At 72.7% G+C, this 57,207-nt stretch carries 53 protein-coding genes (1 of these 53 only partly in view); 45 read left to right on the top strand and 8 right to left on the bottom strand.

Annotated elements, in window-relative coordinates; all coding sequences use genetic code 11:
* Together ACWDVG_RS11945 and ACWDVG_RS11940 are read right to left on the bottom strand one after the other, a co-directional pair.
* A protein-coding gene (locus ACWDVG_RS11945) for a DUF349 domain-containing protein (RefSeq protein ID WP_451698665.1) crosses the window boundary here: on the bottom strand, positions 1-611 show its 5' end (the start). Its footprint begins 619 nt before the window's first position; only the first 611 of its 1,230 coding nucleotides appear in the window; the start codon lies at positions 609-611; its stop codon lies beyond the left edge, outside the window.
* 201 nt (positions 612-812) lie between these two features.
* A complete protein-coding gene (locus ACWDVG_RS11940; RefSeq protein ID WP_451698663.1) occupies positions 813-1,613 on the bottom strand; it encodes a peptidylprolyl isomerase in 801 nt (266 codons plus the stop codon).
* 164 nt (positions 1,614-1,777) lie between these two features.
* On the opposite strand from ACWDVG_RS11940, the gene ACWDVG_RS11935 reads away from it, so the two are divergent.
* The 5 genes from ACWDVG_RS11935 (at position 1,778) to rpsD (ending at position 6,976) form a co-directional block, all read left to right on the top strand.
* Positions 1,778-2,485: an MBL fold metallo-hydrolase gene (locus ACWDVG_RS11935; RefSeq protein WP_451698661.1), complete on the top strand. Its 708-nt coding sequence runs from the start codon at positions 1,778-1,780 to the stop codon at positions 2,483-2,485.
* A gap of 8 nt (positions 2,486-2,493) precedes the next feature.
* Positions 2,494-3,756, top strand: a complete 1,263-nt coding sequence (gene hisS / locus ACWDVG_RS11930) for a histidine--tRNA ligase (RefSeq protein ID WP_451698659.1) — start codon at positions 2,494-2,496, stop codon at positions 3,754-3,756.
* 163 nt (positions 3,757-3,919) lie between these two features.
* Positions 3,920-4,546: a vitamin K epoxide reductase family protein gene (locus ACWDVG_RS11925; protein ID WP_451698657.1), complete on the top strand. Its 627-nt coding sequence runs from the start codon at positions 3,920-3,922 to the stop codon at positions 4,544-4,546.
* Between the two features lie 81 nt (positions 4,547-4,627).
* Positions 4,628-5,983, top strand: coding sequence for a replication-associated recombination protein A (locus ACWDVG_RS11920; protein ID WP_451698879.1), 1,356 nt, complete (start codon positions 4,628-4,630; stop codon positions 5,981-5,983).
* Between the two features lie 378 nt (positions 5,984-6,361).
* A complete protein-coding gene (rpsD, locus tag ACWDVG_RS11915) occupies positions 6,362-6,976 on the top strand; it encodes a 30S ribosomal protein S4 (RefSeq protein ID WP_137990520.1) in 615 nt (204 codons plus the stop codon).
* Positions 6,977-7,010: 34 nt separating this feature from the next.
* On the opposite strand, the gene ACWDVG_RS11910 is transcribed toward rpsD, so the two are convergent.
* Entirely contained in the window at positions 7,011-9,323 is a 2,313-nt protein-coding gene (locus ACWDVG_RS11910) for an ATP-binding protein (protein ID WP_451698654.1), read from the bottom strand.
* A 192-nt stretch (positions 9,324-9,515) separates the two neighbouring features.
* On the opposite strand from ACWDVG_RS11910, the gene ACWDVG_RS11905 reads away from it, so the two are divergent.
* The 15 genes from ACWDVG_RS11905 to nusB all read left to right on the top strand — a co-directional run bounded on the left by ACWDVG_RS11905 (position 9,516) and on the right by nusB (position 23,309).
* Entirely contained in the window at positions 9,516-9,956 is a 441-nt protein-coding gene (locus ACWDVG_RS11905; protein ID WP_451698653.1) for a DUF948 domain-containing protein, read from the top strand.
* Between the two features lie 6 nt (positions 9,957-9,962).
* On the top strand, positions 9,963-10,310 hold the full coding sequence (locus tag ACWDVG_RS11900) for a DUF6167 family protein (RefSeq protein WP_451698651.1): 348 nt from the start codon (positions 9,963-9,965) through the stop codon (positions 10,308-10,310).
* Entirely contained in the window at positions 10,310-12,979 is a 2,670-nt protein-coding gene (gene alaS / locus ACWDVG_RS11895) for an alanine--tRNA ligase (RefSeq protein WP_451698649.1), read from the top strand. Before ACWDVG_RS11900 ends, alaS begins: the two co-directional genes overlap by 1 nt.
* On the top strand, positions 12,979-13,443 hold the full coding sequence (gene ruvX / locus ACWDVG_RS11890) for a Holliday junction resolvase RuvX (RefSeq protein ID WP_451698647.1): 465 nt from the start codon (positions 12,979-12,981) through the stop codon (positions 13,441-13,443). The genes alaS and ruvX overlap by 1 nt, the downstream gene beginning before the upstream one ends.
* Before the next feature lie 101 nt (positions 13,444-13,544).
* Positions 13,545-15,287 (top strand): endolytic transglycosylase MltG, encoded by a 1,743-nt coding sequence (gene mltG / locus ACWDVG_RS11885; RefSeq protein ID WP_451698645.1) that lies wholly within the window; start codon positions 13,545-13,547, stop codon positions 15,285-15,287.
* Positions 15,271-16,113 (top strand): shikimate dehydrogenase, encoded by an 843-nt coding sequence (locus ACWDVG_RS11880; RefSeq protein ID WP_451698643.1) that lies wholly within the window; start codon positions 15,271-15,273, stop codon positions 16,111-16,113. Before mltG ends, ACWDVG_RS11880 begins: the two co-directional genes overlap by 17 nt.
* A 133-nt stretch (positions 16,114-16,246) precedes the next feature.
* The gene (locus ACWDVG_RS11875; protein ID WP_451698641.1) at positions 16,247-16,480 is read left to right on the top strand and encodes a hypothetical protein; all 234 of its coding nucleotides are present in this window, start codon (positions 16,247-16,249) and stop codon (positions 16,478-16,480) included.
* A 114-nt stretch (positions 16,481-16,594) separates the two neighbouring features.
* Positions 16,595-17,779 (top strand): chorismate synthase, encoded by a 1,185-nt coding sequence (gene aroC, locus ACWDVG_RS11870; RefSeq protein ID WP_451698639.1) that lies wholly within the window; start codon positions 16,595-16,597, stop codon positions 17,777-17,779.
* Positions 17,776-18,294 (top strand): shikimate kinase, encoded by a 519-nt coding sequence (locus tag ACWDVG_RS11865; RefSeq protein ID WP_451698637.1) that lies wholly within the window; start codon positions 17,776-17,778, stop codon positions 18,292-18,294. The genes aroC and ACWDVG_RS11865 overlap by 4 nt, the downstream gene beginning before the upstream one ends.
* On the top strand, positions 18,291-19,388 hold the full coding sequence (aroB, locus tag ACWDVG_RS11860) for a 3-dehydroquinate synthase (RefSeq protein ID WP_451698635.1): 1,098 nt from the start codon (positions 18,291-18,293) through the stop codon (positions 19,386-19,388). The genes ACWDVG_RS11865 and aroB overlap by 4 nt, the downstream gene beginning before the upstream one ends.
* Positions 19,385-19,840, top strand: coding sequence for a type II 3-dehydroquinate dehydratase (gene aroQ / locus ACWDVG_RS11855; RefSeq protein WP_451698633.1), 456 nt, complete (start codon positions 19,385-19,387; stop codon positions 19,838-19,840). Before aroB ends, aroQ begins: the two co-directional genes overlap by 4 nt.
* Before the next feature lie 288 nt (positions 19,841-20,128).
* Positions 20,129-21,037, top strand: coding sequence for an AAA family ATPase (locus ACWDVG_RS11850; protein ID WP_451698631.1), 909 nt, complete (start codon positions 20,129-20,131; stop codon positions 21,035-21,037).
* 103 nt (positions 21,038-21,140) lie between these two features.
* Positions 21,141-22,253: an aminopeptidase P family protein gene (locus tag ACWDVG_RS11845; RefSeq protein WP_451698629.1), complete on the top strand. Its 1,113-nt coding sequence runs from the start codon at positions 21,141-21,143 to the stop codon at positions 22,251-22,253.
* A 49-nt stretch (positions 22,254-22,302) separates the two neighbouring features.
* Positions 22,303-22,869: an elongation factor P gene (gene efp, locus ACWDVG_RS11840; protein ID WP_451698627.1), complete on the top strand. Its 567-nt coding sequence runs from the start codon at positions 22,303-22,305 to the stop codon at positions 22,867-22,869.
* A gap of 2 nt (positions 22,870-22,871) precedes the next feature.
* The gene (gene nusB / locus ACWDVG_RS11835; protein ID WP_451698625.1) at positions 22,872-23,309 is read left to right on the top strand and encodes a transcription antitermination factor NusB; all 438 of its coding nucleotides are present in this window, start codon (positions 22,872-22,874) and stop codon (positions 23,307-23,309) included.
* Between the two features lie 166 nt (positions 23,310-23,475).
* Here the strand turns inward: nusB and bldD are convergent, their stop codons facing one another.
* Positions 23,476-23,976, bottom strand: a complete 501-nt coding sequence (bldD, locus tag ACWDVG_RS11830; protein WP_266489365.1) for a transcriptional regulator BldD — start codon at positions 23,974-23,976, stop codon at positions 23,476-23,478.
* 246 nt (positions 23,977-24,222) lie between these two features.
* On the opposite strand from bldD, the gene pyrR reads away from it, so the two are divergent.
* The 14 genes from pyrR to ACWDVG_RS11760 all read left to right on the top strand — a co-directional run bounded on the left by pyrR (position 24,223) and on the right by ACWDVG_RS11760 (position 40,834).
* The gene (gene pyrR, locus ACWDVG_RS11825) at positions 24,223-24,789 is read left to right on the top strand and encodes a bifunctional pyr operon transcriptional regulator/uracil phosphoribosyltransferase PyrR (RefSeq protein WP_451698622.1); all 567 of its coding nucleotides are present in this window, start codon (positions 24,223-24,225) and stop codon (positions 24,787-24,789) included.
* Positions 24,790-24,872: 83 nt separating this feature from the next.
* Entirely contained in the window at positions 24,873-25,850 is a 978-nt protein-coding gene (locus ACWDVG_RS11820) for an aspartate carbamoyltransferase catalytic subunit (RefSeq protein WP_451698620.1), read from the top strand.
* A 2-nt stretch (positions 25,851-25,852) separates the two neighbouring features.
* Positions 25,853-27,139, top strand: coding sequence for a dihydroorotase (locus ACWDVG_RS11815; protein ID WP_451698618.1), 1,287 nt, complete (start codon positions 25,853-25,855; stop codon positions 27,137-27,139).
* On the top strand, positions 27,136-27,714 hold the full coding sequence (locus ACWDVG_RS11810; RefSeq protein ID WP_451698616.1) for a PH-like domain-containing protein: 579 nt from the start codon (positions 27,136-27,138) through the stop codon (positions 27,712-27,714). Before ACWDVG_RS11815 ends, ACWDVG_RS11810 begins: the two co-directional genes overlap by 4 nt.
* Entirely contained in the window at positions 27,711-28,853 is a 1,143-nt protein-coding gene (gene carA, locus ACWDVG_RS11805) for a glutamine-hydrolyzing carbamoyl-phosphate synthase small subunit (protein WP_451698614.1), read from the top strand. Before ACWDVG_RS11810 ends, carA begins: the two co-directional genes overlap by 4 nt.
* Positions 28,846-32,154 carry a carbamoyl-phosphate synthase large subunit gene (gene carB, locus ACWDVG_RS11800; RefSeq protein WP_451698613.1) on the top strand — a complete coding sequence of 1,103 codons (3,309 nt, stop codon included), beginning with the start codon at positions 28,846-28,848 and terminating at the stop codon, positions 32,152-32,154. Before carA ends, carB begins: the two co-directional genes overlap by 8 nt.
* A 69-nt stretch (positions 32,155-32,223) precedes the next feature.
* Complete coding sequence (locus ACWDVG_RS11795) at positions 32,224-33,333, top strand: quinone-dependent dihydroorotate dehydrogenase (protein WP_451698877.1); 1,110 nt, start codon at positions 32,224-32,226, stop codon at positions 33,331-33,333.
* Entirely contained in the window at positions 33,330-34,199 is an 870-nt protein-coding gene (gene pyrF, locus ACWDVG_RS11790; RefSeq protein WP_451698610.1) for an orotidine-5'-phosphate decarboxylase, read from the top strand. The genes ACWDVG_RS11795 and pyrF overlap by 4 nt, the downstream gene beginning before the upstream one ends.
* A gap of 298 nt (positions 34,200-34,497) precedes the next feature.
* Positions 34,498-34,821 (top strand): integration host factor, encoded by a 324-nt coding sequence (locus ACWDVG_RS11785; RefSeq protein WP_026246651.1) that lies wholly within the window; start codon positions 34,498-34,500, stop codon positions 34,819-34,821.
* Positions 34,822-34,870: 49 nt separating this feature from the next.
* Positions 34,871-35,434 (top strand): guanylate kinase, encoded by a 564-nt coding sequence (gmk, locus tag ACWDVG_RS11780; protein WP_451698608.1) that lies wholly within the window; start codon positions 34,871-34,873, stop codon positions 35,432-35,434.
* A gap of 28 nt (positions 35,435-35,462) precedes the next feature.
* Positions 35,463-35,735: a DNA-directed RNA polymerase subunit omega gene (gene rpoZ / locus ACWDVG_RS11775; protein WP_005319902.1), complete on the top strand. Its 273-nt coding sequence runs from the start codon at positions 35,463-35,465 to the stop codon at positions 35,733-35,735.
* 117 nt (positions 35,736-35,852) lie between these two features.
* Complete coding sequence (coaBC, locus tag ACWDVG_RS11770; RefSeq protein ID WP_451698606.1) at positions 35,853-37,064, top strand: bifunctional phosphopantothenoylcysteine decarboxylase/phosphopantothenate--cysteine ligase CoaBC; 1,212 nt, start codon at positions 35,853-35,855, stop codon at positions 37,062-37,064.
* A 315-nt stretch (positions 37,065-37,379) separates the two neighbouring features.
* Positions 37,380-38,588: a methionine adenosyltransferase gene (gene metK, locus ACWDVG_RS11765; protein ID WP_451698604.1), complete on the top strand. Its 1,209-nt coding sequence runs from the start codon at positions 37,380-37,382 to the stop codon at positions 38,586-38,588.
* A 107-nt stretch (positions 38,589-38,695) separates the two neighbouring features.
* A complete protein-coding gene (locus ACWDVG_RS11760; protein WP_451698602.1) occupies positions 38,696-40,834 on the top strand; it encodes a primosomal protein N' in 2,139 nt (712 codons plus the stop codon).
* A 132-nt stretch (positions 40,835-40,966) separates the two neighbouring features.
* Here ACWDVG_RS11760 and ACWDVG_RS11755 read toward each other — a convergent pair whose 3' ends face one another.
* The gene (locus ACWDVG_RS11755; RefSeq protein ID WP_451698600.1) at positions 40,967-41,491 is read right to left on the bottom strand and encodes a hypothetical protein; all 525 of its coding nucleotides are present in this window, start codon (positions 41,489-41,491) and stop codon (positions 40,967-40,969) included.
* Between the two features lie 212 nt (positions 41,492-41,703).
* Here ACWDVG_RS11755 and fmt point away from each other — a divergent pair, with 212 nt between their 5' ends.
* The 7 genes from fmt to ACWDVG_RS11720 all read left to right on the top strand — a co-directional run bounded on the left by fmt (position 41,704) and on the right by ACWDVG_RS11720 (position 48,644).
* Complete coding sequence (gene fmt, locus ACWDVG_RS11750; protein WP_451698598.1) at positions 41,704-42,636, top strand: methionyl-tRNA formyltransferase; 933 nt, start codon at positions 41,704-41,706, stop codon at positions 42,634-42,636.
* 72 nt (positions 42,637-42,708) lie between these two features.
* Positions 42,709-44,118, top strand: a complete 1,410-nt coding sequence (locus tag ACWDVG_RS11745; protein WP_451698596.1) for an RsmB/NOP family class I SAM-dependent RNA methyltransferase — start codon at positions 42,709-42,711, stop codon at positions 44,116-44,118.
* A 149-nt stretch (positions 44,119-44,267) separates the two neighbouring features.
* Positions 44,268-44,951 carry a ribulose-phosphate 3-epimerase gene (rpe, locus tag ACWDVG_RS11740; protein WP_451698594.1) on the top strand — a complete coding sequence of 228 codons (684 nt, stop codon included), beginning with the start codon at positions 44,268-44,270 and terminating at the stop codon, positions 44,949-44,951.
* A gap of 135 nt (positions 44,952-45,086) precedes the next feature.
* Entirely contained in the window at positions 45,087-46,136 is a 1,050-nt protein-coding gene (locus ACWDVG_RS11735) for a sugar-binding transcriptional regulator (RefSeq protein ID WP_451698592.1), read from the top strand.
* 161 nt (positions 46,137-46,297) lie between these two features.
* On the top strand, positions 46,298-46,738 hold the full coding sequence (locus tag ACWDVG_RS11730; RefSeq protein ID WP_451698590.1) for a ribonuclease domain-containing protein: 441 nt from the start codon (positions 46,298-46,300) through the stop codon (positions 46,736-46,738).
* Positions 46,735-47,136, top strand: a complete 402-nt coding sequence (locus tag ACWDVG_RS11725) for a barstar family protein (protein WP_451698588.1) — start codon at positions 46,735-46,737, stop codon at positions 47,134-47,136. The genes ACWDVG_RS11730 and ACWDVG_RS11725 overlap by 4 nt, the downstream gene beginning before the upstream one ends.
* A 65-nt stretch (positions 47,137-47,201) precedes the next feature.
* Entirely contained in the window at positions 47,202-48,644 is a 1,443-nt protein-coding gene (locus tag ACWDVG_RS11720; protein WP_451698586.1) for a GuaB1 family IMP dehydrogenase-related protein, read from the top strand.
* 73 nt (positions 48,645-48,717) lie between these two features.
* Here ACWDVG_RS11720 and ACWDVG_RS11715 read toward each other — a convergent pair whose 3' ends face one another.
* Positions 48,718-49,785 (bottom strand): GDSL-type esterase/lipase family protein, encoded by a 1,068-nt coding sequence (locus ACWDVG_RS11715; RefSeq protein WP_451698584.1) that lies wholly within the window; start codon positions 49,783-49,785, stop codon positions 48,718-48,720.
* A gap of 289 nt (positions 49,786-50,074) precedes the next feature.
* Here ACWDVG_RS11715 and ACWDVG_RS11710 point away from each other — a divergent pair, with 289 nt between their 5' ends.
* From ACWDVG_RS11710 to ACWDVG_RS11695, 4 genes are all read left to right on the top strand, one after another.
* Entirely contained in the window at positions 50,075-51,538 is a 1,464-nt protein-coding gene (locus ACWDVG_RS11710; RefSeq protein WP_451698583.1) for an amino acid permease, read from the top strand.
* 10 nt (positions 51,539-51,548) lie between these two features.
* On the top strand, positions 51,549-52,004 hold the full coding sequence (locus tag ACWDVG_RS11705; RefSeq protein ID WP_015032260.1) for an Lrp/AsnC family transcriptional regulator: 456 nt from the start codon (positions 51,549-51,551) through the stop codon (positions 52,002-52,004).
* A 257-nt stretch (positions 52,005-52,261) separates the two neighbouring features.
* Complete coding sequence (locus ACWDVG_RS11700) at positions 52,262-53,068, top strand: carbon-nitrogen hydrolase family protein (RefSeq protein WP_451698581.1); 807 nt, start codon at positions 52,262-52,264, stop codon at positions 53,066-53,068.
* Positions 53,069-53,126: 58 nt separating this feature from the next.
* Complete coding sequence (locus ACWDVG_RS11695) at positions 53,127-54,824, top strand: flavin monoamine oxidase family protein (protein ID WP_451698579.1); 1,698 nt, start codon at positions 53,127-53,129, stop codon at positions 54,822-54,824.
* Between the two features lie 13 nt (positions 54,825-54,837).
* On the opposite strand, the gene ACWDVG_RS11690 is transcribed toward ACWDVG_RS11695, so the two are convergent.
* Positions 54,838-55,545, bottom strand: a complete 708-nt coding sequence (locus ACWDVG_RS11690; protein ID WP_451698577.1) for a DUF5995 family protein — start codon at positions 55,543-55,545, stop codon at positions 54,838-54,840.
* A 73-nt stretch (positions 55,546-55,618) separates the two neighbouring features.
* On the bottom strand, positions 55,619-57,013 hold the full coding sequence (locus ACWDVG_RS11685; protein ID WP_451698575.1) for a uracil-xanthine permease family protein: 1,395 nt from the start codon (positions 57,011-57,013) through the stop codon (positions 55,619-55,621).
* Between the last annotated feature and the right edge of the window lie 194 nt (positions 57,014-57,207).

Raw genomic sequence — 57,207 nt, 5'->3', positions numbered from 1 at the left:
CGCTCCTTCGTCTTCCGGGCCTCCTCGCGCTGGGAGTCCAGCGCGGCGAAGTGGGCCTTGCGGCGCTTGGAGAACGCCGAACGGGCGTGCGAGAAGCGGTGCCACAGCTCGTCGTCGGACTTGCGGTCGAGCCGGGGCAGGCCCTTCCAGGTGTCCACGAGCGCCCGCAGCCGCTCGCCGGCGGACCGCCACTGCTCGCTCTTGGCCAGCTCCTCGGCCTCGGTGACCAGGGCCTCCTTGGCGCTGCGCGCCTCGTCGGTCTGCTTGGCCTTCTGCGCCTTGCGCTCCTCGCGGCGCGACTCCACCGTCTCGACGAGCTTGTCGAGGCGGGTCGCGAGCGCGGCCAGGTCGCCGACGGCGTGGTGCTCGTCGACCTGCTGCCGGATGTGCTCGATCGCCGCGGTCGCGTCCTTCGCCGAGAGGTCGGTGGTCCTCACCCGCTTCTCGAGGAGGCCGATCTCGACAACCAAGCCCTCGTACTTGCGCTCGAAGTAGGCCAGGGCCTCCTCAGGGGTGCCGGCCTGCCACGATCCGACGACCTTCTCACCCTCGGCCGTCCGCACGTACACGGTGCCCGTCTCGTCGACGCGGCCCCACGGGTCGCTGCTCACAGCGCCTCCTCACCATGATGCCGTCGCGGGGGCGCACCCCCCGGGCATCGTCCACAGTTTCCCGGCGGGCCTCGCCCGCCTTCCGCGGCGGGACCTGCCAAGGCCCACGCTGCACTACGCCAATCTAGGCGAACGGCGGCCCCACTGTCCGCACTCAGCGCGACCGAAATTCAACGGTCACGCCGGTGTGCGGACCCGGGCTCACTTCTTCGCGACGGTGGCCTTCTCGATCGTGACCGCCTTCTTCGGGGCGCCGTCCGTGGCGCCCCCGGCGACCCCGGCCGCGGCGACCTTCTCGACGACCTTCAGACCCGCCGCGTCCATCGTGCCGAAGGGCGTGTAGCTCGGCGGGAGCTTCGTCTCCTTGTAGACGAGGAAGAACTGCGAGCCGCCGGTGCCGGGCTGCCCGGTGTTGGCCATGGCGACCGTGCCGGCCGGGTACGTCACGGTGCCGTTGGCGCCCGCCTTGCCGAGGCCGCCGAGGTTCTCGTCCGGGATCGTGTAGCCGGGGCCGCCGGTGCCGTCGCCCTTCGGGTCGCCGCACTGGAGGACGAAGATGCCGCTGGTCGTCAGGCGGTGGCACTTGGTGCCGTCGAAGTACTTCTTGCCCGCCAGGTGGTGGAAGGAGTTCACCGTCCGCGGGGTCTTTTTCGCGTCCATGGTGATCGTGACGTCACCCTGGTCGGTGGCCAGCGTCATGACGTACGCGGCCTTCGCGTCCACGGCCATCTTCGGCTCCGGGTTCGCCGTCTCGCTCTGCGTCGGCGTGGGCGCCGCCGTCGTGGGCGCGTCACCCGCGACGCTGTCGGAGCCCGTGGAGCCGCCGTCCGTCAGCGCCACCGAGGCGTACACCGCGCCGCCCGCCGCGAGCACGACCGCGAGCGCGGCCGCGACGACGGTGTTGCGGCGCTTGGTCCTGAGCCGCGCCTCCTCCCGCCGCTGCTGCTGCCGCGCGTACTTCTCCCTGGCGAGCTGCCGCCGCCGCTGATCGCTGCTGACCACCGGATCCGCTCCTTGTCGCTCGTGTGTTCCTGTCCTGGCCGGGTGTGCCCGTACCGTATACGGGTTGGCTGTGGAACCGGCACCGCCGGTAGGCTCTGATCTGCCGCATTCCGCGATCTCCGCGCCTTCCGCGCGCCGAGCCGAGACGACATCCGAGGACGAACGTGCTGATTGCCGGGTTCCCCGCCGGGGCCTGGGGGACCAACTGCTACCTGGTCGCCCCCGCCGCAGGCGAGGAGTGCGTCATCATCGACCCCGGCCACCAGGCCGCCCAGGGAGTCGAGGAGACGCTCAAGAAGCATCGGCTCAAGCCCGTGGCCGTCGTCCTCACCCATGGACACCTCGACCACGTGGCCTCCGTCGTCCCGGTCTGCGGCGCCCATGACGTCCCCGCGTGGATCCACCCGTCCGACCGGTACATGATGAGCGACCCCGAGAAGGCCCTCGGCCGCTCCATCGGTCTGCCCCTCCTGGGCGACCTGACCGTGGGGGAGCCCGACGACGTGCGGGAGCTCACCGACGGCGCCGAGCTGAAGCTCGCCGGTCTGGAGTTCTCCGTCGCCCACGCGCCCGGTCATACCAAGGGGTCGGTGACCTTCCGGATGCCCGAGACCACGGAGGTCCCCTCCGTGTTCTTCTCCGGGGATCTGCTGTTCGCCGGCTCCATCGGACGCACCGACCTGCCCGGCGGTGACATGGACGACATGCTCGAGTCGCTGGCCCGCGTGTGCCTGCCGCTCGACAACTCGACCGTGGTGCTGTCGGGGCACGGTCCCCAGACGACCATCGGCCAGGAACGCGCCACGAACCCCTATCTGAGGCAAGTGGCCGCCGGCCTCGGGAGCGCGGACGCTCCCCGACGAGGAATGTGACGACTCACGTGAGCACCTTCAAGGCCCCCAAGGGCACGTACGACCTGCTGCCGCCCGACTCCGCGAAGTTCCTCGCGGTCCGCGAGGCGATCGCCGCGCCCCTGCGCAACTCCGGCTACGGCTACATCGAGACGCCCGGCTTCGAGAACGTCGAACTCTTCGCCCGCGGTGTCGGCGAGTCCACCGACATCGTCACCAAGGAGATGTACGTCTTCGAGACCAAGGGCGGCGACAGGCTGGCCCTGCGCCCGGAGACCACGGCCCCCGTGCTCCGCGCCGTCCTGGAGTCCAACCTGCACAAGCAGGGCAACCTCCCCGTCAAGGTCTGGTACTCCGGCTCGCAGTACCGCTACGAGCGCCCGCAGAAGGGCCGCTACCGCCACTTCTCGCAGGTCGGCGCCGAGGCGATCGGCACCGAGGACCCCGCCCTCGACGCCGAGCTGATCATCCTGGCCGACCAGGCCTACCGCTCCCTCGGCCTGCGGAACTTCCGCATCCTCCTCAACTCGCTCGGCGACAAGGAGTGCCGCCCCGTCTACCGCGAGGCCCTGCAGACCTTCCTGCGCGGACTCGACCTCGACGAGGAGACCCTGCGCCGCGCCGAGATCAACCCGCTGCGCGTCCTCGACGACAAGCGCGAGGCAGTGCAGAAGCAGCTCGGCGACGCACCGCTCCTGCGGGACTACCTGTGCGACGCGTGCAAGGCGTACCACGAGGAGGTCCGCGCCCTGATCACCGCAGCGGGCGTCGTCTTCGAGGACGACCCGAAGCTGGTGCGCGGCCTCGACTACTACACCCGTACGACCTTCGAGTTCGTCCACGACGGCCTCGGCTCGCAGTCGGCGGTCGGCGGCGGCGGCCGCTACGACGGCCTCTCCGAGATGATCGGCGGCCCCGCGCTGCCGTCCGTGGGCTGGGCGCTCGGCGTCGACCGCACGGTCCTCGCCCTGGAGGCCGAGGGCGTCGCCCTCGACATCCCCGCCACCACCAGCGTGTTCGCGGTGGCCCTCGGCGAGGAGGCGCGCCGCGTCCTCTTCGGCAAGGTCACCGAGCTGCGCCGGGCCGGGATCGCCGCCGACTTCTCCTTCGGCGGCAAGGGCCTGAAGGGCTCGATGAAGGACGCCAACCGCTCCGGCGCGCGCTTCGCGGTCGTGGCGGGCGAGCGCGACCTCGCCGAGGGCGTCGTCCAGTTCAAGGACATGACCTCCGGCGAGCAGCGGGCGGTCGCCGTGGACGAGCTGGTGGACGCGGTCCGGGCCGAGCTGGCCTGACGCCCCGCACGCGGAAGCCACGGAAGGGCCCGGACCGGCACGGCGGTCCGGGCCCTTCCGCGTTCGTCCGCGACCGTCCTTATCTCCGGCGAACGGAAGAAGGCGGGTCCGGTGTTGCAGAATGACCGTGCCACAAGGCCGGCCGAGCGAGGGAACAGGCGACATGACGAAGGCAGCGGTGGACGGGGTCGCGTCCGACCGGGGGAGCGACGGCGCGATCGGGGCGAGCCGCCCCCTCGCCTGGCTGCTCGTGATCACCGGCGCGGCCGGACTGCTCGCGGCCTGGGTCATCACCCTCGACAAGTTCAAGCTCCTGGAGGACCCGAACTTCGTCCCCGGGTGCAGCCTCAACCCGATCGTCTCCTGCGGCAACATCATGAAGAGCGAGCAGGCCTCGGTCTTCGGCTTCCCCAACCCCATGCTCGGGCTCGTCACCTACGGCATGGTGATCGCGATCGGCGCGGGCCTCCTCGCGGGCGCCCGCTACCGCCGCTGGTTCTGGCTCGGCCTCAACGCCGGCACCCTCTTCGGCGTCGGCTTCTGCACCTGGCTGATGCAGCAGTCGCTGTACGAGATCAACTCGCTCTGCCTCTGGTGCTGCCTGGCCTGGGTCGCCACCATCGTCATGTTCTGGTACGTGACCTCGCACAACGTCCGGCGCGGCGCGATCCCCGCCCCCGCGGGGCTGCGGACGTTCTTCGACGAGTTCACCTGGATCCTGCCCGCCCTGCACATCGGGATCATCGGCATGCTGATCCTGACCCGCTGGTGGGACTTCTGGACCAGCTGACGGGTCGCCCGGAGGGCGGGCCGCCCGGAGGCCGGCCGGACCCCGCCGCGTTGTCGGTGGGGTGACCTAGGCTTCATGACTGTGGAGCCCGACCTCTTTACCGCAGCAGCCGAAGACCGCCAGGAGAAGGACCCGTCCAGCAGCCCGCTGGCCGTCCGGATGCGCCCGCGCACCCTCGACGAGGTGGTGGGCCAGCAGCACCTGCTCAAGCCGGGCTCGCCGCTGCGCCGCCTCGTGGGCGACGGCGACGGCGGCCCCGCCGGCGCCTCCTCGGTGATCCTCTGGGGCCCGCCGGGCATCGGGAAGACCACCCTCGCGTACGTCGTCTCGAAGGCGACCAACAAGCGGTTCGTGGAGCTGTCCGCCATCACCGCGGGCGTCAAGGAGGTCCGGGCCGTCATCGACGGCGCCCGCCGCGCGGTCGGGGGCTACGGCAAGGAGACCGTCCTCTTCCTCGACGAGATCCACCGCTTCTCGAAGGCGCAGCAGGACTCCCTGCTCCCGGCCGTCGAGAACCGCTGGGTCACGCTCATCGCCGCCACCACCGAGAACCCGTACTTCTCGGTGATCTCCCCGCTCCTCTCCCGCTCCCTGCTGCTCACCCTGGAGCCCCTCACCGACGACGACCTGCGCGGACTGCTGGCGCGCGCGCTCACCGACGAGCGCGGCCTCGGCGGGGCGGTGACCCTGTCCGAGGACGCCGAGGGGCACCTCCTGCGCGTGGCGGGCGGCGACGCCCGGCGCGCCCTGACCGCCCTGGAGGCCGCCGCCGGCGCCGCCATCGCCAAGGGGGAGGGCGAGATCACGCTGTCGACGGTCGAGGAGACCGTCGACCGGGCGGCCGTGACGTACGACCGGGACGGCGACCAGCACTACGACGTCGCCAGCGCCCTCATCAAGTCCATCCGCGGCTCCGACGTCGACGCGGCCCTGCACTACCTGGCCCGCATGATCGAGGCCGGGGAGGACCCGCGCTTCATCGCCCGGCGGCTGATGATCTCGGCGAGCGAGGACATCGGCCTCGCCGACCCGACCGCGCTCCCGACCGCCGTCGCCGCCGCGCAGGCCGTCGCGATGATCGGCTTCCCGGAGGCGGCGCTCACCCTCAGCCACGCCACGATCGCCCTGGCCCTGGCCCCGAAGTCGAACGCGGCGACGAACGCGATCTTCGCCGCCCGGGCGGACGTGCGGAACGGCCTCGCGGGCCCTGTGCCGCCGCACCTGCGCGACGGCCACTACAAGGGCGCGGCCAAGCTCGGCCACGCGCAGGGGTACGTCTACCCGCACGACGTCCCCGGCGGCATCGCCGCCCAGCAGTACGCGCCGGACGCCATCCACGGCAAGCGCTACTACGAGCCGACGCGCTACGGCGCGGAGGCGCGGTACGCGGACGTGGTGGAGAAGGTGCGGGAGCGGCTCAAGGGCGAGGGCGGCTGAGCCCGGCCCGCAGCCTTCGAGGTGGCCTTCCCGGCGGGGGTCGGTCCGCCGCACACCCGGGGACCCGGTAGACTTCCCCGGAGTGCTGCGTCCCGTGTCCGACCCCGGTCGGCACCACCAGAGCGGGACAGGCAGCCGGAGACCCGGCCCCCGGGCGGGGTTTCCAGGAGCGTCGCGCACCTTCGAAGGTGTCGCGGGCAACCCACCACCCTCCGGATTCCCGGAATCGGCGGTGGGTCGTTCGCGTGCTGCACGTATGTGCCCAGACCGGGGAGCGGCTGCCCGACGGGTCTCCGGACCCACGGGTTTCCCCGGCTGCGGATGCGACCTCCTCTAACCCTGGTGAAGCCGTATTCGTACAGATAGAGAGGTTGGTTCATGCCGAACCAGTCCCGTCCCAAGGTCAAGAAGTCGCGTGCCCTCGGCATCGCGCTGACCCCCAAGGCCGTCAAGTACTTCGAGGCCCGCCCCTACCCGCCGGGCGAGCACGGCCGCGGCCGCAAGCAGAACTCGGACTACAAGGTCCGTCTGCTCGAGAAGCAGCGTCTGCGCGCGCAGTACGACATCAGCGAGCGCCAGATGGCGCGCGCCTACGACCGCGCCAAGAAGGCCGAGGGCAAGACGGGCGAGGCGCTGGTCGTCGAGCTCGAGCGTCGCCTCGACGCCCTGGTCCTGCGTTCGGGCATCGCCCGCACCATCTACCAGGCCCGCCAGATGGTCGTCCACGGCCACATCCAGGTCAACGGCCAGAAGGTCGACAAGCCGTCCTTCCGCGTCCGCCCGGACGACGTCGTGATGGTCCGCGAGCGCTCCCGCGAGAAGCCGCTGTTCCAGGTGGCCCGTGAGGGTGGCTTCGCCGCCGACGGCGAGACCCCGCGCTACCTGCAGGTCAACCTGAAGGCCCTGGCCTTCCGCCTCGACCGCGACCCGAACCGCAAGGAAATCCCGGTCATCTGCGACGAGCAGCTGGTCGTCGAGTACTACGCCCGCTGATCCCAGCTCCGGCGCGGTACCACCCACGCGGTGTTCAGCCCGCCGCTTCCCCGCCCTTACCGGTGGGGGAGCCGGCGGGCTTCCGCGTTCCCGGGACCGCCGCCGACCTCGCCGTACGGAACGGACGCGGCGTGCCCCCGCCCGACCGCCCGCCGAGGGCGGGACGGCGCCGGTCCGCGAGGGCCCGCTCCACCACCGCGTCCAGCGGCAGCCCCCTGCCCTCCCGGAGCGCCGCCTCGAACCGCTCCGCCCCCAGCGCCTCGGCCGCCCGCCGGGCCCCCAGCTCCCGCGGCCCGTCGAACGACGCCGACCCGAAGAGCCGGATGCCCACCGCGTCCCACACCGGTAGCGCGGCCCCCTGGAGGACCGCCGCCTCCACCGGATCGCCCTCGCTCACCGTCACCAGCGCCAGGAGTTCGATCGCGAGGACCAGCCCGACCAGGTCGTGGAAGGCGTGGTTGATCGTCACGCACTCGACGAGCAGCTCACGGGCCTCGGCGAGCGCGTCCCGCGTCCACGCGGAGAACGCCAGGACGTACAGCGCGTACGCCCGGGTCCAGCGCTCCCCGCGCTCCTCGCAGATCTCCCGCACCTCCCGGCAGAGCGCGACCGCGCCCTCCAGGTCCCCCCGGAAGGCCCGCGCCATCGCCACCTCGGTCTGCCCCATCAGCACGTTGCTGTTCAGCTCGCCGAGCTCCCGGTAGGCGACCAGGGCCCGGCCGATCAGCTCCTCCGCGCGCGGCATGTCGTCCGAGAGCAGCGCCAGGCAGCCCATCCGGTGCGTCGCGTACGCCTCCGCCAGCGCGTTCCCCGTCTCCCGCGCCCGCTCCCCGCACTCGTGCAGCGCCGCCACCGCCGCCGTGCCGTCGCCCTGCAGCACCGCCACGTACCCGAGCACCCAGAGCGCCTTGAGCCGCGCCTCCTCGTGACCGGACGGCAGCGCGAGCGCCCGCTCCAGCCAGTGCCGCCCCTCCGAGAGCCGCCCGCACCCCACCCACGCGAACCAGAGCGTGCCCGCCAGGTGCTGGGCGAGGTGCGCGTCCTCCGGCAGTTCGAGGCACAGGTCGAGCGCCGCCCGCAGATTCGTCAGCGCCGCGTCGGTGCGGGCCGCCACCTCCGCCTGGCGCGGGCTGAACCACTCCAGCTCGCACCAGGTCGCCAGGCCCATGTACCAGTCGCGGTGCCTGCGCCGCATCCGCTCCGTGTCACCGAGGGCCGCCAGCCACTCGGAGCCGTACGCGGCGACCGTGTCGAGCATCCGGTAGCCCGGCCCGGCCGGGGTGTCCTCCCGCACCACGAGGGACTGGGCGAGCAGCCCGCCGAGCACGTCGACGATCACGTCGGGCGGCAGCTCGGGGCCCCCGCACACGTACTCCACCGCGTCCAGGTCGAACGTCCCGGCGAAGACGGAGAGCCGCGCCCACAGCAGCCGCTCCTCCGGCGTGCACAGCTCGTGGCTCCAGCCGATCGCCGTCCGCAGCGTCCGGTGCCGGGGCAGCGCGTCCCGCCCGCCGTCCGCGAGCAGCCGGAACCGGTCGTCGAGCCGCCCGAGCAACTGCCCGGGGGAGAGCAGCGGCAGCCGCCCCGCCGCCAGCTCCAGCGCGAGCGGAATGCCGTCCAGGCGCAGACACAGCTCGCGTACGGACGGATCGGCGTCGGCCCCCGGCACGGCGAGGGCCCCGGGCCCGCCGTCGTACGCTGCCCCCGCCCCGCCGTCGTACGCTGCCCCCGCCCCGGGCCCGCCGTCGTACGGTGCCCCCGCCCCCGGCCCGCCGTGCGGGAAGCCGCCGGTCTCCTCCGCCCACCCGCCGGGCAGCGGCGCGCCCGCCTCCGCCGCCCGTTCGGCGAGCAGCGCGCACGCGTCCGCCTCGCCCATCGGCGCCAGGGTGAACACGGCCTCGCCCGCGACGCGCAGCGGCCGGCGGCCGGCGGCGAGGACGGTGAGCCCCGGCGCGCCCGCGAGCAACTCCCGCACCAGCGGCGCGCACTCCTCCACCAGGTGCTCGAAACCGTCCAGGACGAGCAGCAGGTCGCGCTCCGCGAGGTGCTCGACGAGCACCTCGCGCGGGGACCGCGGGGTGTGGTCGGTCAGGCCGAGCGCCTCGACCAGCGCGTGCGCCACCAGACCGGGGTCGCGCAGGGGCGCGAGGCCGGCCAGCCGCACCCCGTCGACGTAGCGTTTCTGCGCCGTTGCGGCCGCCCGCAGCGCCAGCCGGGTCTTGCCGACCCCGCCCACGCCCACCACCGTGACCAGGCGGGACCGCTCCAGGAGGGCCGCCAGCGCGGCCTGCTCGGCGGCCCGTCCGACGAACCGGTTCAGCTCCGCCGGGAGATTGCTGCGTCGCATGGGACACGGAGCGTACTCATCCGCGCGCTCTCCGTACAATCGGTTCCCGCAACTCCCGCCCCACGGGCGGTAATGCGGTACGGCGGGACAGCCGGGGCGCGATAGGGTCGGAGGACGACTTTCACGAACGAGTACCGGCCGGTTCCGGACGGTACGACCCCGAGGCCCAACGACAGCAGAGAGCGGTGCAGCGTGACCGGTGGAGAGGTTGCCGGGATCCTGGTGGCCGTGTTCTGGGCGATCCTGGTCTCCTTCCTCGCCGTGGTGCTGGTGAGGCTGGCGCAGACGCTCAAGGCCACCACCAGGATGGTGGCGGACGTGACCGAACAGGCCGTTCCCCTCCTCGCCGACGCCTCGGCGACCGTGCGCTCGGCCCGGACCCAGCTCGACCGGGTCGACGCCATCGCCTCCGACGTCCAGGAGGTCACCTCGAACGCCTCGGCGCTCTCCACCACCGTCGCCTCGACCTTCGGCGGCCCGCTCGTGAAGGTGGCCGCCTTCGGCTACGGCGTGCGCAAGGCCCTCGGCCGGGACCGGGGCGCCCGGGAGGACGCGCCCGCGGCCGCCGGGCGGCGTACCGTGATCGTCGGCCGTACCGTGCCCACCGCACGACGCCGGAAGCAGAAGGGCTGAGCCGCGATGTTCCGCCGCACGTTCTGGTTCACGGCCGGCGCAGCCGCCGGCGTCTGGGCCACCACGAAGGTCAACCGCAAGCTGAAGCAGCTGACGCCCGAGAGCCTCGCCGCCCAGGCCGCGAACAAGGCGATCGAGACCGGCCACCGGCTCAAGGACTTCGCCCTCGACGTGAGGGCGGGCATGGTCCAGCGGGAGGCCGAGCTGGGCGAGGCCCTCGGCCTCGACGCGCCCGTCCCCGACGGCCGCGAGCTCCCCGAGTCCCGGCGCAGGGCCGCGCTCGGCCCCACCCCGCGCCCGAGCACCACCCCCTATCCGTCCACCCACACGTACAACCGGAATGAGGACCACTGATGGAGTCGGCTGAAATCCGCCGCCGCTGGCTGAGCTTCTTCGAGGAGCGCGGGCACACCGTCGTCCCTTCGGCGTCGCTCATCGCGGACGACCCGACTCTGCTGCTCGTCCCCGCCGGCATGGTGCCGTTCAAGCCCTACTTCCTGGGTGAGGTCAAGCCGCCCTTCACGCGCGCCTCCAGCGTGCAGAAGTGCGTGCGCACGCCGGACATCGAGGAGGTCGGCAAGACCACCCGGCACGGCACCTTCTTCCAGATGTGCGGCAACTTCTCCTTCGGCGACTACTTCAAGGAAGGCGCCATCAAGCTCGCCTGGGAGCTGCTGACCACCTCGGTGGAGCACGGCGGCTACGGTCTCGAGCCGGAGAAGCTCTGGATCACCGTCTACCAGGACGACGACGAGGCCGAGGCGATCTGGCGCGACGTCGTCGGCGTCCCCGCCGAGCGCATCCAGCGGCTGGGCAAGAAGGACAACTTCTGGTCCATGGGCGTCCCCGGCCCCTGCGGCCCCTGCTCCGAGATCAACTACGACCGCGGCCCCGAGTTCGGCGTCGAGGGCGGCCCGGCCGTCAACGACGAGCGGTACGTGGAGATCTGGAACCTGGTCTTCATGCAGTACGAGCGGGGGGAGGGGACCTCGAAGGAGGACTTCGAGATCCTCGGCGACCTGCCGTCGAAGAACATCGACACGGGCCTCGGCCTGGAGCGCCTGGCGATGATCCTCCAGGGCGTCCAGAACATGTACGAGACGGACACCCTCAAGGTCGTCATCGACAAGGCCACCGAGCTCACCGGCGTCGCCTACGGCAAGACCCACGAGAGCGACGTCTCGCTCCGCGTGGTCGCCGACCACATGCGCACGTCCGTCATGCTCATCGGCGACGGCGTCACCCCCGGCAACGAGGGCCGCGGCTACGTGCTGCGCCGCATCATGCGCCGCGCCGTCCGCAACATGCGCCTCCTCGGCGCCACCGGCCCGGTCGTCCAGGACCTCGTCGACACCGTGATCACCACGATGGGCGAGCAGTACCCGGAGCTGGTCACCGACCGCAAGCGCATCGAGACCGTCGCCCTCGCCGAAGAGGCCGCCTTCCTCAAGGCCCTCAAGGGCGGCACCAACATCCTCGACACCGCCGTCACGGAGACCAAGGCCTCCGGCGGCACGGTCCTCTCCGGCGACAAGGCGTTCCTGCTCCACGACACCTGGGGCTTCCCCATCGACCTCACCCTGGAGATGGCGGCCGAGCAGGGCCTCTCCGTGGACGAGGACGGCTTCCGCCGCCTGATGAAGGAGCAGCGGGAGCGCGCCAAGGCGGACGCCAAGGCCAAGAAGACCGGCCACGCCGACATGACGGCCTACCGGGAGATCGCCGACTCCAACGGCGCCACCGAGTTCGTCGGCTACACCAACACCGAGGGTGAGACCACGGTGGTCGGCCTCCTCGTCAACGGTGTCCCGTCGCCGGCGGCCTCCGAGGGCGACGAGGTCGAGGTCGTCCTCGACCGCACCCCCTTCTACGCCGAGGGCGGCGGCCAGATCGCCGACCAGGGCCGCATCAGGCTGCACTCCGGCGCGGTCATCGAGATCCGCGACGTCCAGCAGCCGGTCCCGGGCGTCTCGGTCCACAAGGGCTCCGTCCAGGTCGGCGAGGTGACCGTCGGCGCCACCGCCTACGCCGCCATCGACGTGCGCCGCCGCCGGGCCATCGCCCGCGCCCACTCGGCCACCCACCTCACGCACCAGGCCCTGCGCGACGCCCTCGGCCCGACGGCCGCCCAGGCCGGTTCCGAGAACCAGCCCGGCCGCTTCCGCTTCGACTTCGGTTCGCCGAACGCCGTCCCCGGCACGGTCCTCATGGACGTCGAGCAGAAGATCAACGAGGTCCTCTCGCGCGAGCTGGACGTCCACGCCGAGGTCATGCCGATCGACGAGGCCAAGCGCCAGGGCGCCATCGCCGAGTTCGGCGAGAAGTACGGCGAGAAGGTCCGCGTCGTCACCATCGGCGACTTCTCCAAGGAGCTGTGCGGCGGCACCCACGTCCACAACACCGCCCAGCTGGGTCTGGTGAAGTTGCTCGGCGAGTCGTCCATCGGCTCCGGCGTGCGCCGCATCGAGGCCCTCGTCGGCGTCGACGCGTACAACTTCCTGGCCCGTGAGCACACGGTCGTCGCCCAGCTCCAGGAGCTGGTCAAGGGCCGCCCGGAGGAGCTGCCGGAGAAGATCTCCTCCATGCTCGGCAAGCTGAAGGACGCCGAGAAGGAGATCGAGAAGTTCCGCGCGGAGAAGGTCCTCCAGGCCGCCGCCGGGCTCGTCGACTCCGCCCGCGACATCCGCGGCGTGGCCCTCGTCACCGGCCAGGTGCCGGACGGCACCGGCGCCGACGACCTGCGCAGGCTGGTCCTCGACGTCCGCGGCCGCATCCCGTCGGACCGCGCCGCCGTCGTGGCCCTGTTCACCGTGGTCAACGGCAAGCCGCTCACGGTCATCGCCACCAACGAGGCCGCCCGCGAGCGCGGCCTCAAGGCCGGCGAGCTGGTCCGCACGGCCGCCAAGACCCTCGGCGGCGGTGGCGGCGGCAAGCCGGACGTCGCCCAGGGCGGCGGCCAGAACCCGGAGGCGGTCGGCGAGGCCATCGCCGCCGTGGAGCGCCTGGTTGTGGAAACGGCCTGATGCGACGAGGACGACGACTCGCCGTCGACGTCGGGGACGCCCGGATCGGGGTCGCCTCGTGCGACCCCGACGGGGTCCTCGCCACGCCGGTGGAGACCGTGCCGGGACGTGACGTCCCGGCCGCCCACCGGCGGCTCCGCCAGATCGTCGAGGAGTACGAGCCGATCGAGGTCGTCGTGGGCCTGCCCCGCTCGCTCAGCGGGCGGGAGGGTCCGGCCGCGACCAAGGTCCGCGCCTTCGCCCGGGAGATGGCGAAGGGCATCGCCCCGGTGCCGGTCCGCCTGGTCGACGAGCGGATGACGACGGTCAGCGCGACGCAGGGGCTGCGGGCCTCGGGAGTGAAGGCGAAGAAGGGGCGGTCCGTGATCGACCAGGCCGCCGCCGTGATCATCCTCCAGAACGCTCTTGAGTCCGAACGGGTATCAGGTAATCCGCCCGGTGAGGGCGTCGAAGTGGTCATCTGATCGCGATACGGTAACGTTCCGCGCGATGCGGCGGTGTTCGAACAGCTGCCGTACAACGTAGAGGCGGATCGTCCGGAAGCCTCGCGGCTGTTTGGGGATCGATGACTGAGTATGGCCGGAGCCCGGGCTCCGAACCGTGGCACCCCACGGACCCCCTGTACGGGGACCAGGGGTGGGAGGGCCAGCAGCAGTACCACCAGCAGCCGCAGCAGATGCCCCAGGGCGGGCACGGCTACCAGGACCCGTACGGCCAGGGCTACGCGGGCGACCCGTACCAGCAGCAGCCGCAGGGGTACGTCGACCCGCAGCGGCAGTACCACCAGGAGCAGTACCAGCAGCAGTACCAGGAGCAGGCGCACCAGCAGCAGTACCAGCAGGCGTACGACCAGGAGCAGTACGGACGGACGGGGTACCCGGGCGACTACGACACGCCCGGGCACACCGGACAGCAGTACGACGGCCACTGGGAGACCGGCCAGGCGGCCATGCCCTACGGCGCGCCCCCGGCCGATCCGTACGGCGGCCAGAACCCCGACCTCTACGGCACCCCCGAGGCCTATCCGCCGCCCGAGCCGCCGGGCCGCCGCCGGCAGAACCCGCCGACGCCGGAGCCCGAACCGGAGCCGGAGCACGAGGAGGAGAACCACCCCTTCTTCACGGGGGACGACTCCGACGAGGGGTACGCCGAGGAGCCGGACAGCCGTGGGCGCGGCTCCCGCGGGGGCGGTGGCGACCGCGACCGCGAGCGCCGGAGCAAAGCAAAGAAACGCAAAGGCAAGAACGGTGTGGCCTGTCTCGTCGTGGCCCTCGTCCTCGCCGGTGGCGTCGGCGGCCTGGGCTATGTCGGCTACACCTTCTGGAAGGGCCAGTTCGGCGCGGCCCCCGACTTCGCGGGCACTGGCACCGGCGAGGTCCAGGTCGAGATCCCCAAGGCCGCGGGCGGCTACGAGATCGGCAACATCCTCAAGAAGGCGGGCGTGGTCAAGAGCGTCGACGCCTTCGTCTCGGCGCAGTCGAAGGACCCGCGGGGGCTCTCGATCCAGGCCGGCGTCTACACGCTGAAGAAGGAGATGTCGGCCGAGAGCGCCGTCAAGCTGCTGCTCGATCCGGTGAGCCAGTCGAACTTCATCATCCCCGAGGGCAAGCGCAACGCCTGGGTGTACGAGAAGCTGGACGAGCGTCTGGGTCTGGAGCCGGGCAGCACCAAGGAGATCGCGGTCGCAAACGCCGACTCCCTCGGCCTGCCCGACTGGGCGAAGAACCACGACGACCTCAAGGACCCGCTGGAGGGCTTCCTCTTCCCGGCGAGCTACCCCGTCGCCAAGGGCACCAAGCCCGAGGACGCGCTCCGGAAGATGGTCAGCCGCGCCAACCAGGAGTACGCGAAGCTGGAGCTGGACGCGAAGGCGCGGTCGCTCGGCCTCACGGGGGCCTGGGACCTGGTCACCGTCGCGAGCCTGGTCCAGGCGGAGGGCAAGACCCACGACGACTTCCGCAAGATGGCGGAGGTCATCTACAACCGCCTGCAGCCCGACAACTTCGAGACCAACCAGCGGCTCCAGTTCGACTCGACCCTGAACTACCTGAAGGGTCAGAGCGAGATCAAGATCTCGGAGAAGGAAGCCAACAGCAACACCGACCCGTACAACACGTACCGGCACAAGGGGCTCCCGCCCGGCCCGATCGGCAACCCCGGCAACGTGGCCCTCGCCGCCGCGCTCGACCCGACGAAGGACGGCTGGATCTACTTCGTCGCCACCGACGGCATGAACAAGACGGAGTTCGCCAAGACGCTGGCGGAGCACGAGAGGCTGAGGGACAAGTTCAATGCCAACACGGACTAGCGAGACGGGCCGGCGCGCCGCGGTCCTCGGTTCGCCGATCGCGCACTCGCTCTCCCCGGTGCTGCACCGGGCCGCGTACGCCGAGCTCGGCCTCGACGACTGGTCGTACGAGCGCTTCGAGGTCGACGAGGCCGCGCTGCCCGGCTTCGTGGGCGAGCTCGACGCGAGCTGGGCCGGACTGTCGCTGACCATGCCGCTCAAGCGGGCGATCATCCCGCTGCTCGACGAGGTCAGCGACACGGCCGCCTCCGTCGAGGCCGTCAACACCGTCGTCCTCCGCGAGGACGGACGCCGGGTCGGCGACAACACCGACATCCCCGGCATGATCGCCGCCCTGCGCGAGCGGGGCGTCGAGAAGGTGGAGTCGGCGGCGATCCTCGGCGCCGGTGCCACCGCCTCCTCCGCCCTCGCCGCGCTCGCCCGCGTCTGCGCCGGTCCCGTCACCGCGTACGTACGCAGCGAGGCCCGGGCCGAGGAGATGCGCGGCTGGGGCGAGCGGCTCGGCGTCGTCGTGCACACCGCCGCCTGGGACGACGCGGCCGAGGCGCTGGCCGCGCCGCTGGTGATCGCCACCACGCCGGCCGGCACCACCAACGCCCTCGCCGCCGCCGTCCCCGACCGCGTCGGCACGCTCTTCGACGTCCTGTACGACCCCTGGCCGACCGCCCTCGCGGCGGCCTGGTCCGACCGCGCGGGCAAGGTCGTCGGCGGCCTCGACCTCCTCGTCCACCAGGCCGTGCTCCAGGTCGAGCAGATGACGGGCGTCCCGAAGGCCCCGCTCGCGGCGATGCGCGCGGCGGGCGAACAGGCACTGGCGGCCCGCTAGACACCCCCGGGGAGAGCCCCGCCAGGGCCCCGGCCGGACCACCTCCTGGAGCCCGGCCAGGGCCCCGGCGGAGCGCCGACCGAGGCTCGGTAGTCTTCCCCTCCGTATCGAGCGGAGCACGGGGGGAACAGCGATGGGCACGGCTGGAGAAACGGTCCTGGCGTCCCGGTGGGACGCCGCCGGCGACATCGCGCGCCTGATCTTCGCGGCCGTCTTCGACAACCTGCCCGAATGGATCAGGTACCCGCTGCTCGCGGTCGCCGCCGCCTTGATCGTCCACCTCGTCCTGGGCTGGTTGCGGAAACGGTCCGGCACGCCCGCCGAGGAGGACCGGGCCGCCCACAGGAGCGAGACGGACGTCCGATAGCTGGACCGGAGACCGGACGCACGCCCCGGACGTGGGAGGATCAGGAGCGGCGGGCCAGGGCCGCGCACCCGGCCGCGTCGTCGCAGTGCCCAGGCGCGAGCATGAGGAGCATCGTTGAGCAGGTTGCGTTGGCTGACCGCTGGGGAGTCCCACGGACCCGCGCTGGTCGCGACCCTTGAGGGTCTTCCGGCCGGTGTCCCGGTCACCACTGAGCTGGTGGCCGACCACCTCGCACGCCGCCGCCTCGGCTATGGACGCGGCGCCCGGATGAAGTTCGAGCAGGACGAGATCACCTTCCTCGGCGGGGTCCGCCACGGGCTCTCCCTCGGCTCCCCGATCGCCGTCATGGTCGGCAACACCGAGTGGCCCAAGTGGGAGAAGGTCATGTCGGCCGACCCGGTCGACCCGTCCGAGCTCAAGGAGACCGGCCGCAACGCGCCGCTGACCCGGCCCCGGCCCGGTCACGCCGACCTCGCCGGCATGCAGAAGTACGGCTTCGACGAGGCCCGGCCCATCCTGGAGCGCGCCAGCGCCCGCGAGACCGCCGCCCGTGTCGCCCTCGGCGCCGTCGCCCGCTCCTTCCTCAAGGAGGCCGCGGGCATCGAGATCGTCAGCCACGTCGTCGAGCTGGCCGCCGCCAAGGCGCCGTACGGCGTCTACCCGACCCCCGCCGACGTCGAGAAGCTCGACGCCGACCCGGTCCGCTGCCTCGACGCCGACGCGTCGAAGGCGATGGTCGCCGAGATCGACCAGGCCCACAAGGACGGCGACACCCTCGGCGGCGTCGTCGAGGTCCTCGCCTACGGCGTCCCCGTCGGCCTCGGCTCGCACGTCCACTGGGACCGGCGCCTCGACGCCCGGCTCGCCGCCGCCCTCATGGGCATCCAGGCCATCAAGGGCGTCGAGGTCGGCGACGGCTTCGAGCTGGCCCGCGTGCCCGGCTCGAAGGCCCACGACGAGATCGTGAAGACCGACGAGGGCATCCGCCGCACCTCCGGCCGCTCCGGCGGCACCGAGGGCGGCCTCACCACCGGCGAACTGCTCCGCGTCCGCGCGGCGATGAAGCCGATCGCGACCGTCCCGCGCGCCCTCGCCACCGTCGACGTCGTCACCGGCGAGGCCGCGGCCGCCCACCACCAGCGCTCCGACGTCTGCGCCGTCCCGGCCGCCGGCATCGTCGCCGAGGCCATGGTCGCGCTCGTGCTCGCCGACGCCGTCCTGGAGAAGTTCGGCGGCGACTCGGTCCCCGAGACCCGCCGCAACGTGCGGTCGTACCTCGACAACCTCCACATCCGGTGACCGGCGGACCGCTGGTCGTCCTCGTCGGACCGATGGGCTCCGGCAAGTCCACGGTGGGCGCGCTCCTCGCCGAACGGCTCGGCGCGCCCTACCGGGACACCGACGCCGACATCGTCGCCGCCGAGGGCCGGGAGATCTCCGACATCTTCGTCGAGGACGGCGAGGAGCACTTCCGGGCCCTGGAGCGGGCGGCCGTCGCCGCGGCCGTCGCCGAACACGAGGGCGTCCTCGCCCTCGGCGGCGGCGCCGTCCTCGACGACGACACCCGCGCCCTGCTCGCCGGCCTGCCCGTCGCGTACCTCTCGATGGACGTCGAGGAAGCCGTACGCCGGGTCGGGCTCAACACCGCGCGGCCGCTGCTCGCCGTCAACCCGCGCCGCCAGTGGCGCGAGCTGATGGAGGCGCGCCGCCACCTGTACACCGAAGTCGCAACGGTCGTCGTCGCCACCGACGAGCGGACCCCCGAAGAGGTCGCCCAGGCGGTCCTCGACGCACTGGAGCTGAAGGACGTATGACGGACCAGGACCAGGTGACCCGCATCCCCGTCGGAGGCAGCGCGGGCACGGAGCCGTACGAGGTGCTGGTCGGCCGGCAGCTGCTCGGCGAACTGCCCTCGCTCATCGGCCCGCAGGCCAAGCGGGTCGCGGTCATCCACCCGGAGGCGCTGGCCGAGACCGGCGAGGCGCTCCGCGAGGACCTCGCCGACCAGGGCTACGAGGCCGTCGCCATCCAGGTGCCGAACGCCGAGGAGGCGAAGACCGCCGAGGTCGCCGCGTACTGCTGGAAGGCGCTCGGCCAGACCGGCTTCACCCGCACCGACGTCATCGTCGGCGTCGGCGGCGGCGCCACCACCGACCTGGCCGGCTTCGTCGCCGCGACCTGGCTGCGGGGCGTCCGCTGGATCGCCGTGCCGACCACGGTCCTCGCCATGGTCGACGCGGCCGTCGGCGGCAAGACCGGCATCAACACCGCCGAGGGCAAGAACCTGGTCGGCGCGTTCCACCCGCCGGCCGGCGTCCTCTGCGACCTCGCCGCGCTCGACTCGCTGCCCGTGCACGACTACGTCAGCGGGCTCGCCGAGATCATCAAGGCCGGCTTCATCGCCGACCCGGTCATCCTGGACCTCGTCGAGGAGGACCCGCAGGCGGCCCGTACGCCCGCGGGGCGGCACACCGCCGAGCTGATCGTCCGGTCGATCAAGGTGAAGGCCGAGGTCGTCTCCGGCGACCTCAAGGAGGCCGGCCGCCGCGAGATCCTCAACTACGGCCACACGCTCGCCCACGCCATCGAGAAGAACGAGCGGTACAAGTGGCGGCACGGCGCCGCCGTCTCCGTCGGCATGGTCTTCGCCGCCGAGCTGGGCCGGCTCGCCGGCCGCCTCGACGACGCCACCGCCGACCGGCACCGCACCGTCCTGGAGGCCGTCGGCCTGCCGCTGACGTACCGCGGCGACCAGTGGCCGAATCTCCTGGAGACGATGAAGGTGGACAAGAAGTCCCGCGGCGACCTGCTGCGCTTCATCGTGCTCGACGGGCTCGGCAAGCCGACCGTCCTGGAGGGCCCCGACCCGGCCGTCCTGGTCGCGGCCTACGGCGAGGTGTCCGCGTGAGCGAGCCGCGCCGCGTCCTCGTGCTGAACGGCCCGAACCTGGGCCGGCTCGGCTCCCGCGAGCCCGACATCTACGGCGCGACCTCCTACAAGGGGCTCGTCGAGTCCTGCCGGAGCCTCGGCGCGGAGCTCGGCTTCGACGTCGAGGTCCGGGAGACGAACGACGAGGGCGAGATGATCCGCTGGCTCCACGAGGCCGCGGACGGTTCGGTCCCCGTGGTGATCAACCCCGGGGCGTTCACGCACTACTCGTACGGGATGCGGGACGCGGCCGCGCAGCGGACCGCCCCGCTGATCGAGGTGCACATCTCGAACCCGTACGCCCGCGAGGAGTTCCGGCACACCTCGGTCGTCGCGGCCGTGGCGACCGGGACCGTCGCCGGGTTCGGCATCGGCTCCTACCGGCTGGCGCTGCGGGCGCTCGCCGAGGAGCTGGAGCGGTCGGCCGGCTGAGACGCGCCGCGCCCGGGGGCCGCCGGGCGGGCTCCGGGGCACCCGGTTTGGTGCGACAGGGGCCGGGGCAGGCGGGTGGGGGCGGTACCCGGCCCGACTCGCGACGTCCCCGGCGGGCGGCCCCGAGGCCGGTACCGGCGGGCTCCGGGGCCCCCGATCGGGCCGGGCGGGCACGTGGGAGCGGTCCCGTCCGTTCCCCCTGTGGGGGGCCGGGGCGGTAACGTTCCGCCGACCCCGGGAAAGCCGGGAGACCGGAAACAGCAGTCGTACGGGACGGAGTGGCGCCGGATGCAGCACGCAGTGGGGGGTCCGCTGCCACCGCCCGAACAGCAGGGCAGCGCGAGCGGGGCGGCGGGCGGCGCGCCGCAGGCCGGAGCGCGGCTCGGCGTGCACCCCGCACTCCAGCCGGGCGGCCACCGGCCCCCGCACGCGCCCCCGCCCCCTCCGCCGTCCGGCGCGCCGAGCCCCGGCGCGCCCGGCTGGGGCGCCCCCGGAGCCGTACCCCCGGCGGCACCGCCCGCCGTTTCTCCGGTAGCGCCGCCGTCCATGCCGCCGCACCACGCCGACGTCGTGACGGGCCAGGTCCCGGCGGCTCCGGGACCGCTGACGCCCCCCGTCGAGCACGGCGCGGGCACCGGGAGCGCCACCCTCGCCGTCCTGCTCATCGGCCCCGCCGGGGCGGGCAAGACGACCGTCGCCCGGCACTGGGCCCAGCGGCGGCGCGTCCCCACCGCGCACGTCAGCCTCGACGACGTCCGCGAATGGGTCTGCTCCGGCTTCGCCGACCCCCAGTCCGGATGGAACGAGAACTCCGAGGCGCAGTACCGGCTCGCCCGCCGCACCTGCGGCTTCGCCGCGCGCAACTTCCTCGCCAACGGCATCTCCTGCATCCTCGACGACGCCGTCTTCCCCGACCGGCCCGTCGTCGGCCTCGGCGGCTGGAAGCGGCACGTCGGCCCCGGCCTGCTCCCCGTCGTGCTCCTGCCCGGCCTGGAGATCGTCCTGGAGCGCAACGCCGAGCGCAGCGGCAACCGGCGCCTCTCCGACGAGGAGGTCGCCGCGATCCACGGCCGGATGGCCGGTTGGTACGGCTCGGGCCTGCCGATCATCGACAACTCCACGTACGACGTCGAGACCACCGCCCGCGTCCTCGACGAGGTCCTGGCCCGCGCGATAGCGAGCCCGCCCGCCTGGTGAAGCGCTCCGTCCCCTCCGTCCCCGTCCGGCCGCGTCGGCCGGGCGGGCCCGGTCGGCCCCGTAGAACAGGCCGGAGCGGGCGGCGGCTCGTAGGCTCGAAAGCATGTCAGAGGTGTATGCGGACCGCCGCGTACGGCTGCGCGACAGGTGCGCGGCCGCGGGCAGCCCGGCGGCCCTGGTCTCCCGCCCCGCCAACGTCCGCTATCTCGCGGGCGGTTCGCCCCCCGGGGCCGTCCTCCTCGTCGGCCCCGAGCCCGACGCGGACGTGCTGCTCTGCCCCACCGCCCCCGGCGGCGAACCCGCCGACGGACGGCTCGACGAGATGCTCCGGCAGCAGGTGATCCCCCTCGGGGGAGGGGACCCGGCCGTCGCCGCCGTCGACCTCGCCCGGCGGGCGGGCGCCGACGCCCTCGCCGTCGAGGAGCACGACCTCACCGTGGCCCGGCACCGCGCCATGGGCGCCGTCGTCCCCGCCCTGCGCCTCGCCGACCTCGCCTGCGCCGTCGAGCAGCTGAGGATCGTCAAGGACGAGGACGAGATCGCCTGTCTGAGGATCGCCGCCGAGATCGCCGACCAGGCCCTCGGTGAACTCCTGGAGTCCATCCTCGTCGGCAGGACCGAGCGCCACCTCGCCCTGGAGCTGGAGCGACGGCTCGTCGACCACGGCGCGGACGGCGCCGCCTTCCCCACCTCCGTCGCCACCGGCCCGCACTCCGGCCGCCGGGGCCACCGGCCCACCGACCGGCGCGTCGAGGAGGGCGACTTCCTCTCCGTCTGCCTCGGCGCCGACTACCGCGGCTACCGCTGCGAGATCGGCCGGACCTTCGTCATCGGCACGGCGCCCGCCGACTGGCAGATCGAGCTGTACGAACTCGTCTTCGCCGCTCAGCGGGCCGGCCGGGAGTCCCTCGTGCCGGGCGCCGGATACCGCGACGTGGACCGCGCGGCCCGGCAGATCCTCGACGCCGCGGGCCACGGGGAGACGGCGGTCCCGCTCACCGGGCACGGTGTGGGGCTCGAAATCGACGAGGACCCGCAGCTCTCACCCTCGGCCATGGGTAAACTGGACGCTTGTGTGCCGGTCACCGTCGAACCGGGGGTCCACCTCCCGGGCCGGGGCGGGGTCCGGATCGATGACACGCTCGTCGTACGCCAGGAGGCGGACGGCGGACCCGAGCTACTCACCATTACGACCAAGGAGCTGCTCGCGCTGTAAGGCGCGCACGCCTCCCCGGTCCCACGTCAGTCCAGGAGATTCCGCAACCGTGGCTTCCACGAACGACCTCAAGAACGGCATGGTGCTCAAGCTCGAAGGCGGCCAGCTCTGGTCCGTCGTCGAGTTCCAGCACGTCAAGCCCGGCAAGGGCCCGGCCTTCGTGCGCACCAAGCTCAAGAACGTCATGTCCGGCAAGGTCGTCGACAAGACCTTCAACGCGGGCGTGAAGGTCGAGACGGCCACCATCGACCGCCGCGACATGCAGTTCTCCTACATGGACGGCGAGTACTTCGTCTTCATGGACATGGAGACCTACGACCAGCTGCACGTCGACAAGAAGGCCGTCGGCGACGCCGCCAACTTCCTCATCGAGGGCTTCACCGCGTCGGTCGCGCGCCACGAGGGCGAGGTGCTCTACGTCGAGCTCCCGGCCGCCGTCGTCCTGACGATCGAGCACACCGACCCGGGCGTCCAGGGCGACCGCTCCACCGGTGGCACCAAGCCCGCCAAGCTGGAGACCGGCCACGAGATCCAGGTCCCGCTCTTCGTCACCACCGGTGAGAAGGTCAAGGTCGACACCCGCACCAGCGACTACCTCGGCCGGGTGAACGACTAACCGTGGCCGCCCGGAGCAAGGCCCGCAGGAGGGCCTTCCAGATCCTGTTCGAGGCCGACCAGCGCGGTGCCTCCGTGCAGGAGGTCCTCGCCGACCAGGTGCGGCACGCGCGGTCCGACGACCGCCAGCCGCCGGTGAACGAGTTCACCATGCAGCTGGTCGAGGGGTACGCGTCGCACGTCGCGCGCATCGACGAGCTCATCGCCACCTACGCGGTGGACTGGGAGCTCGACCGGATGCCGGTCGCCGACCGGAACATCGTGCGCCTCGGCGCGTACGAGCTGATCTGGGAGGACGGCACGCCGGACGCGGTCGCGATCGACGAGGCCGTGCAGCTCGCCAAGGAGTTCTCCACGGACGAGTCCCCGACCTTCGTCAACGGTCTGCTGGCGCGCTTCAAGGACCTGAAGCCGCGTCTGCGCCGGGACGTCGAGGCCTAGTCCTCCACCGCCACCGGCAGTCGAAGGGGCCCACAGCACTCGGGGTGCTGCGGGCCCCTTCGTGTGTCCGGATGCGCGAACGGGGACGGAAAAGGCGCCGGGCCCGTGGCGTCGGATGACGTCCACGGGCCCGGCGGCACGTTTCTGCAGAGGAACCGCGGGGCGGTCAGCCCTCCTCGTGGGTGACCGCGCGACGCGCGTCCGCGTCGAGCACGCCCCAGCTGATCAGCTGCTCGGTCAGGACCGAGGGCGACTGGTCGTAGATGACGGCGAGCGTGCGCAGGTCGTCCTGGCGGATCGACAGCACCTTGCCGTTGTAGTCGCCGCGCTGCGACTGGATCGTCGCGGCGTAGCGCTGGAGGGGGCCGGCCTTCTCCTGCGGGACGTGGGCGAGGCGCTCCAGGTCCAGGACCAGCTTCGGCGGCGGCTCGGCGGCGCCGCCCGGGGTCGTGCCCGGCAGCAGCTCCTGCACCGGCACCCCGTAGAAGTCCGCGAGCTCCGCCAGGCGCTGCACGGTCACCGCGCGGTCGCCGCGCTCGTACGAGCCGACCACGACGGCCTTCCAGCGGCCCTGGGACTTCTCCTCCACCCCGTGGAGGGAAAGACCCTGCTGGGTGCGGATGGCGCGGAGTTTGGCCCCGAGCTGCTTTGCGTATTCGCTGGACATAACGCTCCCGGACGCTGTGACGACATGCGGCTGCGCCGCGCGGCTGGTAACTCACTGTGAGGTTACGCAGCGTTACTCTTTCCCGTCAAGCCGAACGGTCGGTACCGCCCCCTCCCGGGGGACGGCACACCGCGCGGCGACGGGGGTGTGACCAGGGCACTCGTCCACCCCTGGTAGAGTCGAGGACGCAATTCCGACGTCCTTTAAGATCCGTCCCGTGAGGCGGAGAAGGAGGTCCGTTTTCACATGGACGCACAGCAGCACACCGATGTGGCCAGGCCCGTTCTCGAGGCCCCCGACATCGCGCGGGTTCTCACCCGCATCGCCCACGAGATCGTCGAGCGCGCCAAGGGCGCCGACGACGTGGTCCTCCTCGGCATTCCCACCCGCGGCGTCTTCCTCGCCCGGCGGCTCGCCGACAAGCTCGCATCGATCACCGGCGCCACGATCCCGGTCGGCTCGCTCGACATCACCATGTACCGCGACGACCTGCGGATGAAGCCCGCCCGCGCCATCGGCCGCACCGAGATCCCCGGTGACGGCGTCGACGGCCGCCTCGTCGTCCTCGTCGACGACGTGCTCTTCTCCGGTCGCACCATCCGCGCCGCCCTCGACGCCCTCGGCGACATCGGCCGCCCCCGCGCGGTCCAGCTCGCCGTCCTCGTCGACCGCGGCCACCGCGAACTCCCGATCCGCGCCGACTACGTCGGAAAGAACCTCCCCACGTCGCTGCGGGAGACGGTCAAGGTGCAGCTCGCCGAGGAGGACGGCCGCGACACCGTGCTGCTCGGCAGCAAGCCCGCCTCCTCCTAGCCGGACCGGCCATCCCGCCGGGGCCCGGGGCACCCCCGCGCCCCCGCACGCCCGCACACTCCCCACTCCGGAGAGAAACCCCGATGATGCGTCACCTCATCTCGGCCGCCGACCTCACCCGCGACGACGCCGTCCTGATCCTCGACACCGCCGAGGAGATGGCCCGGGTGGCCGACCGGCCCATCAAGAAGCTCCCGACCCTGCGCGGCCGGACCATCTGCAACCTCTTCTTCGAGGACTCCACCCGGACCCGGATCTCCTTCGAGGCCGCCGAGAAGCGCCTCTCCGCCGACGTGATCAACTTCGCGGCCAAGGGCTCCAGCGTCTCCAAGGGCGAGTCCCTCAAGGACACCGCGCAGACCCTGGAGGCCATGGGCGTCGACGCGGTCGTCATCCGGCACAGCGCCTCCGGCGCCCCGTACCGCCTCGCCACCTCCGGCTGGATCGACGCCCCCGTGATCAACGCGGGCGACGGCACCCACCAGCACCCCACGCAGGCGCTCCTGGACGCCTTCACCATGCGTCGCCGCCTCGTCGGCCGCGACGCCGGCCTCGGCCAGGACCTCACGGGCAAGCGCATCACGATCGTCGGCGACGTCCTGCACAGCCGCGTCGCCCGCTCCAACGTCGACCTGCTGCACACCCTCGGCGCCGAGGTCACCCTGGTCGCCCCGCCCACCCTCGTCCCCGTCGGCGTCGAGACCTGGCCGTGCGAGATCTCGTACGACCTCGACAGCGTGCTGCCGAAGTCCGACGCGGTGATGATGCTGCGTGTGCAGCGCGAGCGGATGAACGCCGCCTTCTTCCCGACCGAGCGCGAGTACTCGCGCCGGTACGGGCTCGACGGCCACCGGATGGCGAAGATGCCCGAGCACGCCGTCGTCATGCACCCCGGTCCCATGGTCCGCGGCATGGAGATCACCGCCGAGGTCGCCGACTCCGACCGCTGCACGGTCGTCGAGCAGGTCGCCAACGGCGTCTCCATCCGCATGGCCGTCCTCTACCTGCTGCTCGGTGGCTCCGAGCCCGCCCACGTCACCCGTACCGAGGAGAGCAAGTAACCATGAGCAAGATCCTTATCCGCGGTGCGCAGGTGCTCGGCGGCGACGTCCAGGACGTCCTGATCGACGGCGAGACCATCGCGCAGGTCGGCACAGGCCTCTCCGCCGAGGGCGCCACCGTCGTCGAGGCCGAGGGCCAGATCCTGCTGCCCGGCCTCGTCGACCTCCACACCCACCTGCGCGAGCCCGGCCGCGAGGACTCCGAGACCGTCCTCACCGGCACCCGCGCGGCCGCCACCGGCGGCTTCACCGCCGTCTTCGCCATGGCCAACACCTTCCCCGTCGCCGACACCGCCGGCGTCGTCGAGCAGGTCTACCGGCTCGGCAAGGAGTCCGGCTACTGCGACGTGCAGCCCATCGGCGCCGTCACCGTCGGCCTGGAGGGCAAGAAGCTCGCCGAGCTCGGCGCCATGCACGACTCCGCCGCAGGCGTCACCGTCTTCTCCGACGACGGCAAGTGCGTCGACGACGCCGTGATCATGCGCCGCGCCCTGGAGTACGTGAAGGCCTTCGGCGGCGTCGTCGCCCAGCACGCCCAGGAGCCCCGCCTCACCGAAGGCGCCCAGATGAACGAGGGCGTCGTCTCCGCGGAGCTCGGCCTCGGCGGCTGGCCCGCCGTCGCCGAGGAGTCGATCATCGCCCGCGACGTCCTCCTCGCCGAGCACGTCGGCTCCCGCGTACACATCTGCCACCTCTCCACCGCCGGCTCCGTCGAGATCGTCCGCTGGGCCAAGTCCCGCGGCATCGACGTCACCGCCGAGGTCACCCCCCACCACCTCCTCCTCACGGACGAGCTGGTCCGCTCGTACAACCCCGTCTACAAGGTCAACCCGCCGCTGCGCACCGAGCGTGACGTCCTGGCCCTGCGCGAGGCTCTCGCCGACGGCACCATCGACATCGTCGCCACCGACCACGCCCCGCACCCGCACGAGGACAAGGACTGCGAGTGGGCCGCGGCCGCCATGGGCATGGTCGGCCTGGAGACCGCCCTCTCCGTCGTCCAGCAGACGATGGTCGAGACCGGCCTCCTCGACTGGGCCGGCGTCGCCGACCGGATGTCCTTCGCCCCCGCGCGGATCGGACGGGCCACCGGCCACGGCCGCCCCGTCTCGGCAGGTGAGCCCGCGAACCTGACGCTGGTCGATCCGGCTTACCGTGGTGTCGTGGACCCCGCGGGCTTCGCCTCCCGCAGCCGCAACACCCCCTACGAGGGCCGCGAGCTGCCGGGGCGCGTCACCCACACCTTCCTGCGGGGCAGGGCAACGGTCATGGACGGGAAGCTGGCGTGACACCACTCATCACCATCGCCGCAGACGCTGCGGACCAGAAGTCGGCGGAGGTGACCGACTGGGCCGCGCGGCTCGGCTGGGTCGCCGGACTGCTCCTCTTCATCGCCTTCGTCTACTGGCTCATGCGCCAGGGATGGAAGTGGCGCGGCAGCCTCCAGTCGGACCTGCCCGAGCTCCCCACCGTGCCGGAGACGACCGGCGCGGCGACACTGACCCTCAGCGGGCGCTACCACGGGTCCACGACCGCCGGGCAGTGGCTCGACCGGATCGTCGCCCATGGCCTCGGCACCCGCAGCCGGGTCGAGCTCACGCTCACCGACGCCGGGATCTCGGTCGTACGCCCCGGGGCGAACGACTTCCTCATCCCGGCCGCCGCCCTGCGCGAGGCCCGCCTCGACAAGGGCATCGCCGGCAAGGTCCTCGCCGAGGGCGGACTGCTGGTCGTGACCTGGGCGCACGGCGACAAGCTGCTCGACTCCGGCTTCCGGTCCGACCGCGCGGCCGAGCACACGGCCTGGGTCGAGGCCATCAACTCCACGCACACCGAAACCACGACGGAAGGCATCGCGCGATGACGACCTCCACCAGGGGAGCCAGCAAGGTTCCCGCCGTACTCGTCCTGGAGGACGGCCGCACCTTCCGCGGCCGCGCCTACGGGGCCGTGGGGGAGACCTTCGGCGAGGCCGTGTTCTCCACCGGCATGTCCGGCTACCAGGAGACCCTCACCGACCCGTCGTACCACCGCCAGGTCGTGGTCATGACGGCCCCCCACGTCGGCAACACCGGCGTCAACGACGAGGACCCCGAGTCCGGCCGCATCTGGGTCTCCGGCTACGTCGTCCGCGACCCCGCCCGCGTCACCTCCAGCTGGCGCGCCACCCGCACCCTCGACGAGGAGCTGGAGCGCCAGGGCGTCGTCGGCATCTCCGGCATCGACACCCGCGCCCTCACCCGGCACCTCCGCGAGCGCGGCGCCATGCGCGTCGGCATCTTCTCCGGCGAGGCCGTCGCCCCCGACGGCGAGCTGCTCGCCCGCGTGCAGGCACAGCCCCAGATGAAGGGCGCGAACCTCTCCGCCGAGGTCGCCACCAAGGAGACGTACGTCGTCCCCGCGATCGGCGAGAAGAAGTTCACCGTCGCCGCCGTCGACCTCGGCATCAAGGGCATGACCCCGCACCGCATGGCCGAGCGCGGCATCGAGGTCCACGTCCTGCCCGCCACCGCCACCGCCGAGGACATCTACGCGGTCGACCCCGACGGCGTGTTCTTCTCGAACGGCCCCGGCGACCCCGCCACCGCCGACGGCCCCGTCGCCGTCATGCAGGCCGTCCTGGAGCGCCGGACGCCTCTCTTCGGCATCTGCTTCGGCAACCAGATCCTCGGCCGCGCCCTCGGCTTCGGCACCTACAAGCTGAAGTACGGCCACCGGGGCATCAACCAGCCCGTCCAGGACCGCACCACCGGCAAGGTCGAGGTCACCGCGCACAACCACGGCTTCGCCGTCGACGCGCCCCTCGACAAGGTCTCCGACACGCCCTACGGGCGCGCCGAGGTCTCCCACGTCTGCCTGAACGACAACGTCGTGGAGGGCCTGCAGCTGCTCGACCAGCCGGCCTTCTCCGTCCAGTACCACCCCGAGGCGGCCGCGGGCCCGCACGACGCCGCGTACCTCTTCGACCGTTTCGTATCCCTGATGGAGGCCGAGCGTGCCTAAGCGCACCGATATCCAGTCCGTCCTGGTCATCGGCTCCGGCCCGATCGTCATCGGCCAGGCCGCCGAGTTCGACTACTCCGGCACCCAGGCGTGCCGCATCCTCAAGGCCGAGGGCCTGCGGGTGATCCTGGTCAACTCCAACCCGGCCACGATCATGACCGACCCGGAGATCGCCGACGCCACCTACGTCGAGCCGATCACCCCCGAGTTCGTCGAGAAGATCATCGCCAAGGAGCGCCCCGACGCCCTCCTGCCCACCCTCGGCGGCCAGACCGCGCTCAACACCGCGATCTCCATGCACGAGCAGGGCGTCCTCGACAAGTACGGCGTCGAGCTCATCGGCGCCAACGTCGAGGCCATCCACAAGGGCGAGGACCGCGACCTCTTCAAGGGCGTCGTCGAGGCCGTCCGCGCCAAGATCGGCCACGGCGAGTCCGCCCGCTCGGTGATCTGCCACTCCATGGACGACGTCCTCAAGGGCGTCGAGACGCTCGGCGGCTACCCCGTCGTCGTCCGCCCCTCCTTCACCATGGGCGGCGCCGGCTCCGGCTTCGCCCACGACGAGGAGGAGCTGCGCCGCATCGCCGGCCAGGGCCTCACGCTCTCCCCGACCACCGAGGTGCTCCTGGAGGAGTCCATCCTCGGCTGGAAGGAGTACGAGCTGGAGCTGATGCGCGACAAGAACGACAACGTCGTGGTCGTCTGCTCCATCGAGAACTTCGACCCGATGGGCGTCCACACCGGTGACTCGATCACCGTCGCCCCGGCGATGACCCTCACCGACCGCGAGTACCAGCGCCTGCGCGACATCGGCATCGCGATCATCCGCGAGGTCGGCGTCGACACCGGCGGCTGCAACATCCAGTTCGCCGTCAACCCGGACGACGGCCGGATCATCGTCATCGAGATGAACCCGCGCGTCTCCCGCTCCTCGGCCCTCGCCTCCAAGGCCACCGGCTTCCCGATCGCCAAGATCGCCGCCCGGCTCGCCGTCGGCTACACGCTCGACGAGATCCCGAACGACATCACGGAGAAGACCCCGGCGTCCTTCGAGCCCACCCTCGACTACGTCGTCGTCAAGGCCCCCCGCTTCGCCTTCGAGAAGTTCCCCTCCGCCGACTCCACGCTGACCACGACCATGAAGTCGGTCGGCGAGGCCATGGCGATCGGCCGCAACTTCACCGAGGCCCTCCAGAAAGCCCTGCGCTCCCTGGAGAAGAAGGGCTCGCAGTTCGCCTTCACCGGCGAGCCCGGCGACAAGGCCGAGCTGCTCCGCGAGGCGGTCCGCCCCACCGACGGCCGCATCAACACCGTCATGCAGGCCATCCGCGCGGGCGCCACGCCCGAGGAGGTCTTCGACGCCACCAAGATCGACCCCTGGTTCGTCGACCAGCTCTTCCTGATCAAGGAGATCGCCGACGAGCTGGCCGCCGCCGACAAGCTGGAGCCGGAGCTGCTCGCCGAGGCCAAGCGCCACGGCTTCTCCGACGCCCAGATCGCCGAGATCCGCGGCCTGCGCGAGGACGTCGTCCGCGAGGTCCGCCACGCCCTCGGCGTCCGCCCGGTCTACAAGACGGTCGACACCTGCGCCGCCGAGTTCGCCGCCAAGACCCCGTACTTCTACTCCTCGTACGACGAGGAGAGCGAGGTCGCGCCGCGCGAGAAGCCCGCGGTGATCATCCTGGGCTCCGGCCCGAACCGCATCGGCCAGGGCATCGAGTTCGACTACTCCTGCGTCCACGCCTCCTTCGCGCTCAGCGACGCGGGCTACGAGACCGTGATGGTCAACTGCAACCCCGAGACCGTCTCCACCGACTACGACACCTCCGACCGGCTCTACTTCGAGCCGCTCACCCTGGAGGACGTCCTGGAGATCGTCCACGCCGAGTCCCTCGCGGGCCCGATCGCCGGCGTCGTCGTCCAGCTCGGCGGCCAGACCCCGCTCGGCCTGTCGCAGGCGCTCAAGGACAACGGCGTGCCGGTCGTCGGCACCTCCCCTGAGGCCATCCACGCCGCCGAGGACCGCGGCGCCTTCGGCCGCGTCCTCGCCGAGGCGGGCCTGCCCGCCCCCAAGCACGGCACCGCGACCACGTTCGCCGGCGCCAAGGCCATCGCCGACGAGATCGGCTACCCCGTCCTCGTGCGCCCCTCGTACGTGCTCGGCGGCCGCGGCATGGAGATCGTGTACGACGAGGCCCGCCTGGAGTCGTACATCGCCGAGTCCACCGAGATCAGCCCCACCCGGCCGGTCCTGGTCGACCGCTTCCTCGACGACGCCATCGAGATCGACGTCGACGCCCTCTACGACGGCGAGGAGCTCTACCTCGGCGGCGTCATGGAGCACATCGAGGAGGCCGGCATCCACTCCGGCGACTCGGCCTGCGCCCTGCCCCCGATCACCCTCGGCGGCTACGACATCAAGCGGCTGCGCGCCTCCACCGAGGCCATCGCCAAGGGCGTCGGCGTCCGCGGACTGATCAACATCCAGTTCGCCATGGCCGGTGACATCCTCTACGTCCTCGAGGCCAACCCGCGCGCCTCCCGGACCGTCCCCTTCACCTCGAAGGCGACCGCCGTGCCGCTCGCGAAGGCCGCCGCCCGCATCTCGCTCGGCGCCACCGTCGCCGAGCTGCGCGCCGAGGGCCTGCTGCCGAAGAACGGCGACGGCGGCACCCTGCCGTTCGACGCGCCGATCTCCGTCAAGGAGGCCGTGATGCCGTGGTCGCGCTTCCGCGACATCCACGGCCGCGGCGTGGACACCGTCCTCGGCCCGGAGATGCGCTCCACCGGCGAGGTCATGGGCATCGACTCGGTCTTCGGCACGGCCTACGCCAAGTCGCAGGCCGGCGCCTACGGCCCGCTGCCCACCAAGGGCCGCGCGTTCATCTCCGTCGCCAACCGCGACAAGCGCTCGATGATCTTCCCGGCCCGCGAGCTGGTCGCCCACGGCTTCGAGCTGATGGCCACCTCCGGCACCGCCGAGGTCCTCAAGCGCAACGGCATCAACGCCACCGTCGTCCGCAAGCTCAGCGAGGGCGAGGGCCCGAACGGCGAGAAGACGATCGTCCAGCTGATCCACGACGGCCAGGTCGACCTGATCGTCAACACCCCGTACGGCACCGGCGGCCGCCTCGACGGCTACGAGATCCGTACGGCGGCGGTCTCCCGCGGCGTCCCGTGCCTCACCACGGTCCAGGCGCTCGCCGCGGCCGTCCAGGGCATCGACGCCCTCAACCACGGAGACGTGGGCGTCCGCTCGCTCCAGGAGCACGCGGAGCACCTCACCGCGGCCCGCGACTAGCATCCCGTACGAGGAGGGGGACACCGGCAGACCTGCGGTGTCCCCCTCGTCATGACCTGGAGCGACAGCATGTACAAGTTCTTCTTCGACCTCGTCTTCAAGCGCATGGACCCCGAGAAGGCCCACTACCTGGCCTTCCGCTGGATCCGGCTCGCCGCCCGCACCCCCGTGCTGCGGACCTTCGTCGCGGCCGTCCTCGCCCCCCGGTACCGGGAGCTGCGCACCGAGGCCCTCGGCCTGCGGATGCACGGCCCCTTCGGCCTCGCGGCCGGCTTCGACAAGAACGCGGTCGCGATCGACGGCATGGCGATGCTCGGCTTCGACCACGTCGAGATCGGCACGGTGACCGGCGAGGCGCAGCCCGGCAACCCCAAGAAGCGGCTCTTCCGGCTGGTGCCGGACCGCGCCCTGATCAACCGCATGGGCTTCAACAACGAGGGCTCCGCCGCCGTCGCCGCCCGGCTCGCCGCCCGTACGCCGGTCTTCCGGACCGTCGTCGGCGTCAACATCGGCAAGACCAAGGTCGTGCCGGAGGCCGAGGCCGCCGCCGACTACGTGAAGTCCACGGAGCGGCTCGCCGCCCACGCCGACTACCTCGTCGTCAACGTCTCCTCGCCGAACACCCCCGGCCTGCGCAACCTCCAGGCCACCGAGTCGCTGCGTCCGCTGCTCACCGCGGTGCGCGAGGCCGCCGACCGCACGGTCACCGACCGCCGCGTCCCCCTCCTGGTCAAGATCGCCCCCGACCTCGCCGACGAGGACGTGGACGCCGTCGCCGACCTCGCCCTGGAGCTCGGCCTCGACGGCATCATCGCCACCAACACCACCATCGCCCGCGAGGGCCTCGGCCTCACGTCCGACCCGGCCCTGGTCAAGGAGACCGGCGGCCTCTCCGGGCGCCCCGTCAAGGAGCGCTCCCTGGAGGTCCTGCGCCGCCTGTACGCGCGCGTGGGCGACCGTCTGGTGCTCGTCGGCGTCGGCGGCGTCGAGAACGCCGAGGACGCCTGGCAGCGCATCCTCGCGGGCGCCACCCTGGTCCAGGGGTACAGCGCCTTCATCTACGAGGGACCGTTCTACGCCCGGGCGATCCACAAGGGCCTCGCCGCGCGCCTCGCGGCCTCGCCGTACGCCACGCTCGCCGAGGCCGTCGGCGCCGACCACCGAAAGGCCACCGCATGACCGTCCTCCCGTCGTCCGGCCAGCACCCCGCGCCGACGTCCTTCGGCGCCCGCCTGCGCACCGCCATGGACGAGCGCGGCCCGCTGTGCGTCGGCATCGACCCGCACGCCTCCCTCCTGGACTCCTGGGGCCTCGGCGACGACATCGCCGGCCTGGAGCGCTTCACCTTCACCGTCGTGGAGGCCCTCGCCGGCACCGTCGCCGTCTTCAAGCCGCAGGCCGCGTTCTTCGAGCGCTTCGGCTCGCGCGGCATCGCCGTCCTGGAGCGCGCCGTGGCCGACCTGCGGGCCGCGGGCGGTCTGGTCGTCATGGACGCCAAGCGCGGCGACATCGGCTCCACGATGGCCGCCTACGCCGAGACGTTCCTGCGCAAGGACGCCCCGCTCTTCTCCGACGCGCTCACGGTCTCCCCGTACCTCGGCTACGGCTCCCTGAAGCCGGCCGTCGACCTGGCCCGCGAGTCCGGCGCCGGTCTCTTCGTCCTCGCCCTCACCTCCAACCCGGAGGGCGCCGAGGTCCAGCGGGCCGTGCGGGAGGACGGGCGGACGATCGGCGCGACGATGCTCGCCCACCTCGCCGAGGAGAACGCGGGGGAGACCCCCATGGGCTCCTTCGGCGCGGTCGTCGGCGCCACCCTCGGCGACCTGTCCTCCTTCGACCTGGACATCAACGGTCCCCTCCTCGCCCCCGGCATCGGCGCCCAGGGCGCGACCCCGGCCGACCTCCCCGCCGTCTTCGGCGCGGCCGTCCGCAACGTCGTCCCGAACGTCAGCCGGGGCGTCCTGCGCAGCGGCCCGGACGCGGCCGCGCTCCGCGACGCCGCCGAGCGGTACGCGGACGAGATCCGGGCGGCCGTCGGCGCCTGATCGGCCGTCCGCGCAATCCCGCAGGTCGGAGCGGATCGGCCGGGTGCGGAGTGGTCCGTCTCACTCCTTGACGAAAACTTGGCCCAAAACCCGGTCGTTATGCCGGAAAAGTCCTGGTCGGTCGATGCTGACCAGGACTTTTCCGCTGTTCTCGCTGACTGGAGCGGCCTCGGCCGCTAGTCTCCGGGGCAGAGCAGGCGTTCAGCGGTCACACCGTTGGACGTCGCTCCAGTGGTGCGGGGCGACCAGGTCCCCACCGGTCCGTATCCGACAGTTCGACATCCGAGGTGACGTAGGCGTGGCTCTTCCGCCCCTTACCCCTGAACAGCGCGCAGCCGCGCTCGAAAAGGCCGCCGCGGCTCGCCGGGAGCGGGCCGAGGTCAAGAATCGACTCAAGCACTCCGGCGCCTCCCTCCACGAGGTCATCAAGCAGGGCCAGGAGAACGACGTCATCGGCAAGATGAAGGTCTCCGCGCTCCTGGAGTCCCTGCCGGGCGTCGGCAAGGTCCGTGCCAAGCAGATCATGGAGCGCCTCGGCATCTCCGAGAGCCGTCGCGTCCGTGGTCTCGGCTCCAACCAGATCGCCTCGCTCGAGCGCGAGTTCGGCAGCACCGGAGCCTGAACCGGGGCACACGTCCCGGGCACACCGGTAATGCTGGAATAATCGCCCCATGGCAGCAGAGGTACGTCCGCGACTGACCGTGCTCTCCGGCCCCTCAGGGGTCGGCAAGAGCACGGTCGTCGCTCATATGCGCAAGGTCCACCCCGAGGTCTGGCTCTCGGTGTCGGCCACGACACGAAAGCCCCGCCCCGGCGAGAAGCACGGCGTCCAGTACTTCTTCGTCACGGACGACGAATTCGACAAGCTCGTCGCCAACGGTGAACTCCTCGAATGGGCCGAGTTCGCGGGCAACCGCTACGGCACGCCCCGCCGGGCGGTCCTCGACCGCCTGGAGGCCGGGGAGCCGGTGCTCCTGGAGATCGACCTCCAGGGCGCCCGCCAGGTCAAGGAGTCCATGGCCGACTCGCAGCTGGTCTTCCTGGCCCCGCCGAGCTGGGAGGAGCTGGTCCGCCGGCTCACCGGCCGCGGCACCGAGTCGCCCGAGGTCATCGAGCGCCGCCTGGCGGCCGCGAAGGTCGAGCTGGCCGCCGAGTCGGAGTTCGACACCACCCTCGTCAACACCTCCGTCGAGGACGTCGCACGCGAGCTGCTAACGTTGATGCACGTTGTCTGATCTTTTTTCCATCTTCGGAAGGTAGAGCGTGTCCTCTTCCATCACCGCGCCCGAGGGCATCATCAACCCGCCGATCGACGAGCTGCTCGAGGCCACGGACTCGAAGTACAGCCTCGTGATCTACGCGGCCAAGCGCGCGCGTCAGATCAACGCGTACTACTCGCAGCTCGGTGAGGGCCTGCTCGAATACGTGGGTCCGCTCGTCGACACCCACGTGCACGAGAAGCCGCTCTCCATCGCCCTGCGCGAGATCAACGCGGGTCTGCTGACGTCCGAGGCCATCGAGGGCCCGGCCCAGTGAGCATGCACGGCATGCACGGCGTGTAACGCTTGTCACCAGAGGCCCGGCGGACCAACCGCCGGGCCTCTGGTGTCTCATGGAGTCGTACGCATCCGAGTGCGGGGAGACGTGGAAGTCGTGACCGAGCCGAAGGTCGTCCTGGGCGTGAGCGGCGGCATCGCCGCCTACAAGGCGTGCGAGCTGCTGCGCCGACTGACCGAGTCCGGCCACGACGTGCGCGTGGTCCCCACCGACTCCGCGCTGCACTTCGTCGGCGCGGCCACCTGGTCCGCGCTCTCCGGGAACCCCGTCTCCACCGAGGTGTGGGACTCCGTCCACGAGGTACCGCACGTCCGCATCGGCCAGGCCGCCGACCTCGTCGTCGTCGCCCCCGCCACCGCCGACATGCTCGCCAAGGCCGCCCACGGCCTCGCCGACGACCTCCTCACCAACACGCTGCTCACCGCGCGCTGTCCGGTCGTCTTCGCCCCCGCCATGCACACCGAGATGTGGGAGCACCCGGCGACGCAGGAGAACGTGGCCACCCTCCGCCGCCGCGGCGCCGTCGTCATCGAGCCCGCCGTCGGCCGGCTCACCGGCGTCGACACCGGCAAGGGCCGGCTCCCCGACCCCGGCGAGATCTTCGAGGTCTGCAGGCGGATCCTCGCCCGCGGCGTCACCACCCCCGACCTCGCCGGCCGCCACGTCGTCGTCAGCGCCGGCGGCACCCGCGAGCCCCTGGACCCCGTCCGCTACCTGGGCAACCGCTCCTCCGGCAAGCAGGGATACGCCCTCGCCAGGGCCGCCGCCGCCCGCGGCGCCCGCGTCACCCTCGTCGAGGCCAACACCGGCATCCCCGACCCGGCCGGCGTCGACGTCGTCCACGTCGGCACCGCCGTCCAGCTCCGCGAGGCCGTCCTCAAGGCGGCCGCCGACGCCGACGCCGTGGTCATGGCTGCGGCCGTCGCCGACTTCCGGCCCGCCGTCTACGCGGCCGGGAAGATCAAGAAGACCGACGACGGGGGCGCGCCGACCGTCGAACTCGTCCGCAACCCCGACGTCCTCGCCGAGCTCTCCGCCGACCGCGCCCTGCCCGGCCAGGTGGTCGTCGGCTTCGCCGCCGAGACCGACGACGTCCTCGCCAACGGCCGCGCCAAGCTGCGCCGCAAGGGCTGCGACCTCCTCGTCGTCAACGAGGTCGGCGAGCGCAAGACGTTCGGCTCCGAGGAGAACGAGGCCGTCGTCCTCGCCGCGGACGGCGCCGAGACCCCCGTACCGTACGGTCCGAAGGAAGCCCTCGCGGAGACGGTCTGGGACCTCGTCCTGCCGCGCCTGCGACCCGCGACCTGACGGATCGGGCCGCCCGGAGCCGAAAGGCCGGATCGGAGCGCTCGCCGCGCGCCCCGGCACGGCCCGCGCAGGGGCGCGAACCGCCGGGACGCATGTGATCTGCGCCCCATCGCGCGCCCCCTCGCGCGGCCCGCCCGGGGACGGGCCCGGCGCGCCCGCGGCCGGATTCACCCGCACAGGGCATTCGCCAGGCGAGACACCTGGTCCATCGCCCGACCACGACCGATAGACTGTCCGCTGGAACGTCGCGGGGCGCAGCCCCCTGCCGGTCCGCTCAACGAATAGCCAGCAGCCGCTGCAACCCCAGGGAGCGTTGTGTCCCGTCGTCTGTTCACCTCGGAGTCCGTCACCGAGGGCCACCCCGACAAGATCGCTGACCAGATCAGCGACACCATCCTCGACGCGCTGCTGCGGGAGGACCCCACCTCTCGCGTCGCCGTCGAGACGCTGATCACCACCGGCCTCGTGCACGTCGCCGGTGAGGTGACCACCAAGGCGTGGGCGGACATCCCGACCCTCGTCCGGAACAAGATCCTCGAGATCGGCTACGACTCCTCGAAGAAGGGCTTCGACGGCGCCTCCTGCGGCGTGTCGGTGTCCATCGGATCGCAGTCCCCGGACATCGCCCAGGGCGTGGACACCGCGTACGAGAAGCGGGTCGAGGGCGACGAGGACGAGCTGGACAAGCAGGGCGCCGGCGACCAGGGCCTGATGTTCGGCTACGCGTCGGACGAGACCCCCGAGCTGATGCCTCTGCCGATCCACCTCGCGCACCGGCTCTCGCGCCGCCTGACCGAGGTCCGCAAGAACGGGACCATCCCCTACCTGCGCCCCGACGGCAAGACCCAGGTCACCATCGAGTACGACGGCGACAAGGCCGTCCGCCTCGACACGGTGGTCGTCTCCTCGCAGCACGCCTCCGACATCGACCTCGAGTCGCTGCTCGCGCCCGACATCCGCGAGTTCGTCGTCGAGCACGTGCTGAAGCAGCTCGTCGAGGACGGCATCAAGCTCGACACCGACGGCTACCGCCTCCTGGTGAACCCGACCGGCCGCTTCGAGATCGGCGGCCCGATGGGCGACGCCGGCCTCACCGGCCGCAAGATCATCATCGACACCTACGGCGGCATGGCCCGCCACGGCGGCGGCGCCTTCTCCGGCAAGGACCCGTCCAAGGTCGACCGCTCGGCCGCCTACGCCATGCGCTGGGTCGCCAAGAACGTCGTCGCGGCCGGCCTGGCCGCCCGCTGCGAGGTCCAGGTCGCCTACGCGATCGGCAAGGCCGAGCCCGTCGGTCTCTTCGTCGAGACCTTCGGCACGAACACGATCGAGACCGAGAAGATCGAGAACGCCATCGCCGAGGTCTTCGACCTCCGCCCGGCCGCGATCATCCGCGACCTCGACCTGCTCCGCCCGATCTACTCCCAGACCGCCGCCTACGGCCACTTCGGCCGCGAGCTGCCGGACTTCACCTGGGAGCGCACCGACCGCGTCGACGCCCTGAGGAAGGCCGCCGGCCTGTAGGCCGCCCGGCTCCCGACGAGCTCCGCACGCACGAGGCCCGGTACCCCCCAGGGGGTGCCGGGCCTCGCGCTGCCCCGCTGTCGGTGCCGTCTGGTAGGTATGGGGCTGTGAGCAGCGAGAACGAGAGCCCCGAGGAGACGGCCGAGCCCGAGCAGCTCGCGCTCATCCGGGAGACCGTGCGCAGGGCGAAGGTGCCGCGGGCCAAGCCGCGGACCTGGCGCGGGGCCGCGCTGGCCAAGGAGCTGCCCGTCGCCCGGGTCGTCGTGAACAAGGGCACGCTCCACCTCGACCAGTTCTTCGACTACGCGGTCCCCGAGGAGCTGGACGCGGCGGCGCGGCCCGGCGTCCGGGTCCGCGTGCGGTTCGGCGCGGGCGCGCACCAGGTGCGCGACGGGCGGCGCGAGGGCGGGCGGCTCATCGACGGCTTCCTCGTCGAGCGCCGCGCCGCCTCCGACTACTCCGGCCCGCTGGCCGCGCTCGCCGACGTCGTCTCTCCCGAGCCCGTCCTCGGCCCCGAGCTGCTCGGGCTCGCCCGCGCGGTCGCCGACCGGTACGCCGGAAGCCTCGCCGACGTCCTCCAGCTCGCCGTGCCCCCGCGCAGCGCCAAGGCCGAGTCCAAGCCCTCGCCCGCACCGCTGCCGCCGCCCCGGCCGCCCGAACCGGGCACCTGGACGCGGTACGACCAGGGGCCCGCCTTCCTGGACTCCCTCGCGCGCGGCGGCGCGCCCCGGGCGGTGTGGAACGCGCTGCCGGGGCCGTACTGGGCCGAGGAGATCGCCCGCGCCGTCGCCGCGACCCTCGCCTCGGGCCGCGGCGCCCTCGTCGTCGTCCCCGACGGGCGGGCCGCCGGACGGGTCGACGCCGCCCTCACCGCCGTCCTGGGGGAGGGCCGGCACGCCCTGCTCACCGCGGAGGCCGGTCCCGAGAAGCGGTACGGCCAGTGGCTCGCCGTCCGGCGCGGCGCCGTCCGGGCCGTCGTCGGCACCCGCGCGGCGATGTTCGCCCCCGTGCGCGACCTCGGGCTCGCCGTCATCTGGGACGACGGCGACGGCAGCCACAGCGAACCCCACGCCCCGCAGCCGCACGCCCGCGAGGTGCTGCTGCTGCGCGCCGCCCACGACCGCTGCGCCTTCCTGCTCGGCTCCACCAGCTGCACCGTCGAGGCCGCCCAGCTCGTCGAGTCCGGCTGGGCCAGACCGCTGGCGGCCGGCCGCGACCAGGTCCGCAGGGCCGCCCCGCTCGTCCGGACCGTCGGCGACGGTGAACTCGCCCGCGACGAGGCCGCCCGCGCCGCCCGGCTGCCCTCGCTCGCCTGGCAGGTCGTACGGGACGGGCTGAAGACCGGCCCGGTGCTCGTCCAGGTGCCCCGGCGCGGCTACGTGCCGCGACTGGCCTGCGAGCGCTGCCGCACCCCCGCCCGCTGCCGCCACTGCGCGGGTCCGCTGGAGGCCCCCGACCAGCAGGAGCTGCGCTGCGGCTGGTGCGGCCGCGGGGCCCCGGACTGGCACTGCGCGGCCTGCGGCTCGACCCGGCTGCGGGCGCAGATCGTCGGGGCCCGGCGGACGGCGGAGGAGCTGGGCCGGGCGTTCCCCGCCGTTCCCGTGCGCACCTCCGGACGCGACCACGTCCTGGACGCCGTGCCCGGCCGCCCGGCGCTCGTCGTCTCCACCCCGGGCGCCGAGCCCGTCGCCGAGGGCGGCTACGCGGCGGCGCTCCTCCTCGACGGCTGGGCCATGCTCGGCCGGCCCGACCTGCGCGCGGGGGAGGAGGCGCTGCGGCGCTGGATCGACGCGGCCTCGCTGGTGCGGGGCCAGGGCGAGGGCGGCACGGTCGTCGTGGTCGCCGAGCCGACCCTCCGGCCCGTCCAGGCGCTGGTCCGCTGGGACCCCGTCGGCCACGCCCAGCGGGAGCTCGCGGAGCGGGCCGAGCTGGGCTTCCCGCCCGTCTCCCGCATGGCGGCGGTGACCGGGGCCCCCGAGGCCGTCGAGGGCTTCCTCGCGGCGGCCGGGCTGCCGCCGGACGCCGAGGTCCTCGGACCCGTCCCGCTGCCGGTGGTCCGGCCCGGCGGCCCCCGGCGCCCCGGCGACCCCCCGCCGGGAGAGCAGTGGGACCGGGCCCTCGTCCGCGTCCCGCCGGGCAGCGGAGCGGCCCTCGCGACGGCCCTGAAGCAGGCCCGCGCGGCCCGCCTGGCCCGTGGCGGCGGCGACCCGGTCCGCGTTCGGGTCGACCCGCCGGACATCGGCTGACGCGCCCGCCCGGAGCGCCGGAGTCAGGACGTGTGCACGCCGCCCGGACCCGGACGCGCGAAGGCCGCCCGGCCCGGGGACGGGACGGGCGGCCTTCGCGAGGTGCCGTTCGGCGCGGGGAGCCGGAGGCGGTCAGCCGTTGCGCGGGCCCGGGAAGGCCGAGGTGCGCGGCTCCTCGCGGAGGGTGGCGCTGCCCGAGGTGGGCTGCGGGGGCATCGACCGGGCGGCGGGGACCGTCGGGAGCGTGCGGGTCGCGCCGGGGTCGGCCGCGGCGGCGCGGTCCTGGTCGGCGGGAGCGGCCTGCTGGGGCGCGCGGCGGGCTCCGTAGCGGCGGTGGACGGCCTGCTTGGTGACGCCGAGCGCGGAGCCCACCGCGTCCCAGGAGAACCCGAGGGACCGGTCGAAGTCGACCGCGGCGGTCACCAGCGTCTCGACGCTGTCCCGCAGCTCCTGGGCGAGGCGGACCGTCGGGGCGGGGGCGCGTCCGTAGACGACGAAGCCCGTGGACGGGCCGGAGCGGCGCGGGCGGTAGACGTTGCCCAGCTGGGCCGTGAGCGTGCGCAGTGCGTCCACCTGCCGCCGGACCCGCTCGATGTCCCGCACCAGCAGGTGCAGACTCGCCCGGGCTTGGGCGTCGTGGGTTGCGTGGTCGGCCATGGAAGAGCCTCTCGAACCGGCGTCGGGGGAGCGGGCGCCGCAGGGGGACGGCGACCCGATTCGGTCAATCTCTCTTGACCAACGCGCCACGGGGAGTTGGGTCACGCTGCGGGGGCGTACACGCATATGCGCGGGGCGCTCGTCCGTCCGTACGCCCCCCTAGACTGGTGTGCTGCTCGCAACGCCCCCGGACAGACAGGCCATCGCCACCCATGAAGCTCGTCTTCGCAGGCACCCCCGAGGTCGCCGTTCCCGCCCTGGACGCCCTGCTCGCCTCCGGGCGGCACGAGGTGGCCGCCGTCGTCACCCGCCCGGACGCCCCTGCGGGACGCGGACGCAGGCTCGTCGCCAGCCCCGTCGCCCAGCGCGCCGAGGAGGCCGGGATCGAGGTCCTCAAGCCCGTCCGCCCCCGCGACGAGGACTTCCTCGCCCGGCTCCGGGAGATCGCCCCGGACTGCTGCCCGGTGGTGGCCTACGGCGCGCTGCTGCCGAAGGCCGCGCTCGACATCCCCGCCCACGGCTGGGTCAACCTGCACTTCTCGCTGCTGCCCGCCTGGCGCGGCGCCGCTCCCGTGCAGCACGCGCTGATGGCGGGCGACCAGGTCACCGGCGCCTCCACCTTCCAGATCGAGGAGGGGCTCGACTCCGGGCCGGTCTACGGCGTCGTCACCGAGGACGTCCGCCCCACCGACACCAGCGGCGACCTGCTGACCCGGCTCGCCTTCGCCGGCGCCGGGCTGCTCGCCGCCACCATGGACGGCATCGAGGACGGCAGCCTCAAGGCCGTCCCGCAGCCCGCCGAGGGCATCACCCTGGCCCCGAAGATCCAGGTCGAGGACGCCCACGTCGACTTCGCCGCCCCGGCCCTGCGGGTCGACCGGGTGGTCCGCGGCTGCACCCCCGCGCCCGGCGCCTGGACCGTCTTCCGCGGCGAGCGCCTCAAGCTGATCCAGGTCACCCCCCTCCCGGACCGCACCGACCTGGCCCCGGGCGAACTCGTGGTCGGCAAAAACAACGTGTACGCGGGCACCGGCTCGTACGCCGTCGAACTGCTGTGGGTCCAGCCCCAGGGCAAGAAGCCGATGAAGGCCGCCGACTGGGCCCGGGGCGTGCGCATCGCCGCCGGTGAGCGACTGGGGACCTGACGGGAGGGACCGCACGGCCGGGGACGTAGGCTGAGGGGGTACGACCCTCTTCATTCGTCACGCGGAGCACCTTTGAGCGAGCAGGCACGCCGTCGTCCCCCCAAGCCCTACCGGAAGCCCCAGAAGGACCCGGTCCGGATGCTCGCCTTCGAGGCGCTGAGGGCGGTGGACGAGCGCGACGCCTACGCCAACCTGGTGCTGCCGCCGCTGCTGCGGAAGGCGCGGGAGAAGGGCGACTTCGACGGGCGGGACGCGGCGCTCGCCACCGAGCTCGTCTACGGGACGCTGCGGCGGCAGGGCACGTACGACGCGATCATCGCCTCCTGCGTCGACCGGCCGCTGCGCGAGGTCGACCCGCCCGTCCTCGACGTCCTGGCGCTCGGCGCGCACCAGCTCCTCGGGACCCGCATCCCGACCCACGCCGCCGTCTCCGCCAGCGTCGACCTGGCCCGCGTGGTCCTCGGCGACGGCCGGGCCAAGTTCGTGAACGCGGTGCTGCGGAAGATCGCGCACCAGGACCTCGACGCCTGGATCGAGGAGGTCGCCCCGCCGTACGACCAGGACGCCGAGGACCACCTCGCCGTCGTCCACTCCCACCCGCGCTGGGTCGTCTCGGCGCTCTGGGACGCCCTCGGCGGCGGCCGGGCCGGCATCGAGGACCTCCTGGAGGCGGACAACGAACGGCCCGAGGTCACCCTCGTCGCCCGCCCCGGACGCGCCTCCACCGAGGAACTCCTCGGCGACGACACGGTCGCGGGACGCTGGTCGCCGTACGCGGTCCGGATGACCGAGGGCGGCGAGCCGGGCGCCATCGAGGCCGTGAAGGAGGGCAGGGCCGGCGTCCAGGACGAGGGCAGCCAGCTGGTCGCGATCGCCCTCGCCGACGCGCCGCTCGACGGACCGGACGCCCGCTGGCTCGACGGCTGCGCCGGCCCCGGCGGCAAGGCCGCCCTGCTCGGCGCGCTCGCCGCCGAGCGCGGGGCCTTCCTGCTCGCCTCCGAGAAGCAGCCGCACCGCGCCCGGCTCGTCGAGCGCGCCCTCGCCGGCAACCCCGGCCCGTACCGGGTCATCGCCGCCGACGGCACCCGCCCGCCGTGGCGCCCCGGCACCTTCGACCGGGTCCTGATGGACGTGCCCTGCTCGGGGCTCGGCGCCCTGCGCCGCCGTCCCGAGGCCCGCTGGCGCCGCCGCCCCGAGGACCTGGACGGCTTCGCGCCGCTCCAGCGCGGGCTCCTCACCGAGGCGCTGCGGGCCGTCCGCGTCGGCGGGGTCGTCGGCTACGCGACCTGCTCGCCGCACCTCGCCGAGACCCGGGTCGTCGTGGACGACGTCCTGAAGAAGGTCGGCGGCGCCGAGCTGATCGACGCCCGGCCCCTGATGCCGGGCGTGCCCGCGCTCGGCGACGGCCCGGACGTCCAGCTGTGGCCGCACCTGCACGGCACGGACGCCATGTACCTCGCGCTGATCCGCCGCACCGCCTGAGGCGCGGTGCCCCCGAGGCGGGACCGGCGGCCGGAATATCCCGGTCCGTACCGGTCCCGCACTCGTCGCTTCGTACCGAAAAAGGTCCGGACCGGGCCCGAAACCGCTCGGCGGCAAAGAAGTACCCAAGAACGTGGGAGGCTTGGCACATGGCGCAGATCAACCCCAGCATCCTGTCCGCAGACTTCGCCCGTCTCGCCGATGAGGCGAAGGCCGTCGAGGGTGCCGACTGGCTGCACGTCGATGTCATGGACAACCACTTCGTGCCCAACCTGACGCTGGGCGTGCCGATCGTGGAGTCCCTGAGCCGGGCCACGGACACGCCGCTCGACTGCCACCTCATGATCGAGGACCCCGACCGCTGGGCGCCGCAGTACGTGGAGGCGGGCGCGGGTTCCGTCACCTTCCACGTCGAGGCCGCCGCCGCCCCCGTCCGGCTGGCGCGCGAGATCCGCGCCAGGGGCGCCCGGGCGTCGATGGCGCTCAAGCCGGCCACGCCCATCGAGCCGTACGAGGACCTGCTCCCCGAGCTCGACATGCTGCTGATCATGACGGTCGAGCCCGGCTTCGGCGGCCAGGCCTTCCTCGACATCATGCTCCCCAAGATCCGCCGCACCCGTGAGCTGATCTCCAAGCACGGCCTCGAACTGTGGCTCCAGGTCGACGGCGGCGTCGCCGAGTCCACCATCGAGCGGTGCGCGGAGGCCGGCGCGGACGTCTTCGTGGCCGGTTCGGCCGTGTACGGGGCGGCCGACCCGGCCGCCGCCGTCGCCTCGCTCCGGACCCGCGCGGAGGCCGCCACGGCCACCGCCGCGTGGGCATGTGGACACTGAGCCTCCGGTGGATGAACGCGGTCCGTCGGGCCGCCGACAGGACTGATCAAGGCGCGCCGGATCTGACAGGATGAGACGGCGGGTCCAGAGGGTGAACGACATCGGTACCGGCCCCCGGTACCTGGACAGCGGTACGTGAACAGCAGTGAGGAGAGCGCGGTGGCGGGAATGTCGGCGGGACGGTCAGCCCTGCGGATGGGCCCCGCGGAGCTGGTGCAGGCGGCGGCCATGGCCCGCCGCTTCTACCTGGAGGGCAAGTCCAAGATCCAGATCGCCGAGGAGTTCGGCGTGAGCCGCTTCAAGGTGGCCCGGGTCCTGGAGACCGCCCTGGAGCGCGACCTCGTGCGCATCGAGATCCGCGTACCGGCCGAGCTGGACGCCGAGCGCTCCGACGCGCTCCGCGCCCGCTACGGGCTCCGCCACGCGGTCGTCGTCGAGTCCCCGGCGGAGGGCGACGAGGAGTCGCCCGACCCGGAGAACCTCGGCGAGGTCGCGGCCGATCTCCTCGGCGAGCTGGTCACGGAGGGAGACGTCCTCGGCCTCGCCTGGGGCCGCTCCACCATCCACATGGCGGCGGCCCTCGACCGGCTGCCGCCCTGCACGGTCGTGCAGCTCACCGGCGTGTACGACGCCGGCACCGCCGAGCGCGGCTCCGTCGAGGCCGTCCGGCGCGCCGCCCAGGTCTCCGGCGGCGAGGCCCACCCCATCTACGCGCCGATGCTGCTGCCCGACCCGGCCACCGCGGCGGCGCTGCGCAGCCAGACGGGCATCGCGCGGGCCTTCGAGTACTTCGACAAGGTGACGGTCGCCTGCGTCTCCATCGGCTCCTGGGAGCCCGGCATCTCGACCGTGCACGACATGCTCTCCGACGAGGAGCGCGCCCACTACGCCTCCCTCGGCGTCGCCGCCGAGATGTCCGCGCACCTCTTCGACGCCGAGGGGCGCCGGGTCGGCCGCGACCTCGGCGAGCGCTGCATCACTGTCGAGGCGGACCGGCTGCGCCGCATCCCCGAGGTCGTCGCCATCGCGGGCGGCCAGCGCAAGGCGGCCGCGATCGGCGCGGTGCTCCGCTCCGGCCTCGTCACCAGCCTGGTCACCGACCGCTCGGCCGCCGACTTCCTCCTCACCGAGTTCAGCCCGGGCATCCGGCCGGCCCTGGACCGCACGGACCCGGACGGCCGCTGAGCCCGTAGCGGCGCCGGTCCCGGCGCGGCGGCCCTGGGGCGGCGGTCCCGTGGTGGCGTGGACCTCGTAGCGGCGCCGGTCCCGGGGCGGTGCTGATTCCGGGGCGGCGCGGCGGCGTGGCCGGACCGCGCCGCCGCGGGCACGGTGGCAGCATCGGGCCCATGATCCTCAAGGGCGCGCGGCTCGCGCTCGCGCTGTTCGCCGGAGTCTCGCTCCTCCTCACCGGGTGCGCGGACGGCGGGACCGACCCGGGACCGCCGCGCGCCGCGACCACCGCCACCTCCGCCGCCTCCTCCCCGGCGGCGACGAGCCGGGCCTCCACCCTGCCGGTCGTCCGCGTCGCGGACCTGCCGCCCGAGGCCCGCGAGACCCTCGCACGCATCGTGCGCGGCGGGCCCTTCCCGTACGCCAGGGACGGCGCCGTGTTCGGCAACGTCGAGCGGCTCCTGCCGCGACGGCCGCGCGGCCACTACCGCGAGTACACCGTCCGCACCCCCGGCGAACGCGACCGCGGCGCCCGGCGCATCGTCACCGGCCGGGGCGGGGAGACGTACTACACCGACGACCACTACCAGAGCTTCCGGGAGGTGGTCGGTCCATGAACCCGGCCCACCGCGCGGGCCACGGGGCCCCCGACCTGTCCCGCCCCGTGCTCCTCGACCTGCACGGGGTCACCGAGAAGACCGCCTTCATGAACCGCTGCGTCCGCGCCCTCCCGCTGCCCGTCTGGTTCGGCCGCAACTGGGACGCCCTCGCCGACTCCCTCGCGGACATGCGCGAACCCATGGCGATCGTGGTGACGGGGTGGCAGGCTTATGCCGAGGCCCGCCCGGACGAGTGGGCGACCGCCGAGGAGGTGTTCTCCGCGGCGGTCCGCGCCAGCGCCGAGGGCCTCGCTGTCCTCCTGGCGCTCGGCCACTTGGAGGATCTGCCAGGCACCTCCCCGCAAGGCTCGGACGATCCGCCCACAGCGTCCCCCGCGCCCGGCGTGGGAGAATGAACTACGTGCTTTTTCCCCTGGCTGAAATGCCTAGGGGCCGATCCGAACGACTGGGATGTCAGCACGTGCGTTTCCTCAATGACGTCAAGCCGCCGTACGACCTCACGTACGACGATGTGTTCATGGTGCCGAGCCGCTCGGCCGTCGGTTCCCGCCAGGCCGTGGACCTCTCCTCGCCGGACGGAACCGGTACGACGATCCCGCTGGTCGTCGCCAACATGACCGCCATCGCCGGCCGCCGCATGGCCGAGACCGTCGCCCGCCGCGGCGGCCTGGTCGTCATCCCCCAGGACATCCCGATCGAGGTCGTCACCGACGTCATCGGCTGGGTCAAGAGCCGTCACCACGTGCTCGACACCCCGATCGTCCTCGAACCCCACCAGACCGTCGCCGACGCGCTCTCGCTGCTGCCCAAGCGCGCCCACGACGCCGGTGTCGTCGTCGACGAGAACCGCCGCCCGGTCGGCGTCGTCACCGACGCCGACCTCTCCGGCGTCGACCGCTTCACGCAGCTCTCCGAGGTCATGTCCAAGGACCTGCTGCTCCTGGACGCCGACATCGACCCGCGCGAGGCGTTCCACACCCTGGACGCCGCCAACCGCCGCTACGCCCCCGCCGTGGACGCGGAGGGCAAGCTCGTCGGCATCCTCACCCGCAAGGGCGCCCTGCGCGCGACCCTCTACAGCCCGGCCGTCGACAAGGACGGCAAGCTGCGCATCGCCGCCGCCGTCGGCATCAACGGCGACGTGGCGGGCAAGGCCAAGCAGCTGCTCGACGCGGGCGTGGACACGCTCGTCATCGACACCGCGCACGGTCACCAGGAGTCGATGATCTCCGCCATCCGCACCGTCCGGGCGCTCGACCCGCAGGTCCCGATCGTCGCGGGCAACATCGTCGCCGCCGAGGGCGTCAAGGACCTGATCGACGCGGGCGCCGACATCATCAAGGTCGGCGTCGGCCCCGGCGCCATGTGCACCACCCGCATGATGACCGGCGTCGGCCGCCCGCAGTTCTCGGCCGTCCTGGAGTGCGCCGCCGAGGCGAAGAAGTACGGCAAGCACGTCTGGGCCGACGGCGGCGTCCGTCACCCGCGCGACGTCGCCATGGCGCTCGCCGCCGGCGCGTCCAACGTCATGATCGGCTCCTGGTTCGCCGGTACGTACGAGTCCCCCGGCGACCTCCAGCACGACGCCAAGGGCCGCGCGTACAAGGAGTCCTTCGGCATGGCCTCGGCCCGCGCCGTCCGGAACCGGACCTCGGACGAGTCCGCCTACGACCGCGCCCGCAAGGCGCTGTTCGAGGAGGGCATCTCCACCTCGCGCATGTTCCTCGACCCGGCCCGCCCGGGCGTCGAGGACCTGATCGACTCGATCATCGCGGGCGTCCGCTCCTCCTGCACCTACGCCGGCGCGGGCTCGCTCGCCGAGTTCGAGGAGAAGGCCGTCGTCGGCATCCAGTCCGCCGCGGGCTACGCGGAGGGCAAGCCGCTGCACGCCAGCTGGAGCTGACCCGCACAGCGACCGTCGGGCCCCCGGGACACCCGTCCCGGGGGCCCACGTCGTACCCGCCCCAGAGGCCCGCTCAGGGCCCCGGGGCGCCCGTGGGGACGTACGGGCGCAGGGCCTCCGCCACCGCGGCGGCGATCCGGGCGTGGCCCGTGTCGTTCGGGTGGAGGCCGTCCGCCAGGTGCTCGGCGGCGAGCAGGGGGCGGCCCGGCAGGAGGAGCAGGTGGGGATCGCCCTCGGCCGCCAGGTCGCGGGCCGCCCGTTCCATCGCGCGGCGCAGCTCCGTGAGGGTGGCCCCGAGCGCGTTGCGGGAGTGCTCGGCCTCCGGGCGCAGCACCGGCGAGACGACCAGCAGCGGGGTCCGGGGATGGCCGCGGCGGACGAGCCCGACGAAGGCCCGCACGGTGGCGTACAGCCAGTCCGCCGTCGCCGGCACGCGGGACCAGCAGTTGGTGCCGAAGGCCAGGGTGATCAGGTCCCCCGGGAGCCGCGCCAGGTGCTCGGCGAGGGGCAGCTCGCCCCTGGCGCCGCCCGCGTACCCCAGGTTCACCGCATCGACGTCGAGCAGCCGCCCCGCCGTCGCGGGCCAGGAGTGCGCCGGGCGGGTCGACCACCAGCCCTCGGTGATCGAGTCGCCGTGGACCAGCCAGCGCGGCCGCGGCGGGGCGGGGGAGAGGGAGCCGCCCACGGCTCGCAGGGCGAGCGGGACGGGCTCCTGGCCCTCAGGGAGGTGGACGCTGAAGACGGCGCCCTCCGGGGGCAGCGGCGGCAGCGGGAGGGTCACGGTGGCCTCCGCCGCCGGGGCCACGCAGGTCTCGCCGACGAGCCGCGTCCCGCACCAGAGGGCGAAGCAGTGGCGCAGCCCGTGCCAGGGGTCGTCCGGTCCGGGGACGGCCGCGCGGTAGCGCAGCCGCACCGCCCGCGTGCCGGGCGCGGCCGCGAACTCGATCCGTACGCCGATGGGCAGCGCGGCCCGCGCGGCGATGTCCCGGGGCAGCCGCTCCAGGTCCGCGGGGTCCGCCCGCACCGCTCGCGTGCCGTCCAGCCAGGCCGTGCCGCGCAGGAACGGCGCCGGGTCGAGCCAGCCCGCCCGGTCCTCCGCTCGCGGGGTCGTCAGGGGCTCGAAGCGAGGTTCAAGGGCCATGAGGAGTCCATACGCGTGCGCGCCCCGGTTCACACCCCGATGTGTCGATTCATGCGGGGGCGCGCAATGTTTCCCCGTCCGGGTCGGAAGCGCGCAATGATCATCCGGCACTGCGCAACAACCCTGCATTACGGATGCGAACGCCAAGGACCTAGGGTGAACCCTCGTACCAGGAGTGGCGGCGACCGCCTGCTCGGCGGTTCCCCTTCCCCCGTGGGCTCGACGTGTCGTGCCTCCGTACCGCCGCGGTCGTCCTCGCATCTACAGGCAGCGATAAGGAGCCTCCGCAGTGCTGGACCACGGCGCAGCCCCGCCGGTCGACGACACGACCCCCCGCAAGACCTCCGCTCTCAGCGCCCTCACCCGCCGCAAGCCGGTGGAACGCCTGGTCGCGGAGGGTGGACAGGGTGAGGGCGGCAACCTCCGTCGCTCGCTCTCGATGTGGCAGCTGACCATGATCAGCATCGGCGCCACGCTCGGCACCGGCATTTTCGTGGTGCTCGGCGACGCCGTCCCGAAGGCCGGCCCCGCCGTCACGATCGCCTTCGTCATCGCCGGGCTCACGGCGCTGTTCTCCGCCCTGTCCTACGCGGAGCTGGCCGGCTCCATACCGGTCGCCGGCTCCTCCTACTCGTACGCGTACGCAACGATGGGTGAACTCGTCGCCTGGGTCTGCGGCTGGTGCCTCGTCCTCGAGTACGGCGTCTCCGTCGCGGCCGTGGCCGTCGGCTGGGGCGAGTACCTGAACGAGCTGCTCGACGGAACCATCGGCGTCACCATCCCCGCGGTGCTCTCCTCCGCCCCGGGCGAGGGCGGCGTGATCAACCTGCCCGGTCTGATCGTGGTGCTGCTCGCGATGGTGTTCCTGCTCGGCGGCGCCCGCGAGTCCGCGCTCGTCAACACGATCATGGTGTTCGTGAAGATCGCCGCGCTCGTGCTCTTCTGCGCCATCGGCTTCATGGGCTTCAAGTCCGGCAACTACAAGGACTTCATGCCGCTCGGCATGGCGGGCGTCAGCGCCGCCGGCGCCAGCCTCTTCTTCTCGTACATCGGCTTCGACGCCGCCTCCACCGCCGGTGAGGAGGCCAAGGACCCGAAGCGCGACCTGCCCCGCGCGATCATGCTCTCCCTGCTGATCGTCACCGTCCTCTACGTCCTCGTCGCCGCCGTCGCCGTCGGCGCCTGGAACTGGAAGGACTTCGAGGGCTCCGAGGCCAGCCTCGCCGCGATCATGAACGACGTCAGCGGCCAGACCTTCTGGGGCACCCTGCTCGCCCTCGGCGCCGTCATCTCCATCGCCAGCGTCGTCCTGACCGTCCTCTACGGCCAGACCCGCGTCCTCTTCGCGATGTCCCGCGACGGCCTCGTCCCCAAGGTCTTCGCCAAGGTCAGCGGCAAGACCGGCACCCCGCGCGTCAACACGGTCATCGTCGCGCTCTTCTGCGGCGCCCTCGCCTCGGTGATCCCGCTCGGCAAGCTCGTCGACGCCACCAGCATCGGCACGCTGTTCGCCTTCGCCCTGGTCAACATCGCGGTCCTCGTGCTGCGCCGCACGCGCCCCGACATGCCGCGCACCTTCAAGGTGGCCCTCGGCCCGGTCTTCCCGGTCCTCGGCTTCGGCTTCTGCGTCTACAACATGTTCAGCCTGGACACCGTCACCTGGGTGGTCTTCGGTTGCTGGATGGCCGCCGGGCTCGTGTTCTACTTCCTGTACGGCATGCGCCGCTCCCGACTGGCTTCCGAACAGAAGTGATCCACCCGTAGTGCGACTCAACGACCTCGACGAACGCATCGTCCACGCCCTCGCGGAAGACGCCCGCCGCAGCTACGCCGACATCGGCTCGCTCGTCGGACTCTCCGCGCCCGCCGTCAAACGGCGCGTGGACCGGCTCCGGGCCGAGGGCGCGATCACCGGGTTCACCGTCAGGGTGGACCCGGCCGCGCTCGGCTGGGAGACCGAGGGGTTCGTCGAGATCTACTGCCGCCACAACACCTCGCCGGACGACATCCGGCGCGGTCTCGAGCGGTACCCCGAGGTGGTGTCCGCGTCGACCGTCACTGGCGACGCGGACGCCGTCGTCCAGGTCTTCGCCTCCGACATGCGCCACTTCGAGCGCGTCCTGGAGCGCATCGCGGGCGAGCCCTTCGTGGAGCGCACCAAGTCCGTCCTGGTGCTCTCGCCGCTGCTGCGGCGCTTCTCCTCCGGCTCGCCCGCGTAGCCCATTCGCCCGCGGCCGCCGCCCCGAGCCCCGCGCCCCGAGCCCCGCGGCCCCCGCCCCGAGCGCCACGCCTCAGGACCCGTCGCGGGGGCATCCGCGCCCCGGGCGGAGCCGTACGCAACAAATCGCCGCCCTGCCCGACGAGCGCGCAACGGTTCGACGGTCGGTCCGCAACGCTCCAGCCTTGTCCCGGCAGAGTGCGAAACCGTACCGTTTTTGACGTCTTCCCCCTCCCCTCCGACCTCCGAGGACCGCCGATGCCCGCGCTGCGCACCGCCCTGCTCCAGAGCTCCGGTGAGCTCGGTGACGTGGCCGCCAACCTCAAGATCCTCGACGAGGCCGCCGCCCGCGCCGCCGAGGCCGGCGCCCGGGTGCTGCTCGCCCCCGAGCTGTTCCTCACCGGCTACGCCATCGGCGCGGACCTCGCCCGACTGGCCGAGCCCGCCGACGGCCCCTCCGCGCGCGCCGTCGCCGCCATCGCCGTACGCCACGGCCTGGCCATCGGTTACGGCTACCCGGAGCGCGACACCGAGCGCCACGGCGTCCTCTACAACGCCGCCCAGCTCATCGGCGCCGACGGCGAGCCGCTGCTCCGGTACCGCAAGACCCACCTCTTCGGCGACTTCGAGCTGAAGTGGTTCACCCCCGGCGACCTGGCCGTCGTCCAGACCGAGCTCGACGGTCTCACCGTCGGCCTGATGATCTGCTACGACGTCGAGTTCCCTGAGAACGTCCGGGCGCACGCGCTGGCCGGTACGGACCTCCTCCTCGTACCGACGGCGCTCATGCACCCCGCCGAGATCGTGCCGCTGTCCGTCGTGCCCGTCCGCGCCTTCGAGAACCAGCTGTACATCGCGTACGCCAACCGGACCGGGCCCGAGGGCGGCTTCGAGTTCGTCGGCCTCTCGACGCTCGCCGCGCCCGACGGCACCGCCCGCGCCCGCGCCGGACGGGGCGAGGACCTCGTCGTCGGCGAGGTCGACCCCGCGGTCCTGGCCGCCTCGCGCAAGGAGAACCCCTACCTCCGCGACCGGCGCCCCGGCCTCTACGGCTCCCTCGTCTGAGCCGTCCCCCTCCCCGAACCTCCCCGTTCCGCTTTTCCGTGCAAGGAGTCCGTACCCCATGACGTCCACGGTGCCCACCGCCGTCCAGCACACCGACGCGCAGCCGCCGATCACCATGTTCGGTCCGGACTTCCCGTACGCCTACGACGACTTCCTGGCCCACCCGGCCGGCCTCGGCCAGATACCGGCCACCGAGCACGGCACCGAGGTCGCGGTCATCGGCGGCGGCCTGTCCGGCATCATCGCCGCGTACGAGCTGATGAAGATGGGCCTCAAGCCCGTCGTCTACGAGGCCGACCAGATCGGCGGCCGGCTGCGCACCGTCGGCTTCGAGGGCCCGGAGACCGAGGGGCTGACCGCGGAGATGGGCGCCATGCGCTTCCCGCCCTCCTCGACCGCCCTCCAGCACTACATCGACCTGGTGGGCCTGGAGACCAAGCCGTTCCCGAACCCGCTGGCCGAGTCCACGCCGTCGACCGTCGTCGACCTCAAGGGCGAGTCCCACTACGCGGAGACCATCGCCGACCTGCCCCAGGTCTACCGCGACGTCGCCGAGGCCTGGAACAAGTGCCTCGACGAGGGCGCCGACTTCTCCGACATGAACCGCGCGATGCGCGAGCGGGACGTCCCGCGCATCCGCGAGATCTGGGCGAAGCTCGTCGAGAAGCTCGACAACCAGACCTTCTACGGCTTCCTCTGCGACTCCGAGGCCTTCAAGTCCTTCCGCCACCGCGAGATCTTCGGCCAGGTCGGCTTCGGCACCGGCGGCTGGGACACCGACTTCCCCAACTCCATCCTGGAGATCCTCCGCGTCGTCTACACCGAGGCCGACGACCACCACCGCGGCATCGTCGGCGGCTCCCAGCAGCTGCCGCTGCGCCTGTGGGAGCGCGAGCCGGAGAAGATCGTCCACTGGGCGCAGGGCACCTCCCTCCAGACCCTGCACGAGGGCGGGCAGCCGAAGCCGGCCGTGACCCGGCTGAACCGCACCGCGGGCAACCGGATCACCGTCACCGACGCGTCCGGCGACATCCGCACGTACCCCGCGGCGATCTTCACCGCCCAGTCGTGGATGCTGCTCTCCAAGATCGCCTGCGACGACACGCTCTTCCCGATCGACCACTGGACGGCCATCGAGCGCACCCACTACATGGAGTCCTCGAAGCTCTTCGTGCCGGTGGACCGGCCGTTCTGGCTGGACAAGGACGAGGAGACCGGCCGTGACGTCATGTCGATGACGCTCACCGACCGGATGACCCGCGGCACCTACCTCCTCGACGAGGGCCCGGACAAGCCGGCCGTCATCTGCCTCTCGTACACGTGGTGCGACGACAGCCTGAAGTGGCTGCCGCTCTCCGCGAGCGAGCGGATGGAGGTCATGCTGAAGTCGCTCGGCGAGATCTACCCGAACGTCGACATCCGGAAGCACATCATCGGCAACCCGGTGACGGTCTCCTGGGAGAACGAGCCCTACTTCATGGGCGCCTTCAAGGCCAACCTGCCGGGCCACTACCGCTACCAGCGCCGCCTGTTCACGCACTTCATGCAGGACCGGCTGCCCGAGGACAAGCGGGGCATCTTCCTGGCGGGCGACGACATCTCCTGGACGGCCGGCTGGGCCGAGGGCGCGGTGCAGACGGCGCTCAACGCGGTGTGGGGCGTGATGCACCACTTCGGCGGCGAGACCGACGCCACCAACCCGGGTCCGGGCGACGTCTACGACGAGATCGCGCCGGTCGAGCTGCCGGAGGACTGACCCTCCGCGGGGGTCAGGGCCTGGTGAGCGGCGTGAGCAGCATCCGCCCCACCAGGCCCACCGAGCGGTCCAGGCGTTCGGTGAACTCCGTGGCCAGCTCGGGCAGTGCGCGCAGCCCCCAGAGGGAGCGCGCGGCGAGCCAGGCCCCGTCGCGGGCGCGGTCGAGGCTCCAGCTGCCGAGCAGGTGCGTCAGCGGGTCCGCGATCTCCAGGAGGTCAGGGCCCGGCATCAGCTCCTCGCGGATGCGCTCCTCCAGGAGGACCAGGATGTCCCCGACCCGGTCGAACTCGTCCTCCAGCTCGGCGGGGGAGCACTCCAGGTCCCGGCAGGTGTCGACGACGGCGAGCGCCAGGTCGTGGCCGATGTGCGCGTTGATCCCGGCGAGCGCGAACTGCAGCGGCCGTACGCCGGGATGGCGCCGGTAGTGGAAGAGGGGCCGCCAGCAGGCGGGCGCGGGAACGCCGGCGGCGAGCGCGTCGACCGCCGCGAGGTAGCGCTCGGCGAACCGTACGTCGAGGGTGGCGGCGGCCCTCCGGTCGGTGAAGGTGCCCGCCTCGATGGCGTGGCCGATCTCCTCGGTGACGGTCAGGTAGACCCGGTTGAAGACGGCGACCCCGTCGGCCGGATGCCAGGCCGAGCGGAGGTTCCGCATCCGGTCGACCACGGGGTCGACCGCCATGAACTGCCCGATCCGCTCGCCGGTCCGCTGGGTCTGCGCCATGGGTGCAGGTTCGCAGTCGCCGGGCCCGGGAGGGAACTCCCCGGGCCCCGCTTCCCCAGAACGGGCGAATCCCTCAGTTCTTCGACGCGCCGTCCCCGCCCGTCTCGTACGAGCTGGTGCCGGAGTCCAGGAGGGGCTCCTGCGTCTTGAGGTGCGCCGGGGCGAAGGCGCGCAGCACGTGGTAGCCGGTGATGACGACGATCGTGCCGAGCGCGATCCCGCCGAGCTCGAAGGTGTCGGTGAAGGTGAGCTTCACGCCGCCGACGCCGATGATGATGCCGGCGGCGGCCGGGACGAGGTTGAGCGGGTTGCGCAGGTCGACCTCGGCGTTGATCCAGATCTGGGCGCCGAGCAGGCCGATCATGCCGTAGAGGATCACGGTGATGCCGCCGAGGACACCGCCCGGGATGGCGGCGACGACCGCGCCGAACTTCGGGCAGAGGCCGAAGAGCAGCGCGAAGCCGGCGGCGGCCCAGTAGGCGGCGGTCGAGTAGACCCGGGTCGCGGCCATGACGCCGATGTTCTCGGAGTACGTGGTGTTCGGCGGGCCGCCGACCGCGGTCGACAGCATCGAGGCGGCGCCGTCGGCGGCGATCGCGGTGCCCAGCTTGTCGTCGAGCGGGTCGCCGGTCATCTCCCCGACGGCCTTGACGTGCCCGGCGTTCTCCGCGACCAGCGCGATGACGACGGGCAGGGCGACGAGGATCGCGGACCACTCGAAGCTCGGGCCGTGGAAGGAGGGCAGGCCGATCCAGTCGGCCTTGGCGACGCCCGAGAGGTCGAGCCGCCAGTGGTCGGTGACCTGGCCGCTCGGGGACATCGAGTGGATCCTGCCGAAGACCAGGTCGAGGACCCAGGAGAGCGCGTAGCCGAAGACCAGACCGAGGAAGATCGCGATGCGGGACCAGAAGCCGCGCAGACAGACCACCGCGAGGCCGGTGAAGAGCATCACCAGGAGCGCCGTCCACTGGTCCTGCGGCCAGTAGGTGGCGGCGGTGACCGGGGCGAGGTTGAAGCCGATCAGCATGACGACGGCGCCGGTCACGATCGGCGGCATCGCGGCGTGGATGATCCGCGCGCCGAACCGGCGCACCGCGAGGCCGACGAGGAAGAGGGCGGCGCCGACGACGAGGACGGCGCCGGTCACGGTGGCGCTGCTGCCGCCGGAGGCCCGGATGGCGGCGGCGACGCCGACGAACGAGAGCGAGCAGCCGAGGTAGGACGGCACCGTTCCGCGGGTCGCGAGCAGGAAGATCGCGGTGGCGACGCCGGACATCATGATCGCCAGGTTCGGGTCGAGACCCATGAGGACCGGGGCGACGAACGACGCCCCGAACATCGCGACGACGTGCTGGGCGCCGAGTCCGGCCGTACGCGGCCAGGAGAGCCGTTCGTCCGGGCGGACGACGGCTCCCGGAGCGGGTGTCCTCCCGTCGCCGTGCAGGGTCCAGCGCACGCCGAGGTCCATGTGGTCGCTCCCGTTCTCCGGTTCGCCACGGCCGCGTCGGGGCCGTGGAAGATCAGCCACATGCTATGCGCCGCCGTCGGCCGGGCCCCTCGGGCCTCGGGGGTCCCCGCCGACCGGCCCGGGCCGCGGCGGGGGGGGGCGCCGGCGGGGCCCCGCGACCCCCCCGCGGGCGCGGCCCCCCGCAGACGGCGGGC

The organism is Streptomyces sp. NPDC003327 (assembly GCF_053589515.1).
The sequence above is the reverse complement of the archived record's forward strand: the minus strand, read 5'-3'. Positions and strand labels throughout refer to the sequence as shown.

What these genes read in the sequence shown, in the direction of transcription:
- ACWDVG_RS11925 (WP_451698657.1), top strand. Translation starts at nt 3,920, where the DNA reads ATGACGAAGGCAGCGGTGGACGGGGTCGCGTCCGACCGGGGGAGCGAC.
- rpsD (WP_137990520.1), top strand. Translation starts at nt 6,362, where the DNA reads ATGCCGAACCAGTCCCGTCCCAAGGTCAAGAAGTCGCGTGCCCTCGGC.
- ACWDVG_RS11910 (WP_451698654.1), bottom strand. Translation starts at nt 9,323, where the DNA reads ATGCGACGCAGCAATCTCCCGGCGGAGCTGAACCGGTTCGTCGGACGG.
- ACWDVG_RS11900 (WP_451698651.1), top strand. Translation starts at nt 9,963, where the DNA reads ATGTTCCGCCGCACGTTCTGGTTCACGGCCGGCGCAGCCGCCGGCGTC.
- alaS (WP_451698649.1), top strand. Translation starts at nt 10,310, where the DNA reads ATGGAGTCGGCTGAAATCCGCCGCCGCTGGCTGAGCTTCTTCGAGGAG.
- ruvX (WP_451698647.1), top strand. Translation starts at nt 12,979, where the DNA reads ATGCGACGAGGACGACGACTCGCCGTCGACGTCGGGGACGCCCGGATC.
- mltG (WP_451698645.1), top strand. Translation starts at nt 13,545, where the DNA reads ATGACTGAGTATGGCCGGAGCCCGGGCTCCGAACCGTGGCACCCCACG.
- ACWDVG_RS11880 (WP_451698643.1), top strand. Translation starts at nt 15,271, where the DNA reads ATGCCAACACGGACTAGCGAGACGGGCCGGCGCGCCGCGGTCCTCGGT.
- ACWDVG_RS11875 (WP_451698641.1), top strand. Translation starts at nt 16,247, where the DNA reads ATGGGCACGGCTGGAGAAACGGTCCTGGCGTCCCGGTGGGACGCCGCC.
- aroB (WP_451698635.1), top strand. Translation starts at nt 18,291, where the DNA reads ATGACGGACCAGGACCAGGTGACCCGCATCCCCGTCGGAGGCAGCGCG.
- ACWDVG_RS11850 (WP_451698631.1), top strand. Translation starts at nt 20,129, where the DNA reads ATGCAGCACGCAGTGGGGGGTCCGCTGCCACCGCCCGAACAGCAGGGC.
- ACWDVG_RS11845 (WP_451698629.1), top strand. Translation starts at nt 21,141, where the DNA reads ATGTCAGAGGTGTATGCGGACCGCCGCGTACGGCTGCGCGACAGGTGC.
- bldD (WP_266489365.1), bottom strand. Translation starts at nt 23,976, where the DNA reads ATGTCCAGCGAATACGCAAAGCAGCTCGGGGCCAAACTCCGCGCCATC.
- pyrR (WP_451698622.1), top strand. Translation starts at nt 24,223, where the DNA reads ATGGACGCACAGCAGCACACCGATGTGGCCAGGCCCGTTCTCGAGGCC.
- ACWDVG_RS11820 (WP_451698620.1), top strand. Translation starts at nt 24,873, where the DNA reads ATGATGCGTCACCTCATCTCGGCCGCCGACCTCACCCGCGACGACGCC.
- ACWDVG_RS11815 (WP_451698618.1), top strand. Translation starts at nt 25,853, where the DNA reads ATGAGCAAGATCCTTATCCGCGGTGCGCAGGTGCTCGGCGGCGACGTC.
- carA (WP_451698614.1), top strand. Translation starts at nt 27,711, where the DNA reads ATGACGACCTCCACCAGGGGAGCCAGCAAGGTTCCCGCCGTACTCGTC.
- ACWDVG_RS11795 (WP_451698877.1), top strand. Translation starts at nt 32,224, where the DNA reads ATGTACAAGTTCTTCTTCGACCTCGTCTTCAAGCGCATGGACCCCGAG.
- pyrF (WP_451698610.1), top strand. Translation starts at nt 33,330, where the DNA reads ATGACCGTCCTCCCGTCGTCCGGCCAGCACCCCGCGCCGACGTCCTTC.
- gmk (WP_451698608.1), top strand. Translation starts at nt 34,871, where the DNA reads ATGGCAGCAGAGGTACGTCCGCGACTGACCGTGCTCTCCGGCCCCTCA.
- ACWDVG_RS11755 (WP_451698600.1), bottom strand. Translation starts at nt 41,491, where the DNA reads ATGGCCGACCACGCAACCCACGACGCCCAAGCCCGGGCGAGTCTGCAC.
- fmt (WP_451698598.1), top strand. Translation starts at nt 41,704, where the DNA reads ATGAAGCTCGTCTTCGCAGGCACCCCCGAGGTCGCCGTTCCCGCCCTG.
- rpe (WP_451698594.1), top strand. Translation starts at nt 44,268, where the DNA reads ATGGCGCAGATCAACCCCAGCATCCTGTCCGCAGACTTCGCCCGTCTC.
- ACWDVG_RS11730 (WP_451698590.1), top strand. Translation starts at nt 46,298, where the DNA reads ATGATCCTCAAGGGCGCGCGGCTCGCGCTCGCGCTGTTCGCCGGAGTC.
- ACWDVG_RS11725 (WP_451698588.1), top strand. Translation starts at nt 46,735, where the DNA reads ATGAACCCGGCCCACCGCGCGGGCCACGGGGCCCCCGACCTGTCCCGC.
- ACWDVG_RS11715 (WP_451698584.1), bottom strand. Translation starts at nt 49,785, where the DNA reads ATGGCCCTTGAACCTCGCTTCGAGCCCCTGACGACCCCGCGAGCGGAG.
- ACWDVG_RS11700 (WP_451698581.1), top strand. Translation starts at nt 52,262, where the DNA reads ATGCCCGCGCTGCGCACCGCCCTGCTCCAGAGCTCCGGTGAGCTCGGT.
- ACWDVG_RS11695 (WP_451698579.1), top strand. Translation starts at nt 53,127, where the DNA reads ATGACGTCCACGGTGCCCACCGCCGTCCAGCACACCGACGCGCAGCCG.
- ACWDVG_RS11690 (WP_451698577.1), bottom strand. Translation starts at nt 55,545, where the DNA reads ATGGCGCAGACCCAGCGGACCGGCGAGCGGATCGGGCAGTTCATGGCG.
- ACWDVG_RS11685 (WP_451698575.1), bottom strand. Translation starts at nt 57,013, where the DNA reads ATGGACCTCGGCGTGCGCTGGACCCTGCACGGCGACGGGAGGACACCC.